Below are 44,780 nucleotides of genomic sequence, written 5' to 3' on the forward strand. Positions count from 1 at the left end.
CCCGTGGCCCAGCCGCGGCCCGCGCCGCCGCCGATGCCGGCGCCTGCGGCACAGGAGGCGCGCGGGGGCGAACGCAGCGGGCCGCCACGGGAACGGAATAATGACCGGAACAATGACCGGGTCAATGAGCGCGGCGGCCCCGGCCGCAATGGCCGGATGCAGGAAACGGAGCGCTGAACGGACCGCTGGCGCTGGCCGTCTGTCCGTCCGGTCATGGATTATCGACGTTCAAGCCGCCAAAGCGACCGTTCATCACATGCCGGAGGTAAAGTCGCCGTGTTTTGTCTACAGTGACGTCATTGCAGCACAGCGCAATGCCTGACTGGCTGACAGCACCGATTTTTCCGGCTATTTTGTCTAAACGAAATAGTTTTCGCCAGCTTACAAAGCTGGCTTTTTTTTTCCGCCACGCCGGCGCCATGGCAACGGGCGCATCCGCCTCCAAAGTTGGCTACAATACGCTTTTATGCAGGCGCCGCGCGCCATACGCCGCGCCGCCTGTCCTGACCGGCACTGATTGGAATTCCCATGCAAACCACCCCACCCAGCGAACACATTATTCCTCCCAGCGAATCGCTGATCGAATACCCGAGCGATTTTCCCATCAAGATCATGGGTCCCACGCATGTGGACTTCGCGCCGACCATGCTGGAACTGGTGATCAGCCACGATCCGACCTTCCACGCGGGCCGCATGGAAGAGCGTCCATCGGGCAAGGGCAACTACACGGGCCTGACCGTCACCGTGCGCGCCATCAGCCGCGAGCAGCTCGACGCCCTGTACACGGCGCTGTCGGGCCACCCGATGGTCAAGATCGTCATGTAAGACATGCCGCCGCCCTGGCGGGCTGGCGTTTCGTCAGCCGCCACACCAGGGCAAACGCCGCGCTGGCCGCCGCCGTCACCCACAGCAGCGGCCGTGCGCTGCCATCGGTGACGGCGGCGATCACGGCGCCGCAGGCGGCCGTGATGAGCATCTGGATGAAGAAGAACAGGCCCGAGGCGCTGCCCGCCTGGGCGCCGTAGGGCTGCAGCACGGCCAGCTGGCAGGCCGGGATGGCCATGCCCACCGATACCATCACCAGCAGCATGGGCGCCACCAGCGACGCCACGTGCTGCGGCGCCAAAGTCCCCGCCAGCAACAGGCTGGCCGCGCCCGCCACATTGATCAGCACTGCCACGCCCAGCATGTAGTCGGCGCCCAGGCGCGGCCCCAGGGCGCGAAACAGGCTCGATCCCGCCACATAGCCGCTGACCGTCAGCGCGAACACCAGCGCATACGTGTGCGGCGACAGATGCATGCCCCTCTGCAACAGCACGGACGATTCCGCGATGAATGGAAAATACGTGCAATACACAAAACCGATGGCCAGCGCATAGCGCAGGAAATACGCGTCGCCCAGCAGGCGGCGGTACAGCGCCAGGGTATTTCTCTGAGGCACGACATCGGCCGGCCTGGTTTCCGGCACCCAGGCGGCGATCAGCCCCAGCGACAGCGCGCCCAGCAGGCACAGCACGCCAAACACGGCGCGCCAGCCGAAGGCCGCGTCGAGCACGCTGCCGGCCAGCGGCGCCACGATGGGCGACAGGCCCATCGCCATCGATATTTTCCCCAGCATGCGCGCCTGCGTGGCGGGATCGAAGCGGTCGCGCACCATGACCCGGCCGATGATGGTGCCGCTGCAGCCGCCGAACGCCTGCAGCACGCGCGCGGCGATCAGCACGTGGACGTCGCTGGTCACGGTGCAGGCGATGCTGGCGAGCACAAAGATGCCCGTGCCGGCCAGCAGCACGGGACGGCGTCCGTAGCGGTCGGCCAGCGGCCCGCAAGCGAGCATCGAGGCGGCCGAGCCGGCCATGAACAGGCTCAGGGTCAGTTGCAACTGGGCATCGCTCGCCTGCAGGGCGTCGGCCATGGCCGGCAGCGACGGCAGGTAGATGTCGATGCTGATGCGCGACAGGCAGACCAGCAGCAGCACGATGCCGCCCCAGGCCCATAAAGCGAGTTGTTTCTGCATTGTTTTACACGGTCCAGGCAAACGTGCGCCCCACTGGCGCACGGGAACAGTGAGAGTAGAATGGTTGTGGTGTAATGCGAAGTGCCAGTCATCAGAAAACTCATTGGACCACTTGGACGATCATCATCATGCCGCGAGGAAAATCACCGCACGCCCTGGACTTGCCTCGTCCCACCAGCTGGCTCGACAAGGCGGGCGTCAACAAGCAGGATGGCGCGTATGAAGCGCTGCGCTCGGCCATCCTGACGAAGATGCTGCCGGCGGGCAGCCGTCTGCCGTCCAGCCGCACCCTGGCCGAGCGGTGGGAGTTGTCGCGCGGCACCATCGAAACCGTGTTCGACCGCCTGCACGCGGAAGCCTACGTGACGCGCGTGCCCGGTTCCGGCACGCGCGTATGCGCTGTCGTGCCGGAACGCTTCCTGATGGCCGGCTTTGGCGATGTCGCCCCGGCGGCGGCTGCCATGCCCGCGCCCGCGTCGGACACGGGCGTGCGCGACGGCTTGCCCTTCGTGGCGCGGCGCGCCGATGCCAGCCTGTTTCCCATGGCCGCCTGGTCCCGGTGCGCCACGCGGGCGCTGGCGGCCGCCACGCCGGAACAGCTGTGCAGCGCCGATCCGGCCGGCCTGCCCCAGCTGCGCCAGCAGATCGCCGACTTCCTCGGCAAGTACCGCGGCATCCGCTGCGACCCGCACGATATCGTCGTCACCACGGGCATCCGCCACGCGATCGACTTGCTGGCGCGCAGCATCGTGCGCGACGGCGACAAGGTCTGCCTGGAAGAACCGGGCTACCCGGCCGCGCGCGCCCTGTTTGCCCTCGCCGGCGCCGTGCCCGTGGACATAGCCGTCGACGCCGAGGGCATCGATTGCGCCGCCCTGGCCACGCATGCTGACGCCTGCCTCGCGTATGTGACGCCGGCGCACCAGTCGCCGCTGGGCGTGACCATGTCCGTCACGCGCCGCCTGGCCTTGCTGGAATGGGCAAACGACCACGGCGCCTGGGTGGTGGAAGACGATTACGACAGCGAATTCAATTACCAGAGCGCCCCGCTGGCGGCCCTGAAGGCGCTGGACCAGTACCAGCGCGTGATTTACTGTGGCAGTTTCAACAAGACCCTGTTTGCGGGCCTGCGCGTGGGCTTCATGGTGCTGCCGCCGGGCCTGCGTCCGCAGCTGTTGCGCATGGTGCAGTTGACGGGCCGCTCCGTGGGCGTGACGGAACAGCTGGCGCTGGCCGCCTGGATGGAGGAAGGGGCTTTCGTGCGCCATTTGCGTCAGGCGCGGCTGGCCTACAAGGAGCGGCGCGACCTGCTGCTCGCCTGTCTGGAACAGACCGCGCCGGGGCGCTACACGGTCACGGGCCAGCAGGCGGGCTTTCATTGCGTGCTGTGGCTGCCGCCGGACAGCGACGAGCGGGCGTTTTGCGCGCGTGCCGCGCAGGAGGGGCTGGCGCTGCAGCCGCTCGGTGATTTTTGCCACGGCGCCAGGCTGGCGCCGGCCGTGCTGCTGGGCTACACGGCTCTCAGCGCCGCGCAGATACGCCATGCTGCACAAAAATTGGGCAGGCTGCTGTTGCCGGCGCCCACGGCTGAATGAAACGGCCGCCTGGCTTATAATCACGGCTTCGCCGCAGCGTCCGCAGGGCGCCGGCAGCTGACCACAGACTTTGTCATGACCACCACCCGAACCGAAACGGCACTGATCCGCGAGCTGGGCCGCGTCGACTACGAGCCGACCTTTGCCGCCATGCGCGCGTTTACGGACGCGCGCACGACGGACACGCGCGACGAACTGTGGATCGTCGAGCATCCGCCCGTGTTCACCCTGGGCCTGGCGGCCGACCGCGGCCATCTGCTGGCCGGCGCGGAGAATGTGCCTGTGGTGCAGACGGACCGGGGCGGCGAAGTCACGTTCCACGGCCCCGGCCAGGTGGTGATTTACCTGCTGATGGACTTGCGCCGCAACAAGCCGGGCGGCAAGCTGTATGCGCGCCAGTTCGTGCATAAAATCGAGCAAGCCATCATCAACGTGCTGGCGGCGTATAATCTCGCTGGCGAGCGCATCGATGGCGCGCCCGGCATTTATATTGCCGGCGGGCCAGACAAGGGTGCGAAGATCGCCGCGCTGGGCTTGAAAGTGCGCGGCAACGGCTGCACCTACCATGGCGTATCGCTCAACGTGGCGATGGACCTGGCGCCGTTTTCCTGGATTAACCCCTGCGGCTATTCCGGCCTGAAGACGGTGGACATGCGCAGCATGGGCGTGTCGGCGCCGCTGGCCGAGGTGCAGCGGGCCCTGGCCCATGAATTGACCGTATTACTCGATGTAAGCGAAGTAAACAGCGCCGCAGGCGCGCCTCAGGCAGCGGATGCCTGAGCAAACAAACCAACATGCCCTTCAAGGGCTTGCAGCCATGACTTCTGAGACCATTTCCAGCACCGCCCCCGCCGCTCCCGCCTACAATCCGAGCGAAAAGCAAAAAGGCGCCAGCAAGACTTCGCGCATCCCGATCAAGATCATTCCGATCGAGCAAGTCGAGCGCCTGAAAAAGCCGGACTGGATCCGCGTCAAGGCCGCGTCGGCATCGACCCGTTTCTATGAAATCAAGGACATCCTGCGCGAAAACAAACTCGTCACCGTGTGCGAGGAAGCCAGCTGCCCGAATATCGGCGAATGCTTCGGCAAGGGCACGGCCACCTTCATGATCATGGGCGACAAGTGCACGCGCCGCTGCCCGTTCTGCGACGTGGGCCATGGCCGCCCGGACCCGCTGGACAAGGACGAGCCGTCGAATCTGTCGAAAACCATCGCCAAGCTGCGCCTGAACTACGTCGTCATCACGTCCGTCGACCGCGATGACTTGCGCGACGGCGGCGCCGGCCATTTCGTCGAGTGCATCCAGCAAACGCGCGCCCTGTCGCCGAACACCCGCATCGAAGTGCTGGTGCCCGACTTCCGCGGCCGCCTGGAAAAAGCCCTGAACCTGTTCAAGGATGGCTTGCCTGACGTCATGAACCACAACCTGGAAACGGCGCCGCGCCTGTACAAGGAAGCCCGTCCCGGTTCCGACTACCTGCACTCGCTGAAACTGCTGAAGGACTTCAAGGCCATGTACCCGGACGTGAAGACCAAGTCCGGCATCATGGTGGGCCTGGGCGAGACGGACGAGGAAATCCTGCAAGTGATGCGCGACATGCGCGAGCACGACATCGACATGCTGACCATCGGCCAGTACCTGGCGCCGTCGAACAGCCACTTGCCCGTGCGCCGCTACGTGCATCCGGACGTCTTCAAAATGTTCGAAGAAGAAGCGTATAAAATGGGCTTCACCCACGCTGCCGTGGGCGCCATGGTGCGCAGTTCGTACCACGCGGATGAACAGGCGCACAGCGCCGGCGTGGAATCGGCGCTGAATTTCTAAGCACCCTGCGCCACGTCAAGGCCGCCCGCTGCAAAGCCGGGCGGCTTTTTTTTTGCCTGTTCGTATCGTATGCGCCTCATCGGCTGAGCGTCCTATACTGGCATGCTGAAAAGGCATGGTTGACGAATCGGCTATGAGGTGAGGCATGGACATACGCATCGACGCATCGTGGAAGGCGCGGCTGGGGGGGGAATTTGCCCAGCCGTACTGGGAACGCCTGGCCGCCTTCGTGAAGGCGGAATATGCGGCGGGAGCGTGTTGTCCTCCGGGCAAATATATCTTCCGGGCCTTCGACCTGACGCCGTTCGAGCAAGTGAAAGTCGTGATCCTGGGGCAAGATCCGTATCACACACCCGGCGCGGCCATGGGCTTGTGCTTTTCCGTGCCGGACGGCCATCCGCCGCAGCCGAGCCTGCAGAACATCTTCAAGGAGTTGTCCACGGACGTGGGCATCGAGCGCACGCATACGGATTTGTCCGACTGGGCCGGACAAGGGGTGTTCTTGCTCAACAGCGTGCTGACCGTGCGGGCCGGGGCGGCCGGTTCGCACGCGGCCAAGGGCTGGGAGACATTGACGGACAGCGCGATCCGCCACCTGTCCGCCGAGCGTAGCAACCTGGTTTTCATCCTGTGGGGCGGCTACGCGCAAGCCAAGCGCACCTTGATCGACCCCGGCAAGCACCTGGTGCTGGCGGCGCCCCACCCGTCCCCCTTGTCGGCCGGCAAAGGTTTCTTTGGCAGCAAGCCGTTCAGCCAGGCGAATGCGTATTTGCAGGCGCACGGCCAGGCGGCCATCGCCTGGGGTGAAAGCTGATTCTTGACGGCAACCGACAGCGGCAGGCGTTGCTCCCTGCCGCTGTCCTCGCGCGTTGGGGGAACTAGAAGCTCGTCGACAATCCCGCATACAGGCTGCGGCGGGCGCCGTACTGCGGCGCCCCCACGCCCACGCCGGAACCGTCGCGCAGCAGATACGATTTGTCGAACAGGTTGATCAGGGCCAAACGGCCTTCGACCTTGCCCACGGGCGTGTTTTTCCACGTGTGCGTGAGCGCCGTGTTGACGGTGAAGTAACTCGGCAAATGGCCGGAATTCGGTGCGCCGCCTTCCGGCGTCATGCGCAGGCCGCTGCCATACAGGAAGTCAGCGCTTACTTGCGAATCGCCAAAGTGGTAGTGGCCGCCACCGGACAGCGTGTATTTCTGGTCATGGTCAAGGTAGACATAATTCTTGCTGATGTAGTTCAACTCATCGGCGCCAAACAGGGCCTGGCCCGAATTGATGTTGCGGCCCTGCGCCTTTTGCGTGCTGGCGTTGAGGAACAGGCCCCAGTTTTTCTCGCTGTAGATGGCCGACAATTCCAGGCCCCTGGCGTAGCCGTCCGCATAGTTGAACGGCGTGAGGATCAGCGCCTGGCCGAACTGGCCTTCGTCCAGCAGGTTGTTAATCTTTTTATAGTACACATCGGCCGTCACGGTCAGTTTCGGGGTGACCTGGTGGCTGATGCCCACGTCGTAGTAATGCGTGCGTTCGGACTTGACGTTGTCCGACTGGCCGATTTCCGGCGCATTCGTCGTGTTCGCATACAGGTCGATGCTGCCTTGCGCCGCCAGTTCCTGCGGCGGCGGCGTGAAGTAGCGCGAATAACCGGCGTGCAGGGCCGTGCCCGGCGCCAGCTGGTACGCGAGGTTGACGCGCGGACTCCATTGCTGCTCGCTCGTGTAGGCCGACACCTTGTCGAAACGGGCGCCATAGTTCAGGGTCAAAGGCTTGCTGATATGCCATTCATCCTGCAGGTAAAAACTGGCCAGGGTACCCGTCTTGCCGCTGTTGTCGACGATGGAGACCGGCGTGGTGGCGCTTTGTACCCCGTCAATACTTGGGAAGACGGCCACCGTGTTGTCGCTGGTGGTTTTCTGGCGCGTGTAGGCCAGGCCTGCGCGCACGGTGTGGTCCTGGTGCCATTTGTAGCTGGCGTCGAACTGGGCGCCGGACGCGCTGTTCGAGCGGCGCGAGTCCGAGGCCACGCCGTTGTAGATCAGGTCGCCGATGGAATCGGGCGTGAAGTGTAGCTCCGAGTACTGGTGGAAGGCGGACACCTGGTAATTGATGTCGCCCAGGCTCTTTTGCAGCGACAGCACGAGGAAGCGGTTCACTTCGCGCTGGTTTTCATTCAGCTGCGACGACGGCAGGCTGGACGTGCCCGCCTGCGCATCGCTGTGGCCATCGAGGCTGAACGCAGGCGCCTGGTTCGGGTTGTTCGGGATCTGGAAGCGGCCGTTGTAGGTGCCGAACATGGCAGCCAGGCGCGTATTGTCATCGAGGAAATACGACAGGCTGCCGAACGATTTGTTCTGGCGCGTCTTGTCGTGCAGGGCGCTGCGCGTGTCTTGCGGGTTTTCCACACCCAGGGAATTGCCCAGGTAGCTGCCGGACAGGTAGTAATTGAACTTGCCCACGCTGCCGAAAAATTCGGCACTCGGTTCCACATGGTCGTGGCTGCCCACGAGGATGCCGATGCGCCCGCCCGGCGTCATGCCGCCCTCCTTCGTTTCAATGTCGACGATGCCGGCCGTGCGCAGGCCGAACTGGGCCGGCAAGGCGCCCGTCATGAAATCCGTCTTGTCGATCAAGCGCGTGTCGATCGACTGGCCGAAGCCGCTGATGCTTTCCGGTAACTGCACGCCATTGATGCGGTATTGCACGTTGGCATGGTCGTCGCGCACGTGCAGGGCGCCCGAGCCCTTGGAATCCTGCGATACGCCCGGCAGGCGCAGCAGCACTTCATTGAATGGCGTGTTGTCGCCCTGGCCCAGCATGTCGACCATGTGGCTGTCGATGCTGTAGATGGTGGTGCCGACTTTCGGCGACAGCTCGATGCGCGCGCTTTTCAAATGGGCGGACGTGACTTCCACTTTTTGCATCTCTTGTGGTGCAGCATCGGCGCCGGAAGTGGCCGGGCTGGCATCCGCAGGCTCGGCGGCATGGGCGGAAAAGCTGAACAGGCTGGCAAGGGCGAGCGACAGGGCGCTCAAGCGTGGTGTGTGTTGCATGGTGAACCTCGAAAATAGTCTACGCCAGGCGGCACGGCGCGCATGAAGACGCGCGCGGCAGTGCAGCCTGAAAAAAGGATAAGAACAGCGTGGGAACTACAACGAGGCGGCAGGCGGGCCGCGCACGGGCGGCAGGATGAGGGCAGCGGCAGGCGCCAGGGCGGCGGGCGCGACGGCCAGCAGGCGGTACGGCAGTAACTGGGCGGGCGGCTCGGCGATGGCCGGCGGCACGGCGATATCGGCCACCTTGTCGATGGCCGTGGCGCACAGCGCGCACTCTTCCGCGTCCAGGCTGGTCTTGTGCAGGTGCGAGGCGGCCGTCGACAGCAGGAACACGAGGGCCAGCGCACTGAACAGGGCCACGCACAGGCGCCACGGCGTGCGCGCGAGGGCGGCGGCACCGTGATGGGCAAGCTTGCGGGTGGGCTGGCGGGAAGACATGGGCGCATAGTAGCAAGAAAATCGCCGCCTTGTCAGCGCTTGTTGCAATTCATTTGCGCTATGTCGGCCTGGCAGGATGCCAGCTGATAATGATTTTCACTCCCCTTCATTCATGCTATCGTTTCGCAGCCCAAAATTCCCAGAGTCCCTCATTCATGTCCAAGCGCCCGATCAAATGGCTGTTAGCCAAGCTGCACCTGTATGCGGGCCTGTGGTTCGGCGCCCTGTTCGTCCTGCTGGGATTGACGGGTTCCGCCATCGCCTGGATGCCGGAACTGGACGCGTATCTGAATCCCACCCTGTTGCAGGCGAGCACGCCCGCGGCGGGCCAGGTGTTTCGCGTGACGCCAGGCACGGTGCAAGCGGTGGTCGACCAGCTGACTGCCGATCCCGTCTACGGCAAGCCGGCCCAGCTCAATCCGCCCGCCGATGCGCGCGACGTGTATGTGGCCTCGTACCGGCAGGCGGGCAAACCTTCGCCGTTCAGCCAGGCCATCGTGCGCCAGGTGATGGTCGACCCCTACACCTTGCAAGTCAAAGGCGAGCGCGACTGGGGCCGCTTCGGCTTCACGCGCCCGCTGCTGATGTCGGGCATGTTTCATGTGCACCGCTATCTGCTGACGGGCGACGCGGGCAAGACGGTCACGGGGATTTCCGGCGTGTTGCTGCTGCTGATGGCCTTGAGCGGCATCTACCTGTGGTGGCCGCGTTTGCAGTGGACGGCGATCAAGCGGGCCCTGACCGTGTCGCATGGCGGCTCCTGGCCCCGTTTCAACTACACCTTGCACAAAGCGGCCGGCTTCTTTGCCGCGCCCGTGCTGGCCGTGATCGCCTTTTCCGGCATCTATTTCAATTTGCCGCAGCTGGTCGTGCCGCTGGTGGACCTGGTGTCGACGGTGCCGGACACGGCCAAGCTGAACAATGTGCAGCAGGATGGGGCCCCGCTCGATGCGGGCGCCGCGATGGCCGCCGCGCAGCTGCTGTATCCGCAGGCGCGCGTGTCGCGCATCGTGCTGCCGGCGAAAAAGAACCAGCCGTATGACATCCGCGTGCGCCAGCTTGACGAAATCGCCCACGGCGACGGCGCCACGCGCATCACGCTGGACGCGCGCAGCGGCTTGCCCCTGCGCATACGCGACCCCTTGACGGCATCGTATGGCGAGCGCTTCCTGGGCTGGCAATTCCCCCTGCATTCGGGCCAGGCGTTTGGCGTGGCCGGGCGCAGTTTCATCACGCTCTTCGGCTTGATGCCCTTGCTGTTCATGCTGACGGGGACCTTGGTGTGGTGGAAACGGCGGCGCGGCCGGAAATAGGCGGCCGCCAAACCAGAACGGGGAAAATTGCTATGATCGCAGTGTTTTCCGGGCCATCGCATGGTCCGGCTTCACTCAATAACAAGGAAAAGCAGAGACCATGAGCAATCCCGACATCACCGTAGCAATGTTGAATGAACGCGGCACGGGCCGCCTGCCCGGCCACCTGGGCATCGTCATCACGGAAGTGGGCGACGGCCAGCTGACGGCGGAATTGCCCGTGCTGCCGCATCTGCTGGCGCCGAACGGTTATCTGCACGCGGGCAGCGTGGTGACCCTGGCCGACACGGCTTCCGGTTATGGCTGCATCGTCAACCTGCCCGAAGGCGCGAACAATTTCACCACCATCGAACTGAAATCGAACCACCTGGGCACGGCCCGCGAAGGCACGCTCACCTGCACGGCCAAGGTCGAGCACAAGGGCCGCAACACGCAAGTGTGGGATGCCGTGGTGAAAAGCAAGGAAACGGGCAAGACGATTGCCCTGTTCCGCTGCACGCAGATGATTTTGTATCCTAAATAAGCCCAAGAGCAACATCCGGGGTCGTACCCTGCAGGCTACGACCCCGGCCCCCGCTTTTGGGGTGGTTAAATTTTCACCCAGTTACCCTTGTACAAGATTGGTCCCGTCGGTCCGTTCGGATCGGGCGAACCGCCTTTCGGCTCCAGGGTGACGGCCAGCAGGGCCACGTCGCTGCCGATGGCGCGCTGCGACAGGGCCAGTTTCACGTTGCCCTTGTCGGCCAGCAAGCCGAGCGAGCGGGGATTGCCGCTCTTCGGCACGGCCCACAGTTCCAGATCCTTGTCACTCGGCACGGGCGCATTGCCCACCATGCGCACTTCGAGCGCGCCGTGGCGGCTGTCGGCCGTCAGCAGCAGGGCCGTCTGCGCTTTCTCATCCGTCAGGCTGGCCACATAGCTGATCTGCGGCGCATCCATCACGCGCGTGGCCACGACGATGACCAGCAGCGCGGCGATGGCGCTCGAAGCCAAGCCCAGCGAACGCCAGAACGACAGCGAATCGCGCCACAGCGCCCAGCCGCCCTGCGGCGCCAGGTGCAGGCGCCGCTCGATCTGCTGCCACACGCGCTTGGGCGGCGCCACGGGCGTGGCAAATTCCGCCATCGGTTCCAGGCGCTGCCGCCATTCGGCCGTGATATTGCGCAAATCGGCGTCGTTGTGCAGCCAGCCTTCGAAACGCCGCCGCGCGCCTCCTTTCAAGGTGCCCAGCACGTATTCGGACGCCAGTTTCTGGCGCAGCACGTCATTGCCGCGGATATTCATGATGCCTCCCGTTTCGCCAGGCACGTGCGCAGCCGTTCCAGGCTGCGGCGTATCCAGGTCTTCACGGTGCCGATCGGCAGCGACATCTGCTGCGCCACTTCGCTATGCGACAGGTCGTGATAGAACGCCAGGGCGACCACCTGCCGGTGCAGCCCTTCCAGGGCGGACATGCAAAACGCCAGCGCCTTGGCGTCACCGCTCAGCTGCAGTGATTCGATGGGCGTGGCCTGGGGGTCTCGGAGTGCATTCATGACTTCGCTATCAAACTGTTCGGCATCGATTTCCACGGTATCGTCGCTGCGCCGCAACACATCGAACGCCTTGTTGCGCACGATGGTGGCCATCCAGGTCATCGGCGCCGCCAGATGGCTCTGGTAAGCGGCGGCGTTGTTCCAGATGGCGACGAAACCCTCTTGCAAGGCTTCTTCAGCGAGCTCTTGCTTATGCAATATACGCAGCGCGAAGCCAAACAGTTTCGATGATGTGCAGTTATATAGCTGGCGGAACGCCGTGGCGTCCTTGTTGCCGGCGGCAAGCAGCCAGGTTTTCAGTTGCTGCGGGTCGGGCGATTGAGCGGCTAGGGACACGGCAGGCCTTCACAAGGTGAATGGAAATCACACTTGGGAAGGTTATAACAGTTTGGCAACACTTGGCAACAGAGTTTTGTGCGGTGTAGGGTGGGTATTTTTGTGTTGGATCAACCGGCGATGGCGGTTTCCAGCAGCTTGTGCAGTTCCGCGAATTCCGGCTTGCCCACATAGCGCTTGAGGATCTTGCCCTGCTTGTCGAGCACGAAGGTGGTGGGCGTGAGCGCCACGTCGCCGTAGGCCTTGGCCGCCTCGCCCGTGACGTCGAGCGCCACCTTGAACGGCAGCTGGCGCGTTTCGGCAAAGTTCAGCACGTAGTTGGCCGGATCGTATTTCATGGCCACGGCCACGAATTCCAGGCCCTGCCCCTTGTACTTGTTGTAGGTGTCGACCATGTCCGGCATTTCCGCCACGCAAGTGGTGCACGAGGTGGCCCAGAAATTGACCATCACCACCTTGCCGCGCAGGCTGGCTGACGTGATTTTCTCGCCATGGATGCCGTGGAAGGTCACGTCCGGCGCGCTTTGCTTGTCATTGAGCGACAGATAGCCGGCTGCCGCCACGCCCGCCACGAAGACGGCGATGAGGGCTGGCTTGATCCAGGACTTGCTTGCGGATGGCGAAGTTGACATGGCGAAGTTGAAATGAGTCACTTGAAAAGCGGGGCGATGCGGCCACGATGTACCTATTATAGCCGCCGCATCGTCGGCGTGGCCTAGGCCGGATGGCGTAGGCGCTTACTGCTGTACCGTATCGCTGACCGTGTTCGTCGTGCGCTGCTGCGGCGGGTCCGGCTGCAATTGCTTCAGTTCCGCTTCCGAAATGTAGTCGAACAGCTTGACCACTTTCTGCACGCCGCCCACGCCGCGCGCCACGTCGGTCGCAACCGTGCCTTCGCGCTGGGTGACCCTGCCCATCAGGAAGACGGTGGCGTTCTCGGTGACGACCTTGAACGAGGCCGCCGAGATTGTTTTCATGTCCACCAGGCTGGCCTTGACCTTGGTCGTGATCAGCGCGTCGTTCGAGCGCGAGGTGTAGCTGGCCGGGCCGGCGATGATCAGTTCATTGGCCACCGATTCCACGCCTTCGATATTGCGTACTTCGCGCTCGACGGCATTTTTCATCGCCTCGTCGCGCACTTCGCCCGTCAGCAGGACGCGGCGGTTGAAGCTGGTGACATTCACGTGGCCCACGTCGCCGACGATGGAGGGAATGCGTGCTTCGCCTTTCAGGGCGATCGACTTGTCTTCGGTCTGGGCGCCCAGGGTGCGGCGGTCTGCCGCGGCAACGCCGCCCATCACGGCGCCGCCGACCATCAGTTCGATGCAGCCGGTGAGCGAGGTGAGCATGGCGCCGCACAGCAGTGCGGTGGCCAATGGGCGTTGTGCGCGTTTCCAGCCTGGGCCAGTACCGAATTTAGTCATTCACGTCTCCTCCGAATAGGGCGACATCGATGCCGTCGCAGATGCAATGTATGGTGGTCAGATGGACTTCCTGGATGCGCGCCGTGCGCTCGGCCGGCACGCAGATATGCACGTCGGCATCCGTCAGCATCTTGCCGATGGCGCCGCCGTCCTTGCCCGTCAGCGCCACGACGCGCATTTCGCGCTCGAGCGCCGCTTCCACGGCCGCCATCACGTTGGCCGAATTGCCCGACGTGGAGATGGCCAGCAGGATATCGCCGGCCTGGCCGAATGCCTGTACCTGCTTCGAGAAGATCTCGCGGTAGCTGTAGTCGTTCGCCACGGCCGTCAGGATCGAGGTATCCGTCGTCAGCGCCAGGGCCGGCAGCGGAAAGCGCTCGCGTTCGAAACGTCCGACCAGCTCGGCGGCGAAATGCTGGCAGTCGGCGGCGGAACCGCCATTGCCGCATGCCAGGATTTTGTTGCCGTTGGACAATGCATAAAACATCAGGTCGATCGCCTGCGCAATGGGTTGCGCCAGTACGGTAGCGGCCTGGATCTTGAGTTCAGCACTTTCGTGGAAGTGCGAGAGGATGCGTTGATTATTCATAGTCTGCCGATTATAGTGCAGGCGCGCGGCATGGCGGACAAGCACTGTTAAAAATGCTTACATATCGAGGATGTTCTTCAGCCAGCTGATGCGCCCGTCATCGATGGCCACGGCGTCGAAACGGCATGGCGGCACGCTTTTTTGCCCCAGCAGCCAGGTTTGCGCGGCCACCACCATGCGCCGCTGCTTGGCTGGCGTGATGCTGGCCAGGGCGCCGCCGAACGCTGCGCTGCTGCGTAGCCGCACTTCCACGAAGACGACGGAGGGGCCATCGCGCATGATCAGGTCCAGCTCGCCGCCCTTGCACAGATAGTTGCGTGCAAGCAGCACCAAGCCTTGCAGCAACAGATACGCGAGCGCATCGTCTTCGCCCTGCCGCCCCCGTGCCTGCTTGTTCTGGAACGGCAGGGGCGGCATGGCCTGTCCTTATTGCGCCTGCGGCAAGGCGGCCGGTGTTGCTGCCGTGGCCGGCGGCCAGGTGCTCAGTGCGCCCTGCTGGTAGGTGGCGGCCTGCTCCGTGCGTTCGAACACGCTTTGATCATTCTCAAAGCGCACGGCCAGGCGGCCCGTCACGCCATCGAGCGTGAACGGCGCGTTCGGGCGCAGCGCCACTTCGCGCGCTACGCGGAAGGCATCGATGCCCAGCGCGTACAGGCGTTCCATGTCGGCCGTCAGGCGGGCGTCGCCCGCCTGCGGCGGCTGCGGATACACCATCACTTGCGGATGGTCGCGCTGCACTTGCCACGGCAGGTCGAGCAGGCGCGCGCCGTCCAATTCGGGGCCGCTGGCGCCGCGTCCTGCGCCGGGATTCAATGACGAGGTGCCATACAGGGGCAAGTCGCTGCCGATGGCCACGCGCAGCTGGCGCGCCTGGTCGGCGTCGAGCGCGGCAAACAGCAGGCCGGGTGGCGTGGCGGCCAGGCGCGCGCGCAGCTGCACCAGTTCCGCATCGCTCAGGTAGCCATTCGTGGCCGTCAAGTCCATCGTTTCGATCTTGCCGCCCTGGCGCAGCCATTCCTGCTTGAAGGCGGCGCTGGTGCGGCGCTGCGAGGGCGAGCCGGCCGACAGGATCAGCGCGCTCGCGCCCGGCTGCTCGCTGGCGGCCCAGGCGGCGACCTGGCGCGCTTCCGCCTCGATCGACAAGCCCATCACCAGCAGCTTGGCCGGCAGGCGCGCTTCGCCGCGGTTGTCCGGGTGGTTCAGGGCAATCGTCGGCTTGCGTACCAGGTCGCTGTTTGCCACGGCCGTCACGGCCGAGCGCGACAAAGGTCCCACGACGATGTCCTGTTCTTCTTGCGCTTGCGCAAACTTGTTCAGGATATCCGTGCTGCCATCGCCCGTGTCGACCACCGTCACTTCGAAGCCGCTGCGGTCGCGCTCATATGCGGCCATGAAGCCGGCGCGCAGCAGTTCTGCGGCCGGGCCCAGGGACGCCGAGCGCAGCGGCAGCAGCAGGCCGATGTGGTGGACATTGCCGTCGGCGGGCGCCGGCGCCGTGGCGGCCGGCATGTCGAGCGGCGTGCCCGTCGCCGGCTTGCCCGTGATGGGCGCCAGCGGCGCGCCATTGCCGTCATACGCGGTAATATCGGGCACGGCCACGGCAAACGTCACCGGCTCCGGGGTGGGCGGCTTGGGCGGTACGGGCGGCGGCAGTGGCTTCGGAGGTGGTAGCGGCCTTGTGTTAGATTCAATAGGCGCGCACAATTGCCCGGGCGCGTCGCAAGGCGTGCTGCAAGCGCTCAGCATGCCGGTCGCGGCACAAACAAGCAGTAACTTCACACTATTAGCAAGCATTTAACCTCCAAAATGACCGTACAAGAAATCAGTTCCATCGCCAGCCTGCCCATCATGACAGAGGCGGCGCACCAGGTCTATCCTAGCGCAACATTGTATATAGTGGCCACGCCGATCGGCAATGTGACCGATATCAGCCTGCGCGCGCTGCATCTGCTGAGCCTTGCCGACGCCGTCGCCTGTGAAGATACGCGCAACACGGCGCACCTGCTGACGCGTTTTGGCCTGAACAAGCCTTTGATTGCGGCGCATCAACATAACGAGCGCGAAGTGGCGCAAACCCTGATTGCCCGCCTGCACGCGGGCGAGCGCATCGCCCTCGTTTCCGATGCGGGCACGCCCGCCGTTTCCGACCCGGGCGCGCGCATCGTCGACGCCGTGCGCGCGGCGGGACTGCGCGTGCTGCCCCTGCCGGGCCCGTCGGCGGCGATTACCGCCATTTCTGCCAGCGGCTTGCTCAATGACCAGTTCTACTTTGTCGGCTTCCTGCCGGCCAAGGCCAAGCAGCGCGAAAACATGCTGCACAGCCTGCGCGGCGTGACGGCCACCATGGTGTTCTATGAAGCGCCGCACCGCATCCTCGATTGCGCCACGGCCCTGGCGGCAGTGTTCGAACCCGCGCGCCAGGTGGTGTTTGCGCGCGAGCTGACGAAACTGTTCGAGGAAATCCACCGCTGCCCCCTGTCCGAAGCGGAAAGCTGGATCCGCGCCGACGCGCACCGCGAAAAGGGAGAGTTCGTCGTCCTGCTGGAAGGCGCCACGCAAGCGCAGGACGCGGAAGACGCGGAAGCGGAACGCATCCTCAATATCCTGCTGGCCGAATGCAGCGTCAAGCAAGCGGCCAACCTGACGGCGCAAATCACGGGCCGCAAGAAAAATGCCCTGTATGAGCGGGCGTTGCAGTTGAAGGGGCAGGAATAGCTTGATTCCAGCCTACCCAATTGGATAGGATCCTGCCCAATCTGGGTGTGTTATTAAATAATCACCACTTGCAGCCGCTATCTTTCTTGTCGAGCAGCATCAGCACGGGCGCCAGCAAGCCTGCGCCCGAATAGGCGGTGCGGCAATCGCCGCGTTTGCCTTGCGCGATGTCGCGCGCCAGCTGGGTTTCCGTTTGCAGGGGCTTGTCGGGGATTTGTCCCACGGCCGTGCCCACCTTGGACGGGTCGCGCTCGCCCGCCATCTTGCGCGCCGTCTTTCTGGCCGCATCCATGTCGAATGTCGGCGTCTCCGGGGTTTCTTGCCTGAAGGTATCGGCACTGGCTGCGGGCGTGGCCGGCGCTGCCGGTACGACCGTGATCGCTTGCGGGCTGGATGCCGGCGCCGTGGCTGCCGCCGGTGTTTCCCGGGGCGTGGCCGGTTTTGGCTTGCTGATGGGCTTGGGTTCGCGTTTCGGCTTGATGACCTCGACAGGCGGTGGCGGCGGCTTGGCGGCCAGCGGGCGTATCCACACGGCGATCGATTCCACGCGCGGCGCCGTATCCGGCTGGATAGCGGGCTGTACATGGCGCCATAGAGAGATCAGGGCGCCATGCAGCAGCAGGGACACGGCGATGCCCAGCGCGATGCCGCGGCGGTCCGGCAAGGGCTGGCCACCGCCGCTTCCGCCGTTTCTTTCGATACTGAACTCCATTGCCGTCGTCGCCTTCATGTCTGATCGGGAAAACTTGCCAAGTGAGTGTCGCATACTTCAATCGTTTTGAAAAATACATGAGTCCCAGTGCCGCGCGTAAATAATTTACACAGAGTTTCACCTGACCCTTGACCGAAGTGGATACGGCCTGTATTATCTTGGTCTTCGGAGTGTGGCGCAGCCCGGTAGCGCACCTGGTTTGGGACCAGGGGGTCCAAGGTTCGAATCCTTGTACTCCGACCAAATTTGTAGAAAAAAACCCAAGAGTTCAGGCTCTTGGGTTTTTTTTCGTCTGTCTTTCGTGCATGCGGCATGCATAAGAAAAGGGGCCATCGGCCCCTTTGCATTTACCCCAGGCGTTTCGCCGCAATGGCGTTGCCTGCGCGGCTGGAACCCTTGCGGCCCAGCTGCTGCGCAATGAACTGCCCCGCATCGACCACCAGGTCCAGGTCGATGCCGGTGGCAATGCCCAGCCCCTGCATCATGTACAGCACGTCCTCGGTGGCCACGTTGCCCGTGGCGCCCTTGGCGTAGGGGCAGCCGCCCAGGCCCGAGACGGACGAGTGATAGATGGCGATGCCCGTTTCCAGGCTGGCGTAGATATTCGCCAGCGCCTGGCCGTAGGTGTCGTGGAAGTGGCCGGACAGGCCGCCCACGTGGAAAGCCTGGATCGCGCGTGCCATCACCGCCTGCGTCTTGCGCGGCGTGGCCACGCCGATGGTGTCGGCGATGTCGATTTCGTCGCAACCCAGGTCGCGCATGCGGCCCACCACGTCGGCCACGGCATCCAGCGGTACTTCTCCCTGGTAAGGGCAGCCGAAGGCGCAGCTGATGCTGCCGCGCAAGCGCAGGCCGTGTTCCTTGGCTGCCTTGGCCACGCCTTCGAAGCGGGCGATCGATTCGGCGATCGAGCAGTTGATGTTCTTTTGCGAGAACGCCTCGGACGCGGAGCCGAAGATCACCACTTCATCGGCCCTGGCCGCCAGCGCCGCATCGAAACCCTGCATGTTCGGCGTCAGCGCCGAATAGATCGTGCCGGCGCGGCGCGCGATCTTGTCCATCACTTCCGCGCTGGTGGCCATCTGCGGCACCCATTTCGGCGACACGAACGATGCCGCCTCGATGTTGGCGAAACCGGCCTGCGTGAGGCGGTCGACCAGCTCGATCTTGACGGCGGCGCTGATGGTTTCCTTTTCGTTCTGCAGGCCGTCGCGCGGACCCACTTCGACGATCTTGACCTGCTTGGGCAGACTAGGAGTTGGATTCATTTCAATATCCTTGCAAACGGTTGACGATGCCAGCGACAGAATCTCCGGCGTGCAGGCGGCGCATCTTGGCGGCGATCTGCGTCACGCTTTCGCGGCGCAGGGTGGCTGCCGAAATATGCGGCGTGATGGTGATGCGGGGTTCTTGCCAGAACGGGTGCTGCTGCGGCAGCGGCTCGTTGCGGAACACGTCCAGGGTCGCGCCGGCGATATGCCCGGAGCGGATCAGGGTCAGCAAATCCGGTTCGGCGAGATGCGCACCGCGCGCCACGTTGATGACGTAGGCGCCCGGCAGCAGCATGGACAGGCGCGCGCGGTCCAGCAGATTGTGCGTGTCCGGTGTGAGCGGCAGCATGCAGACCAGCACGCGCGTGCCGCGCAGGAATTCTTCCAGACCCTCCTCGCCCGCGAAGCATGCCACGCCATCGATGTGTTTCTGGCTGCGGCTCCAGCCCCGCAGGGGAAACTCGAACTGTGCCAGCGCATCGAGCACGCGCGTGCCCAGTACGCCCATGCCCAATACGCCGACGGGGAAATCCCCCTTCTCGAATGCGGGCAGCGGCTGCCAGATGCCGGCGCGGCCCTGCGCCTCGTAATCGTCGAAACGGCGGAAGTGGCGCAGCACGGCGTGGCTCACATACTCGGCCATCTGCACGCCCATGCCTGCGTCATCGAGGCGCACCAGCGGCACGTGGGCGGGCAGCGCGTCGCCGAATTTCAAGAGCGCGTCGACGCCGGCGCCCGTGTTGAAGATGGCTTTGACACCGCTCAGTACGGGCAGCATGGCGGCCGGCGGCTGCCACACGACGGCGTAGTCGCAGGGCGCGGCCGTATCGCCTTCGCGCCAGAAATGGATCTGCGCTTCGGGCAGCAAGTCACGGAAGTCGCTGATCCACGCCGCTTCCTTGCCGTCCGAACGTTGTAGAAGAATGCGCATGGACGTTTCCAAGGGCGCTCCTTATGCGGCAGCCTTGAAGGCCAGCAGCGGCGCGCCATCGGCTACCTGGTCGCCGACGGCGTACAGCACCTCTTCCACCAGGCCGTCGTGCGGCGCGGCGATCGTGTGCTCCATCTTCATCGCTTCCATGATGACCAGCGGTTCGCCCTTTTTCACGTCCTGGCCTTGGTTGACCAGCACGGCGACGACCTTGCCCGGCATGGGCGCCGTCAGGCGGCCGCCTTCCGCTTCCACTTCGCCCGCATGCGCCATCGGGTCGCTGTAATGCAGGGTGTAGTGCAAGCCGCTGGTAAACACGTGGAACTGCTCGCCGTCGCGCAGTACCGTGCCATGCACGGCGCGCTCGCCCAGCTTGATGTGCAGCTCGTTGCCTGTGCGCGCCGTCAAGCTGAGGGCCTGGCCGTTGAACAGCCAGCCATCCGTCTGGTAGGCGATGCGCGCGGCATAGGCCTTGCCGTCGCCGGCCTGGGTGAATTCATCGGCAAACGCCAGGCTGCGTGCCAGGGTGCTGTTCAAACGCCAGCCCAGGGCATTGCCCCACGGGTCGGCGCGATTGGCCGATTGCGCTTCGGCGGCCGCTTTTTCTTCCAGCAGCAGGGCGACGGACGCCAGCGCCAGGGCCGTGTCGGGCGCCGCCTGCAAGGCGGGGAACAGCGACTCCTGATTGCGTTCGATCAAGCCCGTGTCCAGGTCCGCGCTGGCGAATGCCTGGCCTTCGACCAGGCGCCTTAAAAAGGCGATATTGCTGGCCAGGCCCACGATCTGGTAGTCGGCCAGCGCCTGCGCCATGCGCGCCAGCGCTACGCGGCGGTCCGCGCCCCAGACGATCAGCTTGGCGATCATCGGGTCGTAGAACGGCGAAATGGCGTCGCCCTCGCGCACGCCCGAATCGATGCGCACGGATGCCGGAGCCACCGTGCCGCCCAGTTCGAACGTGACGGCCGACGGCGACTGCATGTGGCGCAGGGTGCCGATCGACGGCAGGAAACCCTTTTCCGGGTTTTCCGCATAGATGCGCGCTTCGATGGCGTGGCCGTGGATGGCCAGTTCATGCTGCTTTTTCGGCAGCGGCTCGCCAAAGGCGACGCGCAGCTGCCATTCCACCAGGTCCGTGCCGGTGATCATTTCCGTCACTGGATGCTCGACCTGCAGGCGCGTGTTCATCTCCATGAAGTAGAACGAACCATCCTGGTTGGCGATGAATTCCACCGTACCCGCACCCACGTAGCCGACGGCCTTGGCGGCAGCGACGGCCGCTTCGCCCATGGCTGCGCGGCGGTCGGCAGGCATGCCCGGCGCCGGCGCTTCTTCCAGCACCTTCTGGTGGCGGCGCTGCACCGAGCAATCGCGCTCGAACAGGTAGATGCAGTTGCCCAGGGTGTCGGCAAACACCTGGATTTCGATATGCCGCGGACGCGACAGGTATTTTTCAGCCAGCACCTTGTCGTCGCCGAAAGAGCTGATCGCTTCGCGCTTGCACGAGGCCAGGGCGGCCTTGAAGTCGGCGCTGTTGTCGATGACGCGCATGCCCTTGCCGCCGCCGCCGGCCGATGCCTTCAGCAGGACCGGGTAGCCGATCTTGTCCGCCTGGCCGTGCAAGAAGTCCGCATCCTGTTCCTCGCCATGGTAGCCGGGCACCAGCGGCACGTTGGCTTTTTCCATCAGCGACTTGGCGGCCGACTTGGAGCCCATGGCGCGCATGGCGGATGCCGGCGGGCCGATGAAGACCAGGCCCGCCGCATGACAGGCGTCGGCGAAATCCGCGTTTTCGGACAGGAAGCCGTAGCCGGGGTGGATCGCCTGCGCACCTGTCGCCAGCGCCACGGCGATGATCTTGTCGCCGCACAGATAGCTTTCCTTGGCCGGCGCGGGGCCGATCAGGACGGCTTCGTCGCACACGGCGACGTGCTTGGCGTTGGCGTCCGCTTCCGAATACACGGCGACGGTCTGGATGCCCATGCGGCGCGCGGTAGCGGCGACACGGCAGGCGATTTCGCCGCGGTTGGCGATCAGGATTTTAGTGAACATGGTCTCTCTCTTTGCAGCTCGTGGCTGGAAGTTTTTTTTGGGGGTCTGACCCGACGGGTCAGACCCCGGCAGGACAGACGTTGGGTTCTTGTTTAACCCAAAAGCAAAAGCTGGGGTCAGACCCGGCGGGTCTGACCCCGGTTGACTTCGATCAGCAGCCGCACTTCTCTTTCTGCACCGAGTCCAGCATGGCGCCGCGCGTTTGCAGACCCAGTTTATTCAACAGGGTGCGGTCGTCTTCCGCTTCCGGGTTGTCGGTGGTGAGCAGCTTGTCGCCGTAGAAGATGGAATTGGCGCCAGCCAGGAAGCACATGGCTTGCACGGCTTCGCCCATCTGGCGGCGGCCCGCCGACAAGCGCACGCGCGCCTTCGGCATGGTGATGCGGGCCACGGCGATGGTGCGCACGAATTCGAACGGATCGAGCGCTTCCAGGCCGTACATCGGCGTGCCCTCCACCTGCACCAGGTGGTTGACGGGCACCGATTCCGGATACGGATTCAGGTTCGCCAGCTGGGCGATCAGGCCGGCGCGCTGCAGGCGCGTTTCGCCCATGCCGACGATGCCGCCGCAGCATACCTTCAAGCCCGCTTCGCGCACGCGGCCCAGGGTATCCAGGCGGTCCTGGTATTCGCGCGTGGAGATGACGTTGTCGTAGAACTCGGGCGCCGTATCGAGGTTATGGTTGTAGAAATCGAGGCCCGCGTTTTTCAGGCGGTCGGCTTGTCCCTCTTCCAGCATGCCCAGGGTGGCGCAGGTTTCCAGGCCCAGCGCTTTCACCTTGCTGACCATCTCTTCGACTTTTTCCATGTCGCGCTCTTTCGGGCTGCGCCAGGCGGCGCCCATGCAGAAGCGCGTGGCGCCGTTGGCCTTGGCCTGGCGGGCTGCGTCGAGCACCGTGTCGATGTCGAGGATTTTTTTCGCTTCCACGCCCGTGTCGTAGCGGGCCGCCTGCGGGCAGTAGCCGCAGTCTTCCTCGCAGCCGCCCGTCTTGATCGACAGCAGGGTTGCCAGTTCCACGTCGCCGTCCGGGAAGTTGGCGCGGTGGGTTTGCTGGGCCTGGAACATCAGGTCATTGAATGGCAGGTCGAACAGGGCCAGTACGTCGGCGACGGGCCAGGTGGCCGCTTCCGGCACGGTGATGCGCGCCGCAGGGCGGTGCAGTTCGACGGTTTTTGCTGCTTCTTGGACGTGAGACATGGTGATTCCTTCGTTTCTATTTTTGGATACGTTCAGTTGTTTGGATGCTGCGCCGGCCAGTTGGGCAAGCCGGTGAAATCGAGATAGGCGGCCGCCGCTTCTGCGCTGGGCTGCGCCAGGCGCGGCACCCTGCCCAGCAGCGGCGCTGGAATGCGCTCGATCAGCGCATCGATATTTTCGTCGAGGAAGCGCATTTCCATTTCCAGGGTGTTGGCGACCCAGCCGACGACGCGCAAGCCGCGCGCTTCGATGGCTTCCACCGTCAGCAAGGCCTGGCTGATGCAGCCCAAACGCATGCCGACCACGAGGATCACGGGCAGGTCGAGCTGCTGCGCCAGGTCGGCCGAGTCGAAACCGGGCGACAGCGGCACGCGGAAGCCCCCCACGCCTTCGACCACCACGGCGTCCGAGGCGGCGGCGATTTCCAGGTAGGCGGCCAGGATGGGCACGGACTCGATGCTCACGCCTTCGAGCGCGGCGGCGATGTGCGGCGCCGCCGGTTCCTTCAGCATGTAGGGCGTGGTCAGGCTGCGCAGCATGGTGACGTTGCCGGCGGCGATCAGGCTGTCGGCGTCTTCATTATGCAGCTCGCCGTCGCGCATCTCGGCGCCGGCGGCGACAGGTTTCATGCCGCAGGCGCGCACGCCGCGCGCGACCAGCGCATGCAGCAGGGCCGACGACGTCAATGTCTTGCCGATTTCCGTGTCGGTGCCGGTGACGAAACAGGCAAAGTACGATGGCAGGCCGGTGGCGGCGGGCGCGGGCTGCACGGCCGGTGCCAGGTCCGCCAGCACCTCGGCCACGATGGGGTCATCAAGGCTCATGGCGAGTCCTTTCGAGGGTGTTGACTGCGTTGATCAATTGCGCCACTTCCTGCGCCGTGTGGCCGGCCGACAGGGTCACGCGCAGGCGCGCCGTACCTGCTGGCACGGTGGGCGGGCGGATGGCGCCGACCCACAGGCCCTGTTCGTACAGGGTGGCGGCGATGGCCATCATTTCCGCGTTGTCGCCGACGATGACGGGCTGGATGGCGGAGAGCGACGGCAAGGCTTGCCAGCGCTGCAGATGCAAGCCTTCGTTCCATTGCGCCACCAGCGCCGCCAGGTGGGCGCGGCGCTGCCGGCCTTCTTCGCCGGCGATGATGTCCAGGCTGGCCAGCAGCGCATGCGCGAGCGCGGGCGCTGCCGCCGTCGTGAAGATGTACGGGCGCGCCTTTTGTATCAGGGTGTCGATCACGGCTGCGTGGGCGCACACAAAGGCGCCGCCCACGCCGGCCGACTTGCCCAGGGTGCCCACATATACGAGGTAGGGCGAATGCAGGTCGAAGTATTCCAGTGCGCCGCGGCCGTTCTCGCCCAGCGCGCCGAAGCCGTGCGCGTCGTCGACCACCAGCCAGGCGCCGTGCTGCTCGCACAGGGCCAGCAGCGCGGGCAGCGGCGCCAGGTCGCCATCCATGCTGAAGACGCTGTCGGTGACGACGATTTTCGTCTGCGCCGTGCTGGCCGCCAGCAGGGCCGCCAGGGCGTCGAGGTCCGCGTGCGGATATACGCGCGTTTTTACGCGGGCCAGGCGCGTGCCGTCGATCAGCGAAGCGTGGTTCAGCGCTTCCGAAAAAATCTCGGTCTCCGCATCGCCCGCCGACAGGGCCGTCAGCACAGCTAAATTGGCCATGTAGCCGGTGCAGAAATACAGGGCGCGCGCGTGTTCCAGGTTGGCGCCCACGAACGCGGCCAGGCGTTCTTCCAGCTGCGCGTGGGCGCGGCTATGGCCGCTGATCAGGTGCGACGCGCCGCTGCCGGCGCCATACAGGTCGGCGCCCTCTTTCAGCGCGGCCACGATGCGCGGATGCGACGCCAGGCCCAGGTAGTCATTGCTGCAAAAGGCCAGCATGTCGCGCCCGTCCACCGTCAGGCGCGGCGCGCACGGCGTGTCGACGGTGCGCCGGCGGCGGATCAGGCTGCGCTCTTCCAGCCCCTGCAACTGCTGTTTCAAGCGGGTGAGCAGTTCCATTTCAGGCCCCGATCACATGATTGAAGACGGCCAGGGTCTGCTGGCCCAGGCCCGCGATTTCTGCGTCGTCGAGGATGTACGGCGGCATCAGGTAGACGGTGGAGCCGATGGGGCGCATCAACAGTTCGTGTTCCAGCGCCGTGCTGAAGAAGCGGCGCGAGAAATCGGGCGCCGCGTCGACGGCGTCAAACGCCCAGATCATGCCCTGCTGGCGGAAATTGTGTACTTTTTCATGCTGCGCCAGCGGCGCCAGCGCTTGCGTGATTTTGGCGGCGCGCACCCGGTTGGCCGCCAGCACATCGTCTTCCTCGAAGATGGAGAGCGTCGCCAGCGCCGCGCGGCAGGCCAGCGGGTTGCCCGTGTACGAGTGCGAATGCAAAAAGCCGCGGCGCACGTCGGTGCTGTAGAACGCCTGGTAGATGTCTTCGCGCGTCATCACCAGGGACAGGGGCAGGTAGCCGCCGCTGATGCCTTTCGACAGGCAGACGAAGTCGGGCCAGATGCCGGCCTGTTCGCAGGCAAAGAAAGTGCCCGTGCGGCCGCAGCCGACGGCGATTTCATCGAGGATCAGGTGCACCTGGTAGCGGTCGCACAGGGCGCGCACCAGCGACAGGTACAGCGGGTCGTGCATGGCCATGCCGGTGGCGCATTGGACCAATGGTTCGATGATGATGGCGGCGATTCTGTCGGCCTTCTGCTGGAACAGCTGTTCCACTTCAAAGGCCGCGCGGCGCGCCACGTCCTGCGCCGTTTCGCCTTCGGCCGCCTGGCGGAAGTCGGGCGACATCACCGTCTGCGTTGCCCGCAGCAGGGGGCCATAGGCATCCTTGAACAGGGCCACGTCCGTGACGGCCAGGGCGCCGATGGTTTCGCCGTGGTAGCTGCCTTTCAAACAGACGAATTCCTGCTTGTCACCCTTGCCGCTGTTGCGCCACGCGTGAAAGCTCATTTTCAGGGCGATTTCCACGGCCGAGGCGCCGTCGGACGCATAAAAACTGTGACCCAGCACGCCGCCGGTCAATGCGGAGAGTTTTTCCGACAGCGCGATCACGGGTTCATGCGTGAAACCGGCCAGCATCGCGTGTTCCAGCCGGTCCAGCTGGTCCTTCAGTTCCGCATTGATGCGGGGATTCGCATGGCCGAACAGGTTCACCCACCAGGAGCTGATGGCGTCCAGGTAGCGTCGGCCTTCGTGGTCGTACAGCCAGGCGCCGCGGCCATGGCTGACGGGGATGAGGGGAACCGTCTCGTGATGCTGCATCTGCGTGCACGGATGCCACACGCTGCGCAGACTGCGTTCGACCCAGCCCGATTGTTTTTCTGCTTTCAAAACTGCTCCAATGAATATTCTTAGTCCATGCGCTAATCCATGAGCCAGCCCGGCTTGCGCTTGTCGAGGAACGATTGCACGCCTTCGCGTCCCTGCTCCGAGGCGCGGATCTGCGCGATGCGCTCGGCGGTGTCCAGCAGCAGCGCATCGTCGACGGGTTGGCCGACGATTTCGCGCACCAGCGTTTTCGCTTGCGCCACGGCGTGCGGGCTGTTGCCCGTCAGCGCTTTCAGCACTTCGGCGGTTTTCGCGTCCAGTGCGTCGCCAGCGACTACCTCGTGGGCAAAGCCGATGCGCAGCGCCTCTTGCGCGGAGAATCGCTCCGCGGTCAGGAAATAGCGGCGTGCCGCGTTTTCGCCCATGGCCTTGATGACATACGGTGAAATAGTGGCGGGAATCAGTCCCAGCCGCACTTCGCTCAGGCAGAAATGCACGTCTTCCGCAGCCAGAATGATATCGCATGCGGCGACGAGGCCCATGCCGCCCGCATAGCAGTCGCCCTGGATCTTCGCCACGACGGGTTTCGGACACAGGTAAATCGTGCGCAGCATCTGCGCCAGCTGCAGCGCGTCGGCCTGGTTTTCGGCATGCGTGTAGCCTGCCATCTTCTTCATCCAGTTCAGGTCCGCGCCGGCGCAGAAGGCGGCGCCATTGGCCGCCAGCACGATGGCGCGCACCATGTCGCTGCGTCCCAGTCCCTCGAAGGCGCGCGCCAGTTCGGCGATCGTCGTCTCGTTGAAGGCGTTGCGCACGTCGGGGCGGTTCAGGGTCACGGTGGCGACATTGCCCTCGATGACCAGTTTCAAGGTTTCAAATTCCATGGTTTTCCCCCTTCTTTACATGCGGAATACGCCGAACTTCGTGTCCGGGATTTCCGCGTTGAGCGCGGCCGACAGGCCCAGGCCCAGCACCATGCGGGTGTCGGCCGGGTCGATCACGCCATCGTCCCACAGGCGCGCGGTGGCGTAGTACGGGTGGCCCTGGTGTTCATATTGATCCTTGATCGGCTGCTTGAAGGCCGCTTCCTCGTCCGCGCTCCATGCGCCGCCCTTGCCTTCGATGCCGTCGCGCTTGACGGTGGCCAGCACGGACGCGGCCTGGTCGCCGCCCATGACGGAAATGCGCGCATTGGGCCACATCCACATGAAGCGGGGTGAAAACGCGCGGCCGCACATGCCGTAGTTGCCGGCGCCGAAGCTGCCGCCGATGATCACGGTGAACTTCGGCACGCTAGCCGTCGCCACGGCCGTGACCATCTTCGCGCCATTGCGGGCGATGCCTTCGTTTTCGTATTTGCGGCCCACCATGAAGCCCGTGATGTTTTGCAGGAAGACGAGCGGGATCTTGCGCTGGCAGCACAATTCGATGAAATGCGTGCCTTTCAAGGCCGACTCGGAGAACAGGATGCCGTTGTTGGCGATGATGCCGACTTTTACGCCATAGATGTGCGCGAAGCCGCAGATCAGGGTGGTGCCGTAGCGGGCCTTGAATTCGTCGAAATCGCTGCCGTCGACGATGCGCGCGATCACTTCCCTCACGTCGAAGGGCTTGCGCGTATCGACGGGGATCACGCCATACAGTTCCTGCGTCGGGTATTTGGGCTCGGCGGATGCGCGCAAGTCCATCTGCTGCGGTTTTTTACGGTTCAGGTTCGAAACGATGGTGCGCGCCAGCGACAGCGCGTGCAGATCATTCTGCGCCAGGTGGTCGACCACGCCGGACAGGCGCGTGTGTACGTCGCCGCCGCCCAGGTCTTCGGCCGTCACCACTTCACCGGTGGCCGCTTTCACCAGCGGCGGGCCGCCGAGGAAAATCGTGCCTTGCTCCTTGACGATGATCGATTCGTCGCTCATGGCCGGCACATAGGCGCCGCCCGCCGTGCAAGAACCCATCACCACGGCGATTTGCGGGATGCCCTTGGCCGACAGGTTCGCCTGGTTGTAGAAGATGCGGCCGAAATGGTCGCGGTCGGGGAAGACGTCGTCCTGGTTCGGCAGGTTGGCGCCGCCCGAGTCGACCAGGTAGATGCAGGGCAGGTTGTTCTGGTCGGCGATTTCCTGGGCGCGCAAATGCTTCTTCACCGTCATCGGGTAGTAGGTGCCGCCCTTGACGGTGGCGTCGTTGCAGACGATGACGCATTCCTGGCCCGAGACCCTGCCGATGCCCGTGATGATGCCGGCGGATGGCGCCGCATCGACGCCCTTGGCGTCCTGGTACATGGCGTAGGCCGCCATCTGGGAAAACTCGAGGAAGGGCGTGCCGGGATCGAGCAGCATCTGCACGCGGTCGCGCGGCAGCAGCTTGCCGCGCGCCAGGTGCTTGGCAGCGGCTGCCTCGCCGCCGCCGGCCGCGATTTTCTCGACCTTGTCGCGCAGATCGTCGACGATGGCTTGCATGGCCGCGGCATTGGCCTTGAAATCTTCACTGCGCGGATTGAGTTTGCTTTCGATGTGCGGCATTGCGGTTCCTTTTTATTATCGCCCGGTCTCTCGGGTCGCGCTATTCGGGAAAACTGCCGTCGAGATAAAACCAGCGCAGGGCGCCATCGCCGCGCTGGTCCGCCTCGCGCACGAAGCGGCTCACTTCATGCAGGCGGTGCGCGCGGCCGTTGACCTTGTAGCGGGCCACGAATTCCACGCTGTCGCGGTATATCTCTTCGGCTTGATCTGCTGATTCTGCTTTACGTTGACGTAAACGTAAAGCAGATTTTACCTCAAGTCCCAGCCAGTGGACTTTTTCTTCTTCGGCAAACAAGGCATCGGCGGGACAGGTGCTGGCATGCCAGGTGGCGCGCAGATACGCTTCATCGCGCAGAGTAAACGCCGTGTAGCGCGAGCGCATCAGGGTTTCGGCCGTGGGCGGCACGGCATCGCCCGCGATATACGGGCCGCAGCAGCTGGCGTAGGAGGCGCCGCCACAGGGGCAGGCGGCAGATTTCGGGGGTGTGGGCATGCGCTGGCTATCAGGAACGGAAAAAGGGAACAGGAAAGTTCCGCAATTATCCGTCATAACGGCGGCGCCGGTCGCCGCCGCTGCCCGTCCGCCTATTTGCGCGGGCTGAGGAAGTCCAGCGCGAACGGCGGCGCCTTGCCGGCCATGAGATCGGCCAGGATGCGCGCCGTGCCGGCGGCAAAGGTAAAGCCCAGCGGGCCATGGCCCACGTTCAGCCACAGGTTCGCGTATTTGCTGGCGCCCACCAGCGGCGCGCTGTTCGGCGTGGCGGGGCGCAGGCCGGCCCAGGCCGTGGCCTGGTCGTAATCGGCGCCGTGCGGCATGGCTTCGCGCGCCAGCCGCGTCAGGCCCGCGATGCGGCCCCAGTCGATGCTGTTGTCGGCGCCCACCATGTCGACCATGGCGGCCACGCGCAGGTCGCCCTTGATGCGCGCATACAGCACCTTGCGCTCGAAATCCGTGATGCTGATCTCGGGCGCCTGGTCCTGCGCGCGGATGGGCGCCGTCAGGCTGTAGCCTTTCAGCGGATACAGGGGCAGGTAAATCCCCGCCGTGGCAGCCAGGTCGCGGCTCTGGATGCCGGCCGCCAGCACATAGTGATCCGCCTGCAACAGGCCCAGGCTGGTGTCGACGCCCGTGACCTTGCCCTTGTGCGTGACGAGACGGCGCGCCTCGCCTTTCAACAGGAGCGAACAGTTCGGATGCTGCAGCAGGCGCGCTTCCAGCGCCAGGCAAAAGGCGTGGCAATCGGCCACCGCCTCGCCCTGCGTGAAAATGCCGCCGGCCAGGGCGCCCTGCAGGGCCGCCAGCGCCGGTTCGCGCTGCACGGCTTCAGACGGCGACAGGACCAGGCGCGCCTCTTCCGATTCCGGCCGCGCCACGGCCCGCTGAAAGATGGCCGGCGTGCGGTAGACGATGAGCTTGCCCGCATCGCGCCAGGCATATGCTTCCGGCGGCACCGTCAACTCCAGCTGGGCCATGCCGGCGCGGCTCAGTTCGCCCAATTGCAGCAGCTTGGCCGTCGTGCGGGCATTGCTGGCGCTGTTGCAATTGCGCAAGAAACTGGCCATCCAGCGCCATTGACGCCAGTCCGCTTCGGGGCGGAAGCGCAGCGGACCGTCTTTCTGCAGCAGCCATTGCAGGGCCTTGAAGGGCACGCCCGCATCGGCCAGCGGCGCCACATAGCGGTAGCTGAGCTGGCCGCCGTTGCGGTAGCTGGCGGCAATCGCCACTTGTTCGTTGCGTTCCAGTACAGTGACCTTGTACCCGGCCTCGGCCAGCCACCAGGCCGATGTCAGACCGACGATGCCGCCGCCGATGATGATGACTTGTTGCTGCATGTTGCCTCGCTGCGTTGCGCTCCCATGGTGCGGGAGCATTCGGGAAGAGCTTAGAGGCTGGCCGCCAACGCAGCCAATGAAACATCATGGTGCAGCCATAACTTTCAGGAATGCACCATTTCAATGCAAGGATTGATTGTTGGCAATCGCACCACGGTATAGCGCGGTGAGTATCCGTTCTTCGCTGCGCCCCATGGCGGAATACGTGCCCGCATGCTGCGCGGGATCGCTGCCCGTGCCGCCCACCAGCATCACCATGCCGTTCCGGTTCTTGAAATCGAGCACGAAGGCGGAGACCAGGCCATACGCGTCGCCCAAATGGCCCACGGCCGTGAAGCTGGCGCCCTCGGCCAGGCCATTGCCCTGCCCCGCTACCGCATCGAACTGCTGGTTGCCCAGGCCCCAGGCGCGGTACAGGCCCCGCTCGCTGTCGCCATTGCCGGCGTCTGGCGCCAGCTGCCATTGCCTGCCAAACATCAGCGCGATGCTGGCCGGCTGCAGGAGCTGCCGATGCTGGTAGCGGCCACCGTCGAGCAGCATCTGCATGACCTTGCCAAGATCAGCGGCGGAGATGCGCAAGCCGCCCGTGGGACTGAAGACGGTGGCGTTGCTGCCGATCGCATAATGCGCCAGGCCGGCCGGCGCATTGGGCGCGCGCGCGTGAAAATCGTCGGCCTGGGCGATCCAGGGACCTGCCGGCCGCCACACTTCCGTGTCCAGCGTGCGCTTGCGGTACAGGGTGGCCGTATTGGCCACCTCGTCCGGGGAGAAGGCGGCCGGGTTGTAGCCGCCGCGCAGATCGAGGGGATCGAGCAGCAGGCGCCGCATCAGCAAGTCGAAGCGCTCGCCCGTGACTTTTTCCATCACGGTGCCGATCACGCCCCAGTTCAGGTTGGCATACGTGAAATAGCGGCCCGGCGCCGCGGCTGCATCCCACATGAGGTCGCCGCCAGCCGTAAACACGTCGCGCAAGCTGCGCTCGGGCCCCCAGGCATAGCCGCCCGCGTCGCGCAAGGAGGAAGTGTGGCTGAGCAGGCTGCGCAGGGTCAGCGGCTGCTGGGGAAAGTGCGGGTTGCGCAGGGAAAATCCCAGATAGACGCCCACGTCCTGGTCCAGGCTCAGCTTGCCCTGCTCGACCAGCCGCATCAGGCCCAGGGTGGTCATCATCTTCGAAACGGAAGCGATGCGGAACAGGGTGGCCGGCGTCACGGGCAAGCTGTCCGCCGGCGTGGCGCCCATGTGCCGGTAGCCGAATTGCTGCTGATACGACACCTTGCCCTGGCGGATGGCCAGCACGGACAGGCTGGCCAGCGGGTGGGCCGGGTCGTCGACGATGGCGGCCAGCGTGGCATCGAGCGCGCGTTGCTGGTCGCTGCCGCTGCCGGGCGGTGCGGCCAGCGCGGTCCAGGTTGTGCCCAGTAGCAGCAAGCCCAGCAAACCCGTCATTTTATTGTGCATGTTTCCCTGTGTCGCAGTGTGGTGGAGGCGCCACCAGCATAGGCCGGGATGGTTTGCGACGCTAATGAAAATTGCTTATTTATCTATAATGCAAAGCTATACGTACGGTAAAACATTGTTTTTTTAAGTGTATAACCGTTATTTATGGTCATTTTCCATTTATTCATGGGTGGACGGGCTACGCGCAGGCGCCATCGCTATTACACTAGGAGGACAAGGAGAACTGTATGAGCCAGACCAGCGTAGAACTCAAGGTCGATTTAAATGACAATTCGCCTTTATATATGCAGATCGCCCGCAAGCTGAGCGATGACGTACGCAACGGCCGCTACCAGGTAGACCAGGCCCTGCCATCCGAACGTACCCTGTCCGAACTGCTCGACGTATCGCGCGTGACTGCCCGCAAGGCCATCGATCAATTGGTCGAGCAAGGCCTCGTCGTGCGCCGCCGTGGGTCGGGCAACTATATTGCCCCGCGCATCGAGCAGCCGCTGTCGAACCTGTCGAGCTTTTCCGAGCAGCTGCAGCAGCGCGGCTACCGCCCCGGTTCGCGCTGGCTCAAGCGCGATGTCGTCATCGCCAGCAGCGATGAACAGCTGAGCCTGGGCCTGGCGCAGAATACGAAAGTGGCGCGCCTGGAGCGCCTGCGCCTGGCCGACGACGTGGTGATGGCCTATGAAGTGAGCGTGCTGCCATTCAGCGTGGTGTCGGACCCGGGCGCCGTGGGCGATTCCCTGTACGAATACTTGAGCAGTATCAAGAAGGCCCCCGTGCGTGCCTTGCAGCACATCCGTGCCATGAATGCGACGGACGTGCTGGCCAAGCAGCTGGGCATCCCCGATGGGCAGGCCGTGCTGTTCATCACGCGCATCGCCTACCTGGAGTCGGGCGAAGCGGTGGAACTCACGCATTCGTATTGCCGCAGCGATCATTACGACTTCGTGGCGGAAATGCGCCGCGCCCCGTAAATCTATTGTTCGAGCAGGCGGATCATGGATTGCGCCACGCCGACGGACGACTCCCAGCTCATGCCCGTCACGAGCCTGCCGTCGACCTCGACGTGACTCTTGCCGCTTGCGCCGTGCCTGAATATGCCGCCATGGCCCTTGATGCTGCCTTCTGCCGAGAAGGGATAGGCCTTGTATACCGGCGATTCCTTGTTGATAAACGCATCGGGGAATGAAGTGAGTACCTTGCCCTGGATGAGGAAAGTACCGTCGCTGAGTTTCAGATTCTTGATGCCCTCGGTGCCATGGCAGATGGCCGCGATCACCCCGCCTTGTTGTTCGTAGATACGCAAGGCGATGTCCTGCAGCGGCTTGTTGTCCGGGATGCCGACGATGGCCGCACCGCCGCCGACGAAAGCCATGCCTGCATAGTCGTCTGCCCTGACCTCGGAGACGGGCATGGTATTGGCCAGTGCCCACATGAAATCACTGTCGTACAGATGCTTCTTGAGCAGCGCGTCCGACGTGACGATCATTTCCAGGGGAATGGCGCCGCCCTCGGGACTGACGAAGTCGACCGCGTACCCTGCTTTGCGAAACGCATCATAGGTATACGCCAGTTCGGGAAAATTATTGCCTGCGTTAACCTTTGTACCGGGATATTGATGCACATTCGACACCACCAGCAGCACCTTGCGTGCCTGGCGCGGGGCTGCAGGCTCCCGATCTGCCGACTTGCTGACGATCTTCCAGTTGCCGGCGATCTTTTTCAAAAGAAACACATCCACATAGCGGACCCCTTGTTGGGGAATGTGGATCTCGGCCTTGGCGGTGGCCACCTTGCCGCTCACCTCTACCTTGATCAGTCGCCCGTGGCGCCCATTGAATTGCATTGCTTTCTCTTGGGAAAAGAGTTTGGCGTATTCGGGACCGCTCAACTCCCATTCCGCATCGTTTTTACCGTCCAGGTAAAGGCGGGAGCTTGCATGGAAGGCCTGGTTGATCTCGCTCTGCACGTTGAAGCTGGTGCCATGCAGATACAGGCGCACGGTCTCCCGGATGGCATTTTCATCCTGGTCTGCGGTTGCGGCGGTGCCGGCAGCGGTGATGCTTAACAAGCAACAGGCGAGTACCGTTCGCAATAAAAACTGAATCATGGCTATACCTTCGAATGAAGAATGACGTTTATCGGAGCAACGACCGATGCTGATCGCTGGTGCTCGATAATTTATCGAAGTGGCGGGGAATTGATGTCGCCAAACATGATTTCAGACTCCGGAATGGCGATTCCGGAGCGGTCTTACGCGGAAATGGCCCTGGCCGCCTGGCTGGATTGGGCGCGGAAACTGGCGGGAGTCTGGCCAGCCACTTTCTTGAAGGTCGAGTAGAAGGTGGAACTGGAATTGAACCCGCAGCGCTCGGCAACGGTATCCATGTTCAATTGTGGCTCGTCCGTCAATACCTGTTTCGCTTCGGCGATACGGTATTCGTTGACGTAGGTAGTGAAGCTCTTGCCCAGCTTGTCATTCAGTACCTGCGACACCTGCGCCTGCGTGCATCCCGCCCGCTTGGCAAGTTGGGCCAGGGTCAGGTTCGGATTCAGATAGGATTTCTGCCCGCTCATCTGTTGTTCCAGCGCGGCGAGCACGGCAAGCGTATCTTCGTGTGCCAGGCGGTTATTCTGGTACTTCTGCCTGGGCTCGGATGGTGCCAGGCTTTCTTTTCTCAGCAGAAAGACCATGACCGCCACATGCAGCGAGAAGGTGAACGACAAGGCGCCGACAATATAGGACGTGAACGGCGTGCTCGCGTACGCCGCCAGCATGACACAGCTGCCTGCAAAGACGCTCAGCAGGAGCACGCTGCTGGTAGCCATCCGCTGTCCCTCGTTCAACCATGCACGGCGGCTTTGCCAGAGCAGCCTGGCGCTTGCCAGCAGGTAGCCTAGCCAGAACACATGAATGGCATGACTCGACAGGTTCCACACAGAGCGGTACGCGGAATATGGAAAGGCAACGCCTATGCCGATCAGCAGGAAGGACAAGCCCAGATGCCAGCGCCATTGTTGTCCCGCAGGCAGTTGCGCGAGCCCGGCGATGAAAGCGCGCGCATAGAGATAGGTCAGGGGACCGATCAGCAGGCAGGCCGACAGGCCCAGCTGACGGAATTCGATGGCGATCGCCGGGTTGAAGTAGAGGAAGGCGGATTTGGCGGTGCGCACCCCGACGGCAAGCAGCAAGGCGCCCAGCATGCAATCGGCCAGGCAGCGGGGCCGGCGGCTGAAAAAATAGACGGCCAGGAAAATGCCGTTGATGGCGCCAAGGGCGCTAAACAGGAACAGCAATTGGCGAGCGATCATGGGCGTGTCATTGAGTATGGCGTCGAACCGAAGTATAGACACAAACGGGTCTGAAAGTTGCCTCAGGGCCACTGAATGAACAAATTCAGGAAGCGGTTTACCGCCGCATCGAAGTCCGGCTAATCCGCCACGTTCCTGCAGCGGCCATAAACTCCCGTTATGCCCGCCTGCCATCCTTTCATGGTTGATCCCGCTCTTTGGTATTAAACTGGTTTCACCTTCAACCATGTTCGAAAATCATGTTGAAAACTGAAACCCCGAGCCGGCGGCATCCGGATCTGGACCTGTATCCGGTAGAGCAACTGGTGGCGGCGCTGGTCGATGACCAGTTCTGGGCCGTCGAAGCCGTGCGGCTGGCGTCGCCGCAGATCGGGGCGGCCATCGCGGCTGCCCTGCCCCGTATCGCTGCCGGCGGACGCCTGCTGTACGTGGGCGCGGGCACGTCGGGCCGCCTGGGCGTGCTCGACAGCGTTGAATTGAATCCCACGTTTTCCTGGCCGCCCGAGCGGGCCGTCGCCATCCTGGCTGGCGGCACGGGCGCCATGTTCACGGCTGTCGAAGGGGCGGAAGATGATCTGCAGCAAGGCGAGCGGGATTTGCTGGCCCTGCAGCCGCAAGTCAATGACGTGGCGATCCTGCTGGCCGCGTCCGGCGCCACGCCGTATGTGCTGGGGGCGCTGCTGGCCGCGCGCAAGGCCGGCGCCCTGACCATCGGCATCGCCAACAATGTGGACGCTCCCGTGGCGCACGAGGCGCAATGCGGCATCGTGCTCGATACGGGCACGGAAGTCATTTCCGGCAGCACCCGCCTGAAAGCGGGCACGGCGCAAAAAATCACCCTCAACACGATTTCCAGTGCCTTGATGGTCGGTTTGCATAAAACTTACGGAAACTTGATGGTAGACTTGAAGCCGACCAACGCCAAGCTGATCTGGCGGGCGGTGCGTCTGACCATGCATGCCACCGGCGCCAGCGAAGTGCAGGCCAGGACCGTGCTGGAGCAATGCCAATTTCACGTCAAGGTGGCAATTGTTGCCTTGATCAAAAAAATCAACACAAACCAGGCACAGGCATTGTTGGCCGGCGCGGACGGCAGTGTGCGGGCGGCACTGGCGGCGTGATCCGATGGCGCGGCATTCTTCTGCCTGGGAGACCAAGAAGGATGTATGGAGCTAGTGAAACAAACCGCCCCGGCGCGCGCGAAGAACCCGTGGCTGTGGATCCCCTCCCTGTATTTCGGCCAGGGTATCCCGTATGTCGTGGTCATGACCTTGTCCGTGATCATGTACAAGAACTACGGCTTTTCCAATACGGATATCGCGCTGTATACGAGCTGGTTGTACTTGCCCTGGGTCATCAAGCCCCTGTGGTCGCCCTTCATCGACATGTACCGCACCAAGCGTTTCTGGATCGTCGGCTTGCAGTTGGTGATCGGCGCCGCGCTGGCGCTGGTGGCCCTGACGACGTCCCTGCCCCATTTTTTCCAGATCAGCCTGGCCATCTTCTGGCTGATGGCTTTTAGTTCCGCCACGCATGATATTGCCGCCGACGGCTTTTATATGCTGGGCCTGGAAGAGCACCAGCAGGCCGCCTTTGTGGGCGTGCGCAGCACGTTCTATCGCCTGGCCATGATCGCCGGCCAGGGCGGCCTCGTGTATCTGGCTGGCTATCTGACGCATGCGACGGGCAATGTGCAGCTGGCCTGGTCCGTTGTGTTCGCCATTCTGGCGGGCCTGTTCATCGCCCTCTTCCTGTACCACTATTTCATTTTGCCCAAGCCCAAGGATGACCGGCCCAGCATCCAGGACGCCGGTGTGTCTCCGTTGCAGGAATTCGTCGCCACGTTTGCCGCCTTCTTCAGGAAGAAAGATATCCTGGTCATCCTGGGCTTTTTGCTGTTGTTCCGCCTCGGTGAAGCGCAATTGCTGAAACTGGCCGCGCCTTTCCTGCTCGACCCCGTCGCCAAGGGTGGCCTGGGCCTCAGTACCGAGGATGTGGGCCTCGTCTATGGCACCATCGGCGTGATCGCCCTGACCCTGGGCGGCTTGCTGGGCGGCTTCATCATTTCCCGCTTCGGCTTGAAACGCTGCCTGTGGATCATGGTGCTGTCCGTCCACTTGCCCGACCTGGTCTTCGTCTACCTGGCCACGGCCTTGCCTAGCAGCATCTACGTGATCGCCGGTGGCATTGCGTTGGAACAATTCGGCTATGGCTTCGGCTTCGCCTCGTATATGTTGTACATGATCATGGTGTCCGATGGCGCGCATAAAACGGCCCATTACGCCATCTGCACGGGCTTCATGGCCCTGGGCATGATGTTGCCGGGCATGGCCAGCGGCTGGATCCAGCAAATGCTCGGCTACCAACACTTCTTCATCTGGGTGTGCATCGCCACCATTCCCGCTTTCATCATGGCCGCGCTGGTCAAGATCGATCCCGAATTCGGCAAGAAGGCCGAGGCCTGATTCTTTTGAACTGTGCGCCCGCAAGGATGGCGGGCGCACAGTAAAATGCCCCACCGATAGACCTGCGCTCCACCACTGCAAGGAATTGTTTTGTTGTCTACTTTTAAAAAACGCCTGGGCGCCAGCGCCGGCGTGCTGGCCGCGCTGGCCACCGCCACATTGCTCAGCAGCTGTACCAGCACCAAGATGCCTTCCGCCGTGACGCCAGGAGAAGCGGGCTTGCCGGCCGTGCCGCCCGTGCAGCACATCACGGGCGAAGTGCCGCCGCCGGCGCCGCGCGAGTTCCGCGCCGCCTGGGTGTCGACGGTAGCCAATATCGACTGGCCCAGCCGCAGCAATTTGCCGGTCGCCAAGCAGCAAGCGGAAGCGCTGGCCATCCTCGACCGCGCCAAGTCCTTGAATCTGAACGCGATTGTGCTGCAGGTGCGGCCCAGCGCCGACACGATTTATCCTTCGCAGCTGGAGCCGTGGTCGGAATACCTGACCGGCAAGCAAGGCCAGCCGCCATTGCCCCTGTATGACCCGCTGGCCTTCTGGGTGGCCCAGGCGCATGCGCGTGGCCTGGAATTGCACGCCTGGTTCAACCCCTACCGGGCCCGCCACGCGACGGCCAAGTCGCCGCTGGCACGCGACAGTTTCGCGTCCACCAACCCGGCGTCCGTCAAGCAGTACGGCCGCTACCTGTGGATGGACCCGGGCGACGCCGCTGCCTCCCGGCACACGACAGACGTGGTGCTGGACGTGGTGCGCCGCTACGATATCGATGGCGTGCACATCGACGATTACTTTTATCCGTATCCGATCGACGCGCCTGGCGCGGGCGCCGGTGCGGAAACGGCCGCGCTGGACGCGGGCAGTGGCGGCGCCAAGCGCGAACTGCCGTTTCCCGATGAGCCTTCCTGGCAGCAATATCTGCTGGCCGGTGGTCAGCTGGACCGCGCTTCCTGGCGCCGCCAGAACGTCAACCAGCTGATTGAAGCCTTGTATACAGGCATCCACCGCGAAAAGAGCTGGGTGCGTTTCGGCATCAGTCCGTTCGGCATCGGCCGTCCGGACCGCCGCCCTGCCGGCATCGTCGGCTTCAGCCAGTACGACAAATTGTATGCGGATGCGGAACTGTGGCTGGCCAAGGGCTGGCTCGATTATCTGTCGCCGCAGCTGTACTGGCCCGTGGCGCAGGCGCCGCAGGCGTTTGGCGTGCTGCTCGACTACTGGCTGGCGCAAAATCCGTATGGCCGCCACGTGTGGCCGGGTCTATATACGAGCCGGATCGACAATTCCGCCAAGTCCTTCACGCCGCAAGAGATCATCAAGCAGATCGAAGTGACGCGCACGCGCCCCGGCGCGAATGGCCAGGTGCATTTCAGCATGGTGCCGCTGATGCAGAACCGCAAGGGTGTCAGCGACCAGCTCAAGGCGACCGTGTATCAAAGCCCCGCCCTGATTCCCGCCACGCCGTGGCTGGGCAAGGAGGCGCCCGCGACGCCCGTGCTGGCCTTGCGCCGCGATTCCACCAGCCTGAACGTCAAATTGGCGGCGGGCGGTGGCAAACCCGTGGCGCAGTACGCCGTCTGGGCCCGCTACGGCGAAGACTGGCGCTTTACCGTGGTCACGGGCGTGCAAGGCGAGCTGACCCTGGTTGATGATGCCACTGGTAAAGTCAATGCAGTGGTCGTCAGCGCCGTGGACCGCCTCGGCAATGAAAGCCCCCGCGTGACCGTGCGCGAACCGTTTACGACGGCTGCCAAGTAACTTTGCCGTATCACCGGTAGTCCATAACCTGCAGGCATGAAACATGCGCAAGCTTTCATGCCTGCAAGCCCAGCTTGGCTTTACACTCATGCCATGATTTCCTTCCCTACAGCCAAGAATGCAGCGCCCGTGCTGGGCCTGGGCATCGACGCGGGCGGCACGCAGACGCGCTGGGCCCTGGCCACCGTGGACGGCGCCATCGTGGCCGACGGCGCCGTGGAAGGCTTGTCTGCCTTGCAAATGAGCAGCGACGCGGGCCGCGCAGCCGTGCACGCCACGTTTACCCGGCTGTGCCGGGCCGTTCTGGCCATCGGCCAGCCCCGCGCCGTGGTGGCGGGCTTGACGGGTTTTGGCGGCGACGATGCGGCGCTGGCGCCCATGCTGGCAGAGTTGCTGGCGCTGGACGCCAGCAACGTGCGCTTGGGCAACGATATCGACATCGCCTATCGCGACAGTTTTGAACCGGGCGAAGGTTATCTGGTCTACGCTGGTACGGGCTCGATTGCTGCCTGGATCGATGCGGATGGCGTGTTTCACCGCGCGGGCGGGCGTGGCGTGCTGCTCGACGACGGCGGTGGCGGCTACTGGATCGCGCGCGAAGCCTTGCGCCACATCTGGCGCGGCGAAGACGAGGCGCCCGGCAGCTGGCAAGGCTCGCCCATGGCCCAGGCCGTTTTTGCGCGACTGGGCGGCAGCGACTGGTCGCTGTCGCGCGCCTTCATGTATGGCCAGGACCGGGGCGCCATCGGCCGGCTGGCCCTGGCCGTGGCCGCCAGTGCGGATGCCGACCCGCTGGCGCTGGACATCTTGCAGCGTGCGGGACAGGAACTGGCGCGCTTGGCGCTGGCCCTGACGGCGCGCTACGGTCCCCGTCCCGTGGTGCTGGCGGGCCGAGCGGCGCAATTGCACCCGGCCATCGCGGCAGCCATGCGCGCCGCTTTGCCTGTATCGTTGACGATGGAGCAAAAAGTTGCTTGTTCGCATGAGGCCGCGGCCAAGCTGGCAGCGAGGACGGCCAGCTTGTATGCTGGCAAAGACTGACTATTTTATTAACCCGAACACGGATCTTTCATGAAAAAAATCGCCCTCGCGCTGCTGGTGGCCCTGCTCTCCGCCTGTACCACGCCCGCGCCGCACCTCGACCATAGCTTGAATGCGCGTAGCCAGAGCCCGCGCGTGAAATTCATCGTCATCCATTACACGGTCAGCGACCTGCCCCGCTCGATCAAGATCCTGACGGAACAAGTGGTCAGCAGCCATTATTTGCTGACCGACACGGACAAGCCGAAGTTTTACGTGCTGGTCGACGAATCGCGCCAGGCCAATCACGCGGGTGTGAGTAACTGGAAGACGTATACACAGTTGAATGTCAGCTCGATCGGTATCGAGATTGTCAACCCAGGCTACAAGGACACGCCGGAAGGCCGCCTCTGGTATCCATTCCCGCAGGCACAGATCGATGAGCTGATTCCCCTGTTGAAAGATATCCAGGCGCGCTACAACATCGCGCCGGAAAATATCCTGGGCCACAACGAAATCGCCCCGCAGCGCAAGCAGGATCCGGGCCCGTTGTTCCCATGGCGCCAGCTGGCCGATGCGGGCCTGATCGTGTGGCCGGACGCCAACCGTGTCGCCACGCAGCGCCTCATTTTTGATCAGCAGGTGCCGGATGCCGTCTGGTTCCAGAAAAAACTGGCCCAGCATGGCTATGCCACGCCGACTACGGGCGTGTTCGACGAAGCGACGCGCAATGTGCTGATTGCTTTTCAGATGAAATACCGCAACAAGTTGTTCGATGGCACGCCCGATGGCGAAACGGCGGCCCTGCTGGAAGTACTGACGACGCCGGCCCCGGCTGTTGCAACAAAGTAGCATGGCCGTTCCAGCCCATGACTTTTTCTTATATGCTGAACATGGACGGCCCTGGTGGCCACGGCAAGGTAAAGGAATAGCTCATGCGGCTGCGTCATATCGAAGTATTTCACGCCATCATGCAAGTTGGCACCATCAGCGGCGCGGCCCAGGTGTTGCATATCTCGCAACCGGCCGTGACCAAGGTCTTGCAACATTGCGAATTGCAACTGGGCATGCCGCTATTCGAGCGCGTGCGGGGCAAGCTGTACCCGAAGCCCGAGGCGCACCGTTTGTTTGTCGAGACGGAAAAACTCAACCGCGATTTATTGGGCATCCGCCGCCTGGCAGCCAGCCTGAAGGGCCATGCGGTGGAAACCATCCGCCTGGTGTCCACGCCGACGCTCGCCATCAGCGTCTTGCCGTTCGCCATGACGGAATGGCGGCGCGACTTCCCTCACACGCGTTGCCAGCTGGCTACCCACCACACGGGCGAGATCGTCAATACCCTGCGTCTGGGGGAAGCGGACTTGGCCGTGTCGCTGCAAGACCCGCGCCATCCGGGCATCGTGGCCGAACCGATCGCGCAGGGCGTCATGACGGTGATCGCGCCTGCCGGCACCTGGCATGCTGCCGATTGCGGCACGCCGTTGACGGCGCATGGCCTCAACGGCGAGCTGATCGGGCATGCCGACAACGATCCGCTGGGCGAACTGGTGGTGGCCGCCTGCGAGGCGCAGGACATTCATCCCGTGTTTTCCACCGTGGTGCAGACCTATCAAATTGCCCGTTCCTTGGTGGAAGCGGGCGCTGGCATGGCTGTGGTCGACCCATTCACGGCTGCGTCCGGCTCACCCGAGCGGCTGCAGCGCCGGCCTTGGGCGCCCACGATACCGATCCAACTGTATTTATTGACGGCGAGCCACTCGCCGCTGTCGCATGGCGCGCGGCGCCTGGCCGACAGCATCGGCGTGGCGGCGCGCAACTGCCTGGAAAGAGGAGTCTGATGTCTGTTGCAAGTTTGCAATTGGAAGCGGTCGGCAACGATCCGCAATTTCGCCACCTGAGCAGCATCGCCGGCATCGCCGTCGACTTGCGCTACGCCACGCCCGACAATTTCGTGGGCCGCGACTTATACAGCCCCATCGATTGCGCCTGGCTGCACCGCGATGCGGCCTCCGCACTGGAAAAGGCCGTGGCCTGGCTGGCCGCGCAGCGCCCCGATCATCATCTGCTGGTGCTCGACGCCCTGCGCCCGCAGCGGGTGCAGCAGCAATTGTGGGATGCGCTGCAGGGAACGGAGCTGCTCGGCTATATCGCCGAGCCGTCGCGCGGGTCGATTCACTCGTTCGGCATGGCGCTCGACATCACCATCGTCGGCCCCGACGGACAGGAACTGGATATGGGCACGGGTTTTGATGATCTAAGTGAGCGCTCGCACCCAGCGCTGGAGCTGGTTTTGCTGGAGAAGGGGGAAATTATGGAGGAGCATGTGGCGCATCGCCGATTGCTGCGCGATGCCATGTTCCAGGCGGGCTTTTTCGGCATCAACAGCGAATGGTGGCATTTCGATTGCGGCGACCGGGTGCTGGTGCGCCAGACCTACACCCGGGTACTCTGATCAGAAGACCTGTAAACCTTTCAGCATCACGATCAGGATCAGCACGGGCGAGACAAAGCGCAGCAGGAACAGCAGCACATGCGCCAGGGTTTTATTTTGCAACTGGCCGTGATTGCTGATCGCCTCGATGAAATGCTGCTTGCCCCAAGCCCAGCCTGTAAACAAGGCAATCGCAATGCCGCCCACGGGCAGGAAGATATTCGACGAGACAAAGTCGAACAGATCAAACATATTCAAATTGAACAGCTTGAAATCGGCCAGGCTGCTGTTACTGAGGGCGCACACGGAACCGAGCACGGCCAGCAGCAGCATGGTCACGATGGTGGACTTGGTGCGCGTCCAGCCGAAGCGTTCATGGAAAATCACCACGGGCACTTCCATCAGCGACAGCATCGCGCCCGTGGCGGCCACGGCGGCCAGGATGAAGAACACCACCATCAGGGCTTGTCCCATGGGAATTTGCGAAAACACGGCGGGGATGGTGATGAACACCAGCGACGGTCCCGCACTGGGGGCGAAGCCAAACGTGAATACGGCGGGGAAGATGGCGATACCGGCCAGCATCGATACACCGAGGTCGGCCGCCATCACGCGCAAGGTGGTCACGGGGATATTCTGGTCATCGCGGAAATAGCTGCCGTAGGTCATCATCGTGCCCATACCGACAGACAATTTGAAGAAGGCCAGGCCCATGGCCGTCAGCACGACGGACGCCGTCAGCTTGGAAAAATCGGGGCGGAACAAAAACGCCAGGCCTTCGCCCGCTTTATCGAGCGACAGGCTGACCGCGCAGAGCAGCAACAGCAGCAGGAACAGCAGCGGCATGAGTTTCTTGGCGATCGCTTCGATGCCCTTGGTCACGCCCAGCATCAAGATGCCGCCGATAAACAGCAGCACGCCCCATTGCCAGAACAGCGATTGCCAAGGATTGCTGATCAGGGAGGCGAAGGCCGCTTCCGTCACCAGCTTGTCGCTGCTGAGGATGGAGCCGTCGATGGCCTTGGCGATATAGGCAAACACCCAGCCCACCACTTCCGAGTAAAACGCGACGATCAGGAAGGCGGCGACCATGCCGATGAAGCCGACCAGCCACCAGGGCTTGCCCTTCGGTGCCAGCTGTTCCATGGTGGAAATCGGGTTGACCTTGGCGCGGCGCCCCAGGGTGATTTCCGCGATCATCACGGGCAGTCCTACTAATAAGGTAGCGAGCAGATAGATGAGCAGGAAGCCGGCGCCGCCATTGGCACCCGTCAGGTAAGGGAATTTCCAGATATTGCCGAGACCGACTGCGGAACCGAGGGTGGCGGCGAGCACGCCGAAGCCAGTGGTAAAGCCAGCTCGTTTCAGGGGCAGGCCTGATCCTTGAGCTTGTTGTTTCATGGTGAATCTTCTATGGATGGACGCGGATTTGCGCTGAGGGGGCGAAATTGTAGCAGTTGGCCGCAAATACCCGGGAAAAGCCTTGCTTCTACAGGGACGCTTTGCTATAGTTCGCCTCCCCAATGAGACGCACTGGTTTGCGGCACAAAAGGGACAGCCTTCCGGGGCTGGGTAGTAAAAAGAAGGTGTTGACGATTGTGCTGAAATGCTTCATACTCTTCCTTCTTCGCAGCTGACAAACACAACGCTTTGTCGATAGCGCGAAAGCAGTAAATAAGCAGTACCGAATACAGTTCTTTAACAATTAACAGTCG

43 protein-coding genes and 1 tRNA gene are annotated in these 44,780 nt (G+C 63.6%); 17 read left to right on the forward strand and 27 right to left on the reverse strand.

Annotated features, from left to right (window positions below):
- Positions 1-528: 528 nt before the first annotated feature.
- On the forward strand, positions 529-825 hold the full coding sequence (locus GCN74_RS23615) for a DUF493 family protein (protein ID WP_152258927.1): 297 nt from the start codon (positions 529-531) through the stop codon (positions 823-825).
- Here GCN74_RS23615 and GCN74_RS23620 read toward each other — a convergent pair.
- Complete coding sequence (locus GCN74_RS23620; protein ID WP_152258928.1) at positions 818-2,017, reverse strand: multidrug effflux MFS transporter; 1,200 nt, start codon at positions 2,015-2,017, stop codon at positions 818-820. The two genes, GCN74_RS23615 and GCN74_RS23620, sit on opposite strands and share 8 nt — an antisense overlap.
- Before the next feature lie 128 nt (positions 2,018-2,145).
- On the opposite strand from GCN74_RS23620, the gene GCN74_RS23625 reads away from it, so the two are divergent.
- From GCN74_RS23625 to ung, 4 genes are all read left to right on the forward strand, one after another.
- Positions 2,146-3,612 carry a PLP-dependent aminotransferase family protein gene (locus GCN74_RS23625; RefSeq protein WP_152258929.1) on the forward strand — a complete coding sequence of 489 codons (1,467 nt, stop codon included), beginning with the start codon at positions 2,146-2,148 and terminating at the stop codon, positions 3,610-3,612.
- A gap of 75 nt (positions 3,613-3,687) precedes the next feature.
- Positions 3,688-4,392, forward strand: a complete 705-nt coding sequence (lipB, locus tag GCN74_RS23630) for a lipoyl(octanoyl) transferase LipB (RefSeq protein ID WP_152258930.1) — start codon at positions 3,688-3,690, stop codon at positions 4,390-4,392.
- Between the two features lie 37 nt (positions 4,393-4,429).
- A complete protein-coding gene (lipA, locus tag GCN74_RS23635) occupies positions 4,430-5,437 on the forward strand; it encodes a lipoyl synthase (RefSeq protein ID WP_152258931.1) in 1,008 nt (335 codons plus the stop codon).
- 145 nt (positions 5,438-5,582) lie between these two features.
- Positions 5,583-6,251, forward strand: a complete 669-nt coding sequence (gene ung / locus GCN74_RS23640) for a uracil-DNA glycosylase (RefSeq protein WP_152258932.1) — start codon at positions 5,583-5,585, stop codon at positions 6,249-6,251.
- A gap of 64 nt (positions 6,252-6,315) precedes the next feature.
- Here the strand turns inward: ung and GCN74_RS23645 are convergent, their stop codons facing one another.
- Positions 6,316-8,487, reverse strand: a complete 2,172-nt coding sequence (locus GCN74_RS23645; protein ID WP_152258933.1) for a TonB-dependent receptor — start codon at positions 8,485-8,487, stop codon at positions 6,316-6,318.
- A 96-nt stretch (positions 8,488-8,583) separates the two neighbouring features.
- Positions 8,584-8,928, reverse strand: a complete 345-nt coding sequence (locus tag GCN74_RS23650; protein WP_152258934.1) for a hypothetical protein — start codon at positions 8,926-8,928, stop codon at positions 8,584-8,586.
- A gap of 155 nt (positions 8,929-9,083) precedes the next feature.
- Here GCN74_RS23650 and GCN74_RS23655 point away from each other — a divergent pair, with 155 nt between their 5' ends.
- On the forward strand, positions 9,084-10,241 hold the full coding sequence (locus GCN74_RS23655) for a PepSY-associated TM helix domain-containing protein (protein WP_152258935.1): 1,158 nt from the start codon (positions 9,084-9,086) through the stop codon (positions 10,239-10,241).
- Between the two features lie 100 nt (positions 10,242-10,341).
- Positions 10,342-10,764, forward strand: coding sequence for a PaaI family thioesterase (locus GCN74_RS23660; RefSeq protein ID WP_152258936.1), 423 nt, complete (start codon positions 10,342-10,344; stop codon positions 10,762-10,764).
- Between the two features lie 65 nt (positions 10,765-10,829).
- On the opposite strand, the gene GCN74_RS23665 is transcribed toward GCN74_RS23660, so the two are convergent.
- From GCN74_RS23665 to GCN74_RS23695, 7 genes are all read right to left on the reverse strand, one after another.
- On the reverse strand, positions 10,830-11,525 hold the full coding sequence (locus GCN74_RS23665) for an anti-sigma factor domain-containing protein (protein ID WP_152258937.1): 696 nt from the start codon (positions 11,523-11,525) through the stop codon (positions 10,830-10,832).
- Positions 11,522-12,112, reverse strand: a complete 591-nt coding sequence (locus tag GCN74_RS23670) for a sigma-70 family RNA polymerase sigma factor (protein WP_152258938.1) — start codon at positions 12,110-12,112, stop codon at positions 11,522-11,524. The genes GCN74_RS23665 and GCN74_RS23670 overlap by 4 nt, the downstream gene beginning before the upstream one ends.
- A gap of 110 nt (positions 12,113-12,222) precedes the next feature.
- Positions 12,223-12,744, reverse strand: coding sequence for a peroxiredoxin family protein (locus GCN74_RS23675; protein ID WP_152258939.1), 522 nt, complete (start codon positions 12,742-12,744; stop codon positions 12,223-12,225).
- A gap of 105 nt (positions 12,745-12,849) precedes the next feature.
- On the reverse strand, positions 12,850-13,536 hold the full coding sequence (locus tag GCN74_RS23680) for a BON domain-containing protein (protein ID WP_152258940.1): 687 nt from the start codon (positions 13,534-13,536) through the stop codon (positions 12,850-12,852).
- Entirely contained in the window at positions 13,529-14,125 is a 597-nt protein-coding gene (locus GCN74_RS23685) for a phosphoheptose isomerase (RefSeq protein WP_034752465.1), read from the reverse strand. The genes GCN74_RS23680 and GCN74_RS23685 overlap by 8 nt, the downstream gene beginning before the upstream one ends.
- A gap of 57 nt (positions 14,126-14,182) precedes the next feature.
- Positions 14,183-14,542, reverse strand: coding sequence for a YraN family protein (locus GCN74_RS23690; RefSeq protein ID WP_152258941.1), 360 nt, complete (start codon positions 14,540-14,542; stop codon positions 14,183-14,185).
- Positions 14,543-14,551: 9 nt separating this feature from the next.
- The gene (locus tag GCN74_RS23695; protein ID WP_226939187.1) at positions 14,552-15,736 is read right to left on the reverse strand and encodes a penicillin-binding protein activator; all 1,185 of its coding nucleotides are present in this window, start codon (positions 15,734-15,736) and stop codon (positions 14,552-14,554) included.
- 195 nt (positions 15,737-15,931) lie between these two features.
- Between GCN74_RS23695 and rsmI the strand changes: the two genes are divergently transcribed.
- The gene (gene rsmI, locus GCN74_RS23700) at positions 15,932-16,840 is read left to right on the forward strand and encodes a 16S rRNA (cytidine(1402)-2'-O)-methyltransferase (protein WP_152258942.1); all 909 of its coding nucleotides are present in this window, start codon (positions 15,932-15,934) and stop codon (positions 16,838-16,840) included.
- Between the two features lie 61 nt (positions 16,841-16,901).
- Here rsmI and GCN74_RS23705 read toward each other — a convergent pair whose 3' ends face one another.
- Entirely contained in the window at positions 16,902-17,552 is a 651-nt protein-coding gene (locus tag GCN74_RS23705) for a hypothetical protein (protein WP_152258943.1), read from the reverse strand.
- A 166-nt stretch (positions 17,553-17,718) separates the two neighbouring features.
- Between GCN74_RS23705 and GCN74_RS23710 the strand changes: the two genes are divergently transcribed.
- Positions 17,719-17,795: transfer RNA gene (locus tag GCN74_RS23710), tRNA-Pro, on the forward strand.
- Positions 17,796-17,899: 104 nt separating this feature from the next.
- Here GCN74_RS23710 and GCN74_RS23715 read toward each other — a convergent pair.
- The 12 genes from GCN74_RS23715 to GCN74_RS23770 all read right to left on the reverse strand — a co-directional run bounded on the left by GCN74_RS23715 (position 17,900) and on the right by GCN74_RS23770 (position 32,091).
- On the reverse strand, positions 17,900-18,820 hold the full coding sequence (locus tag GCN74_RS23715; RefSeq protein WP_152258944.1) for a hydroxymethylglutaryl-CoA lyase: 921 nt from the start codon (positions 18,818-18,820) through the stop codon (positions 17,900-17,902).
- 1 nt (position 18,821) lies between these two features.
- Positions 18,822-19,754, reverse strand: coding sequence for a 2-hydroxyacid dehydrogenase (locus GCN74_RS23720; protein ID WP_152258945.1), 933 nt, complete (start codon positions 19,752-19,754; stop codon positions 18,822-18,824).
- Between the two features lie 21 nt (positions 19,755-19,775).
- Complete coding sequence (locus GCN74_RS29745; protein WP_152258946.1) at positions 19,776-21,803, reverse strand: acetyl/propionyl/methylcrotonyl-CoA carboxylase subunit alpha; 2,028 nt, start codon at positions 21,801-21,803, stop codon at positions 19,776-19,778.
- A 151-nt stretch (positions 21,804-21,954) separates the two neighbouring features.
- Positions 21,955-23,001, reverse strand: a complete 1,047-nt coding sequence (gene bioB / locus GCN74_RS23730) for a biotin synthase BioB (RefSeq protein WP_152258947.1) — start codon at positions 22,999-23,001, stop codon at positions 21,955-21,957.
- Positions 23,002-23,033: 32 nt separating this feature from the next.
- A complete protein-coding gene (bioD, locus tag GCN74_RS23735) occupies positions 23,034-23,825 on the reverse strand; it encodes a dethiobiotin synthase (RefSeq protein WP_152258948.1) in 792 nt (263 codons plus the stop codon).
- Positions 23,815-25,011 (reverse strand): 8-amino-7-oxononanoate synthase, encoded by a 1,197-nt coding sequence (gene bioF, locus GCN74_RS23740; protein WP_152258949.1) that lies wholly within the window; start codon positions 25,009-25,011, stop codon positions 23,815-23,817. The genes bioD and bioF overlap by 11 nt, the downstream gene beginning before the upstream one ends.
- A 1-nt stretch (position 25,012) precedes the next feature.
- Complete coding sequence (bioA, locus tag GCN74_RS23745; protein ID WP_152258950.1) at positions 25,013-26,341, reverse strand: adenosylmethionine--8-amino-7-oxononanoate transaminase; 1,329 nt, start codon at positions 26,339-26,341, stop codon at positions 25,013-25,015.
- 32 nt (positions 26,342-26,373) lie between these two features.
- On the reverse strand, positions 26,374-27,162 hold the full coding sequence (locus GCN74_RS23750) for an enoyl-CoA hydratase/isomerase family protein (RefSeq protein ID WP_152258951.1): 789 nt from the start codon (positions 27,160-27,162) through the stop codon (positions 26,374-26,376).
- A gap of 15 nt (positions 27,163-27,177) precedes the next feature.
- Positions 27,178-28,800 (reverse strand): carboxyl transferase domain-containing protein, encoded by a 1,623-nt coding sequence (locus GCN74_RS23755; protein WP_152258952.1) that lies wholly within the window; start codon positions 28,798-28,800, stop codon positions 27,178-27,180.
- Positions 28,801-28,840: 40 nt separating this feature from the next.
- On the reverse strand, positions 28,841-29,293 hold the full coding sequence (locus GCN74_RS23760; RefSeq protein ID WP_152258953.1) for a YchJ family protein: 453 nt from the start codon (positions 29,291-29,293) through the stop codon (positions 28,841-28,843).
- A 92-nt stretch (positions 29,294-29,385) separates the two neighbouring features.
- On the reverse strand, positions 29,386-30,672 hold the full coding sequence (locus GCN74_RS23765; protein WP_152258954.1) for a D-amino acid dehydrogenase: 1,287 nt from the start codon (positions 30,670-30,672) through the stop codon (positions 29,386-29,388).
- 81 nt (positions 30,673-30,753) lie between these two features.
- Positions 30,754-32,091 carry a serine hydrolase domain-containing protein gene (locus GCN74_RS23770; RefSeq protein ID WP_152258955.1) on the reverse strand — a complete coding sequence of 446 codons (1,338 nt, stop codon included), beginning with the start codon at positions 32,089-32,091 and terminating at the stop codon, positions 30,754-30,756.
- Positions 32,092-32,318: 227 nt separating this feature from the next.
- Between GCN74_RS23770 and GCN74_RS23775 the strand changes: the two genes are divergently transcribed.
- Positions 32,319-33,059, forward strand: coding sequence for a GntR family transcriptional regulator (locus GCN74_RS23775; RefSeq protein WP_152258956.1), 741 nt, complete (start codon positions 32,319-32,321; stop codon positions 33,057-33,059).
- Between the two features lie 2 nt (positions 33,060-33,061).
- Here the strand turns inward: GCN74_RS23775 and GCN74_RS23780 are convergent, their stop codons facing one another.
- On the reverse strand, positions 33,062-34,195 hold the full coding sequence (locus tag GCN74_RS23780) for a nuclear transport factor 2 family protein (RefSeq protein WP_152258957.1): 1,134 nt from the start codon (positions 34,193-34,195) through the stop codon (positions 33,062-33,064).
- Positions 34,196-34,338: 143 nt separating this feature from the next.
- On the reverse strand, positions 34,339-35,397 hold the full coding sequence (locus GCN74_RS23785) for a helix-turn-helix transcriptional regulator (protein WP_193317226.1): 1,059 nt from the start codon (positions 35,395-35,397) through the stop codon (positions 34,339-34,341).
- Between the two features lie 239 nt (positions 35,398-35,636).
- On the opposite strand from GCN74_RS23785, the gene GCN74_RS23790 reads away from it, so the two are divergent.
- The 7 genes from GCN74_RS23790 (at position 35,637) to GCN74_RS23820 (ending at position 43,086) form a co-directional block, all read left to right on the forward strand.
- The gene (locus tag GCN74_RS23790) at positions 35,637-36,518 is read left to right on the forward strand and encodes an N-acetylmuramic acid 6-phosphate etherase (RefSeq protein ID WP_152258959.1); all 882 of its coding nucleotides are present in this window, start codon (positions 35,637-35,639) and stop codon (positions 36,516-36,518) included.
- Positions 36,519-36,563: 45 nt separating this feature from the next.
- On the forward strand, positions 36,564-37,862 hold the full coding sequence (locus tag GCN74_RS23795) for an MFS transporter (RefSeq protein WP_152258960.1): 1,299 nt from the start codon (positions 36,564-36,566) through the stop codon (positions 37,860-37,862).
- Between the two features lie 90 nt (positions 37,863-37,952).
- The gene (locus GCN74_RS23800; protein ID WP_152258961.1) at positions 37,953-39,614 is read left to right on the forward strand and encodes a glycoside hydrolase family 10 protein; all 1,662 of its coding nucleotides are present in this window, start codon (positions 37,953-37,955) and stop codon (positions 39,612-39,614) included.
- Positions 39,615-39,707: 93 nt separating this feature from the next.
- Complete coding sequence (locus tag GCN74_RS23805) at positions 39,708-40,655, forward strand: BadF/BadG/BcrA/BcrD ATPase family protein (RefSeq protein WP_226939188.1); 948 nt, start codon at positions 39,708-39,710, stop codon at positions 40,653-40,655.
- A gap of 30 nt (positions 40,656-40,685) precedes the next feature.
- Positions 40,686-41,486, forward strand: coding sequence for an N-acetylmuramoyl-L-alanine amidase (locus GCN74_RS23810; RefSeq protein WP_152258963.1), 801 nt, complete (start codon positions 40,686-40,688; stop codon positions 41,484-41,486).
- 83 nt (positions 41,487-41,569) lie between these two features.
- A complete protein-coding gene (locus GCN74_RS23815) occupies positions 41,570-42,472 on the forward strand; it encodes a LysR family transcriptional regulator (RefSeq protein WP_099408255.1) in 903 nt (300 codons plus the stop codon).
- The gene (locus tag GCN74_RS23820; protein ID WP_152258964.1) at positions 42,472-43,086 is read left to right on the forward strand and encodes a M15 family metallopeptidase; all 615 of its coding nucleotides are present in this window, start codon (positions 42,472-42,474) and stop codon (positions 43,084-43,086) included. Before GCN74_RS23815 ends, GCN74_RS23820 begins: the two co-directional genes overlap by 1 nt.
- Here the strand turns inward: GCN74_RS23820 and GCN74_RS23825 are convergent, their stop codons facing one another.
- Entirely contained in the window at positions 43,087-44,466 is a 1,380-nt protein-coding gene (locus tag GCN74_RS23825) for a sodium-dependent transporter (RefSeq protein WP_152258965.1), read from the reverse strand.
- Between the two features lie 104 nt (positions 44,467-44,570).
- The coding region (locus tag GCN74_RS29395; protein WP_226939189.1) for a hypothetical protein at positions 44,571-44,780 on the reverse strand (210 nt) is incomplete at its 5' end.

The sequence above is a fragment of the Janthinobacterium sp. FT14W genome (assembly GCF_009208755.1).
Lineage (GTDB): Bacteria > Pseudomonadota > Gammaproteobacteria > Burkholderiales > Burkholderiaceae_D > Janthinobacterium > Janthinobacterium violaceinigrum.

What these genes read in the sequence shown, in the direction of transcription:
- GCN74_RS23615 (WP_152258927.1), top strand. Translation starts at nt 529, where the DNA reads ATGCAAACCACCCCACCCAGCGAACACATTATTCCTCCCAGCGAATCG.
- GCN74_RS23620 (WP_152258928.1), bottom strand. Translation starts at nt 2,017, where the DNA reads ATGCAGAAACAACTCGCTTTATGGGCCTGGGGCGGCATCGTGCTGCTG.
- GCN74_RS23625 (WP_152258929.1), top strand. Translation starts at nt 2,146, where the DNA reads ATGCCGCGAGGAAAATCACCGCACGCCCTGGACTTGCCTCGTCCCACC.
- lipB (WP_152258930.1), top strand. Translation starts at nt 3,688, where the DNA reads ATGACCACCACCCGAACCGAAACGGCACTGATCCGCGAGCTGGGCCGC.
- lipA (WP_152258931.1), top strand. Translation starts at nt 4,430, where the DNA reads ATGACTTCTGAGACCATTTCCAGCACCGCCCCCGCCGCTCCCGCCTAC.
- ung (WP_152258932.1), top strand. Translation starts at nt 5,583, where the DNA reads ATGGACATACGCATCGACGCATCGTGGAAGGCGCGGCTGGGGGGGGAA.
- GCN74_RS23645 (WP_152258933.1), bottom strand. Translation starts at nt 8,487, where the DNA reads ATGCAACACACACCACGCTTGAGCGCCCTGTCGCTCGCCCTTGCCAGC.
- GCN74_RS23650 (WP_152258934.1), bottom strand. Translation starts at nt 8,928, where the DNA reads ATGTCTTCCCGCCAGCCCACCCGCAAGCTTGCCCATCACGGTGCCGCC.
- GCN74_RS23655 (WP_152258935.1), top strand. Translation starts at nt 9,084, where the DNA reads ATGTCCAAGCGCCCGATCAAATGGCTGTTAGCCAAGCTGCACCTGTAT.
- GCN74_RS23660 (WP_152258936.1), top strand. Translation starts at nt 10,342, where the DNA reads ATGAGCAATCCCGACATCACCGTAGCAATGTTGAATGAACGCGGCACG.
- GCN74_RS23665 (WP_152258937.1), bottom strand. Translation starts at nt 11,525, where the DNA reads ATGAATATCCGCGGCAATGACGTGCTGCGCCAGAAACTGGCGTCCGAA.
- GCN74_RS23675 (WP_152258939.1), bottom strand. Translation starts at nt 12,744, where the DNA reads ATGTCAACTTCGCCATCCGCAAGCAAGTCCTGGATCAAGCCAGCCCTC.
- GCN74_RS23680 (WP_152258940.1), bottom strand. Translation starts at nt 13,536, where the DNA reads ATGACTAAATTCGGTACTGGCCCAGGCTGGAAACGCGCACAACGCCCA.
- GCN74_RS23685 (WP_034752465.1), bottom strand. Translation starts at nt 14,125, where the DNA reads ATGAATAATCAACGCATCCTCTCGCACTTCCACGAAAGTGCTGAACTC.
- GCN74_RS23690 (WP_152258941.1), bottom strand. Translation starts at nt 14,542, where the DNA reads ATGCCGCCCCTGCCGTTCCAGAACAAGCAGGCACGGGGGCGGCAGGGC.
- rsmI (WP_152258942.1), top strand. Translation starts at nt 15,932, where the DNA reads ATGACCGTACAAGAAATCAGTTCCATCGCCAGCCTGCCCATCATGACA.
- GCN74_RS23705 (WP_152258943.1), bottom strand. Translation starts at nt 17,552, where the DNA reads ATGGAGTTCAGTATCGAAAGAAACGGCGGAAGCGGCGGTGGCCAGCCC.
- GCN74_RS23715 (WP_152258944.1), bottom strand. Translation starts at nt 18,820, where the DNA reads ATGAATCCAACTCCTAGTCTGCCCAAGCAGGTCAAGATCGTCGAAGTG.
- GCN74_RS23720 (WP_152258945.1), bottom strand. Translation starts at nt 19,754, where the DNA reads ATGCGCATTCTTCTACAACGTTCGGACGGCAAGGAAGCGGCGTGGATC.
- GCN74_RS29745 (WP_152258946.1), bottom strand. Translation starts at nt 21,803, where the DNA reads ATGTTCACTAAAATCCTGATCGCCAACCGCGGCGAAATCGCCTGCCGT.
- bioB (WP_152258947.1), bottom strand. Translation starts at nt 23,001, where the DNA reads ATGTCTCACGTCCAAGAAGCAGCAAAAACCGTCGAACTGCACCGCCCT.
- bioD (WP_152258948.1), bottom strand. Translation starts at nt 23,825, where the DNA reads ATGAGCCTTGATGACCCCATCGTGGCCGAGGTGCTGGCGGACCTGGCA.
- bioF (WP_152258949.1), bottom strand. Translation starts at nt 25,011, where the DNA reads ATGGAACTGCTCACCCGCTTGAAACAGCAGTTGCAGGGGCTGGAAGAG.
- GCN74_RS23750 (WP_152258951.1), bottom strand. Translation starts at nt 27,162, where the DNA reads ATGGAATTTGAAACCTTGAAACTGGTCATCGAGGGCAATGTCGCCACC.
- GCN74_RS23755 (WP_152258952.1), bottom strand. Translation starts at nt 28,800, where the DNA reads ATGCCGCACATCGAAAGCAAACTCAATCCGCGCAGTGAAGATTTCAAG.
- GCN74_RS23760 (WP_152258953.1), bottom strand. Translation starts at nt 29,293, where the DNA reads ATGCCCACACCCCCGAAATCTGCCGCCTGCCCCTGTGGCGGCGCCTCC.
- GCN74_RS23765 (WP_152258954.1), bottom strand. Translation starts at nt 30,672, where the DNA reads ATGCTCCCGCACCATGGGAGCGCAACGCAGCGAGGCAACATGCAGCAA.
- GCN74_RS23770 (WP_152258955.1), bottom strand. Translation starts at nt 32,091, where the DNA reads ATGCACAATAAAATGACGGGTTTGCTGGGCTTGCTGCTACTGGGCACA.
- GCN74_RS23775 (WP_152258956.1), top strand. Translation starts at nt 32,319, where the DNA reads ATGAGCCAGACCAGCGTAGAACTCAAGGTCGATTTAAATGACAATTCG.
- GCN74_RS23780 (WP_152258957.1), bottom strand. Translation starts at nt 34,195, where the DNA reads ATGATTCAGTTTTTATTGCGAACGGTACTCGCCTGTTGCTTGTTAAGC.
- GCN74_RS23785 (WP_193317226.1), bottom strand. Translation starts at nt 35,397, where the DNA reads ATGATCGCTCGCCAATTGCTGTTCCTGTTTAGCGCCCTTGGCGCCATC.
- GCN74_RS23790 (WP_152258959.1), top strand. Translation starts at nt 35,637, where the DNA reads ATGTTGAAAACTGAAACCCCGAGCCGGCGGCATCCGGATCTGGACCTG.
- GCN74_RS23795 (WP_152258960.1), top strand. Translation starts at nt 36,564, where the DNA reads ATGGAGCTAGTGAAACAAACCGCCCCGGCGCGCGCGAAGAACCCGTGG.
- GCN74_RS23805 (WP_226939188.1), top strand. Translation starts at nt 39,708, where the DNA reads ATGATTTCCTTCCCTACAGCCAAGAATGCAGCGCCCGTGCTGGGCCTG.
- GCN74_RS23810 (WP_152258963.1), top strand. Translation starts at nt 40,686, where the DNA reads ATGAAAAAAATCGCCCTCGCGCTGCTGGTGGCCCTGCTCTCCGCCTGT.
- GCN74_RS23815 (WP_099408255.1), top strand. Translation starts at nt 41,570, where the DNA reads ATGCGGCTGCGTCATATCGAAGTATTTCACGCCATCATGCAAGTTGGC.
- GCN74_RS23820 (WP_152258964.1), top strand. Translation starts at nt 42,472, where the DNA reads ATGTCTGTTGCAAGTTTGCAATTGGAAGCGGTCGGCAACGATCCGCAA.
- GCN74_RS23825 (WP_152258965.1), bottom strand. Translation starts at nt 44,466, where the DNA reads ATGAAACAACAAGCTCAAGGATCAGGCCTGCCCCTGAAACGAGCTGGC.